The organism is Micromonospora gifhornensis, assembly GCF_016863515.1.
In the GTDB taxonomy this organism is placed as follows: domain Bacteria; phylum Actinomycetota; class Actinomycetes; order Mycobacteriales; family Micromonosporaceae; genus Micromonospora; species Micromonospora gifhornensis.
This window is the reverse complement of record NZ_BOPA01000032.1, coordinates 57,672-113,777: the sequence shown is the minus strand read 5'-3', so window position 1 is coordinate 113,777 and position 56,106 is coordinate 57,672. Positions and strand designations below refer to the sequence as shown.

At 71.4% G+C, this 56,106-nt stretch carries 57 protein-coding genes and 1 riboswitch (2 of these 58 running past the window's edge); of the genes, 14 read left to right on the top strand and 43 right to left on the bottom strand.

Annotated elements, in window-relative coordinates:
* Both Vgi01_RS22205 and Vgi01_RS22200 read left to right on the top strand, forming a co-directional pair.
* Positions 1-52 carry the 3' end of a universal stress protein gene (locus Vgi01_RS22205; protein WP_204292237.1) on the top strand. 842 nt of this gene lie to the left of the window's left edge, so only the last 52 of its 894 coding nucleotides appear in the window; the start codon falls outside the window, past its left edge; the stop codon is at positions 50-52.
* 159 nt (positions 53-211) lie between these two features.
* Positions 212-1,051, top strand: a complete 840-nt coding sequence (locus tag Vgi01_RS22200) for a universal stress protein (protein WP_204292236.1) — start codon at positions 212-214, stop codon at positions 1,049-1,051.
* A 63-nt stretch (positions 1,052-1,114) separates the two neighbouring features.
* Here the strand turns inward: Vgi01_RS22200 and Vgi01_RS22195 are convergent, their stop codons facing one another.
* A complete protein-coding gene (locus Vgi01_RS22195; RefSeq protein WP_204292235.1) occupies positions 1,115-1,738 on the bottom strand; it encodes an FMN reductase in 624 nt (207 codons plus the stop codon).
* Positions 1,735-2,850 (bottom strand): LLM class flavin-dependent oxidoreductase, encoded by a 1,116-nt coding sequence (locus Vgi01_RS22190; RefSeq protein ID WP_102659312.1) that lies wholly within the window; start codon positions 2,848-2,850, stop codon positions 1,735-1,737. The genes Vgi01_RS22195 and Vgi01_RS22190 overlap by 4 nt, the downstream gene beginning before the upstream one ends.
* Positions 2,851-3,049: 199 nt before the next feature.
* Between Vgi01_RS22190 and Vgi01_RS22185 the strand changes: the two genes are divergently transcribed.
* Together Vgi01_RS22185 and Vgi01_RS22180 are read left to right on the top strand one after the other, a co-directional pair.
* Positions 3,050-3,262 (top strand): type II toxin-antitoxin system HicB family antitoxin, encoded by a 213-nt coding sequence (locus Vgi01_RS22185; RefSeq protein WP_102659281.1) that lies wholly within the window; start codon positions 3,050-3,052, stop codon positions 3,260-3,262.
* Positions 3,259-3,483, top strand: coding sequence for a type II toxin-antitoxin system HicA family toxin (locus tag Vgi01_RS22180; protein ID WP_204292234.1), 225 nt, complete (start codon positions 3,259-3,261; stop codon positions 3,481-3,483). The genes Vgi01_RS22185 and Vgi01_RS22180 overlap by 4 nt, the downstream gene beginning before the upstream one ends.
* Before the next feature lie 10 nt (positions 3,484-3,493).
* Here the strand turns inward: Vgi01_RS22180 and Vgi01_RS22175 are convergent, their stop codons facing one another.
* Positions 3,494-4,102, bottom strand: coding sequence for a DNA-3-methyladenine glycosylase (locus tag Vgi01_RS22175; protein WP_204292233.1), 609 nt, complete (start codon positions 4,100-4,102; stop codon positions 3,494-3,496).
* Positions 4,103-5,015: 913 nt separating this feature from the next.
* On the opposite strand from Vgi01_RS22175, the gene Vgi01_RS22170 reads away from it, so the two are divergent.
* Positions 5,016-6,008 (top strand): DUF1152 domain-containing protein, encoded by a 993-nt coding sequence (locus Vgi01_RS22170; protein ID WP_102659284.1) that lies wholly within the window; start codon positions 5,016-5,018, stop codon positions 6,006-6,008.
* Positions 6,009-6,044: 36 nt separating this feature from the next.
* On the opposite strand, the gene Vgi01_RS22165 is transcribed toward Vgi01_RS22170, so the two are convergent.
* On the bottom strand, positions 6,045-6,860 hold the full coding sequence (locus Vgi01_RS22165; RefSeq protein WP_204292232.1) for a hypothetical protein: 816 nt from the start codon (positions 6,858-6,860) through the stop codon (positions 6,045-6,047).
* Between the two features lie 176 nt (positions 6,861-7,036).
* Between Vgi01_RS22165 and Vgi01_RS22160 the strand changes: the two genes are divergently transcribed.
* A complete protein-coding gene (locus Vgi01_RS22160) occupies positions 7,037-7,750 on the top strand; it encodes an alpha/beta fold hydrolase (protein WP_204292231.1) in 714 nt (237 codons plus the stop codon).
* A gap of 85 nt (positions 7,751-7,835) precedes the next feature.
* The gene (locus tag Vgi01_RS22155) at positions 7,836-8,252 is read left to right on the top strand and encodes a DNA-binding protein (protein ID WP_204292230.1); all 417 of its coding nucleotides are present in this window, start codon (positions 7,836-7,838) and stop codon (positions 8,250-8,252) included.
* Between the two features lie 120 nt (positions 8,253-8,372).
* Here Vgi01_RS22155 and argH read toward each other — a convergent pair whose 3' ends face one another.
* The 13 genes from argH to Vgi01_RS22090 form a co-directional block, all read right to left on the bottom strand.
* Positions 8,373-9,836, bottom strand: coding sequence for an argininosuccinate lyase (gene argH, locus Vgi01_RS22150; RefSeq protein ID WP_102659288.1), 1,464 nt, complete (start codon positions 9,834-9,836; stop codon positions 8,373-8,375).
* A gap of 46 nt (positions 9,837-9,882) precedes the next feature.
* Positions 9,883-10,398, bottom strand: coding sequence for an arginine repressor (locus tag Vgi01_RS22145; RefSeq protein ID WP_013732826.1), 516 nt, complete (start codon positions 10,396-10,398; stop codon positions 9,883-9,885).
* A 6-nt stretch (positions 10,399-10,404) separates the two neighbouring features.
* Positions 10,405-11,325 carry an ornithine carbamoyltransferase gene (gene argF, locus Vgi01_RS22140; RefSeq protein ID WP_102659289.1) on the bottom strand — a complete coding sequence of 307 codons (921 nt, stop codon included), beginning with the start codon at positions 11,323-11,325 and terminating at the stop codon, positions 10,405-10,407.
* Positions 11,322-12,587, bottom strand: coding sequence for an acetylornithine transaminase (locus tag Vgi01_RS22135; RefSeq protein ID WP_204292229.1), 1,266 nt, complete (start codon positions 12,585-12,587; stop codon positions 11,322-11,324). Before Vgi01_RS22135 ends, argF begins: the two co-directional genes overlap by 4 nt.
* On the bottom strand, positions 12,584-13,519 hold the full coding sequence (gene argB, locus Vgi01_RS22130; RefSeq protein ID WP_204292247.1) for an acetylglutamate kinase: 936 nt from the start codon (positions 13,517-13,519) through the stop codon (positions 12,584-12,586). Before argB ends, Vgi01_RS22135 begins: the two co-directional genes overlap by 4 nt.
* A 2-nt stretch (positions 13,520-13,521) precedes the next feature.
* Positions 13,522-14,694 carry a bifunctional glutamate N-acetyltransferase/amino-acid acetyltransferase ArgJ gene (gene argJ / locus Vgi01_RS22125; RefSeq protein ID WP_204292228.1) on the bottom strand — a complete coding sequence of 391 codons (1,173 nt, stop codon included), beginning with the start codon at positions 14,692-14,694 and terminating at the stop codon, positions 13,522-13,524.
* Positions 14,691-15,692 (bottom strand): N-acetyl-gamma-glutamyl-phosphate reductase, encoded by a 1,002-nt coding sequence (argC, locus tag Vgi01_RS22120; RefSeq protein WP_204292227.1) that lies wholly within the window; start codon positions 15,690-15,692, stop codon positions 14,691-14,693. The genes argJ and argC overlap by 4 nt, the downstream gene beginning before the upstream one ends.
* Before the next feature lie 147 nt (positions 15,693-15,839).
* Positions 15,840-16,865, bottom strand: a complete 1,026-nt coding sequence (locus Vgi01_RS22115; RefSeq protein WP_013732820.1) for an NAD-dependent epimerase/dehydratase family protein — start codon at positions 16,863-16,865, stop codon at positions 15,840-15,842.
* 8 nt (positions 16,866-16,873) lie between these two features.
* Complete coding sequence (locus tag Vgi01_RS22110; protein WP_239089102.1) at positions 16,874-17,641, bottom strand: glycosyltransferase family 2 protein; 768 nt, start codon at positions 17,639-17,641, stop codon at positions 16,874-16,876.
* Between the two features lie 8 nt (positions 17,642-17,649).
* Positions 17,650-18,852, bottom strand: coding sequence for a nucleotide sugar dehydrogenase (locus Vgi01_RS22105; protein WP_102659296.1), 1,203 nt, complete (start codon positions 18,850-18,852; stop codon positions 17,650-17,652).
* 181 nt (positions 18,853-19,033) lie between these two features.
* Positions 19,034-19,702 carry a hypothetical protein gene (locus tag Vgi01_RS22100; RefSeq protein WP_102659297.1) on the bottom strand — a complete coding sequence of 223 codons (669 nt, stop codon included), beginning with the start codon at positions 19,700-19,702 and terminating at the stop codon, positions 19,034-19,036.
* Positions 19,703-19,857: 155 nt separating this feature from the next.
* Entirely contained in the window at positions 19,858-22,197 is a 2,340-nt protein-coding gene (locus tag Vgi01_RS22095; RefSeq protein WP_204292225.1) for a hypothetical protein, read from the bottom strand.
* A complete protein-coding gene (locus Vgi01_RS22090) occupies positions 22,194-23,021 on the bottom strand; it encodes a hypothetical protein (RefSeq protein WP_204292224.1) in 828 nt (275 codons plus the stop codon). The genes Vgi01_RS22095 and Vgi01_RS22090 overlap by 4 nt, the downstream gene beginning before the upstream one ends.
* Before the next feature lie 341 nt (positions 23,022-23,362).
* Between Vgi01_RS22090 and Vgi01_RS22085 the strand changes: the two genes are divergently transcribed.
* The gene (locus Vgi01_RS22085) at positions 23,363-24,073 is read left to right on the top strand and encodes a Crp/Fnr family transcriptional regulator (RefSeq protein ID WP_204292223.1); all 711 of its coding nucleotides are present in this window, start codon (positions 23,363-23,365) and stop codon (positions 24,071-24,073) included.
* A 52-nt stretch (positions 24,074-24,125) separates the two neighbouring features.
* Here Vgi01_RS22085 and pheT read toward each other — a convergent pair whose 3' ends face one another.
* The 9 genes from pheT to Vgi01_RS22040 all read right to left on the bottom strand — a co-directional run bounded on the left by pheT (position 24,126) and on the right by Vgi01_RS22040 (position 32,368).
* Positions 24,126-26,702: a phenylalanine--tRNA ligase subunit beta gene (pheT, locus tag Vgi01_RS22080; RefSeq protein WP_204292222.1), complete on the bottom strand. Its 2,577-nt coding sequence runs from the start codon at positions 26,700-26,702 to the stop codon at positions 24,126-24,128.
* A 38-nt stretch (positions 26,703-26,740) separates the two neighbouring features.
* Complete coding sequence (gene pheS, locus Vgi01_RS22075) at positions 26,741-27,811, bottom strand: phenylalanine--tRNA ligase subunit alpha (RefSeq protein ID WP_102659302.1); 1,071 nt, start codon at positions 27,809-27,811, stop codon at positions 26,741-26,743.
* Positions 27,812-28,045: 234 nt separating this feature from the next.
* Positions 28,046-28,843, bottom strand: a complete 798-nt coding sequence (locus tag Vgi01_RS22070) for a TrmH family RNA methyltransferase (RefSeq protein ID WP_204292221.1) — start codon at positions 28,841-28,843, stop codon at positions 28,046-28,048.
* A 69-nt stretch (positions 28,844-28,912) separates the two neighbouring features.
* On the bottom strand, positions 28,913-29,305 hold the full coding sequence (gene rplT / locus Vgi01_RS22065) for a 50S ribosomal protein L20 (protein WP_013732810.1): 393 nt from the start codon (positions 29,303-29,305) through the stop codon (positions 28,913-28,915).
* A gap of 32 nt (positions 29,306-29,337) precedes the next feature.
* Complete coding sequence (gene rpmI / locus Vgi01_RS22060) at positions 29,338-29,532, bottom strand: 50S ribosomal protein L35 (protein WP_013732809.1); 195 nt, start codon at positions 29,530-29,532, stop codon at positions 29,338-29,340.
* A gap of 20 nt (positions 29,533-29,552) precedes the next feature.
* The gene (gene infC / locus Vgi01_RS22055) at positions 29,553-30,215 is read right to left on the bottom strand and encodes a translation initiation factor IF-3 (RefSeq protein WP_102659304.1); all 663 of its coding nucleotides are present in this window, start codon (positions 30,213-30,215) and stop codon (positions 29,553-29,555) included.
* 385 nt (positions 30,216-30,600) lie between these two features.
* The gene (locus tag Vgi01_RS22050; protein WP_239089101.1) at positions 30,601-31,143 is read right to left on the bottom strand and encodes a PH domain-containing protein; all 543 of its coding nucleotides are present in this window, start codon (positions 31,141-31,143) and stop codon (positions 30,601-30,603) included.
* 71 nt (positions 31,144-31,214) lie between these two features.
* On the bottom strand, positions 31,215-32,060 hold the full coding sequence (gene hisG, locus Vgi01_RS22045) for an ATP phosphoribosyltransferase (RefSeq protein ID WP_102659305.1): 846 nt from the start codon (positions 32,058-32,060) through the stop codon (positions 31,215-31,217).
* Positions 32,061-32,104: 44 nt separating this feature from the next.
* Entirely contained in the window at positions 32,105-32,368 is a 264-nt protein-coding gene (locus Vgi01_RS22040) for a phosphoribosyl-ATP diphosphatase (RefSeq protein ID WP_013732805.1), read from the bottom strand.
* A 140-nt stretch (positions 32,369-32,508) separates the two neighbouring features.
* On the opposite strand from Vgi01_RS22040, the gene Vgi01_RS22035 reads away from it, so the two are divergent.
* The 4 genes from Vgi01_RS22035 (at position 32,509) to Vgi01_RS22020 (ending at position 37,103) form a co-directional block, all read left to right on the top strand.
* Positions 32,509-33,375 carry an ABC transporter substrate-binding protein gene (locus Vgi01_RS22035; protein ID WP_204292220.1) on the top strand — a complete coding sequence of 289 codons (867 nt, stop codon included), beginning with the start codon at positions 32,509-32,511 and terminating at the stop codon, positions 33,373-33,375.
* Entirely contained in the window at positions 33,372-34,217 is an 846-nt protein-coding gene (locus Vgi01_RS22030) for an amino acid ABC transporter permease (RefSeq protein WP_126712527.1), read from the top strand. Before Vgi01_RS22035 ends, Vgi01_RS22030 begins: the two co-directional genes overlap by 4 nt.
* A 2-nt stretch (positions 34,218-34,219) precedes the next feature.
* Positions 34,220-34,963 (top strand): amino acid ABC transporter ATP-binding protein, encoded by a 744-nt coding sequence (locus tag Vgi01_RS22025; protein WP_102659307.1) that lies wholly within the window; start codon positions 34,220-34,222, stop codon positions 34,961-34,963.
* Between the two features lie 142 nt (positions 34,964-35,105).
* On the top strand, positions 35,106-37,103 hold the full coding sequence (locus tag Vgi01_RS22020) for an acyl-CoA dehydrogenase family protein (protein WP_204292219.1): 1,998 nt from the start codon (positions 35,106-35,108) through the stop codon (positions 37,101-37,103).
* Between the two features lie 46 nt (positions 37,104-37,149).
* On the opposite strand, the gene ribH is transcribed toward Vgi01_RS22020, so the two are convergent.
* The 6 genes from ribH to rpe all read right to left on the bottom strand — a co-directional run bounded on the left by ribH (position 37,150) and on the right by rpe (position 42,779).
* A complete protein-coding gene (ribH, locus tag Vgi01_RS22015) occupies positions 37,150-37,650 on the bottom strand; it encodes a 6,7-dimethyl-8-ribityllumazine synthase (RefSeq protein ID WP_204292218.1) in 501 nt (166 codons plus the stop codon).
* A gap of 5 nt (positions 37,651-37,655) precedes the next feature.
* Positions 37,656-38,936, bottom strand: a complete 1,281-nt coding sequence (locus Vgi01_RS22010; RefSeq protein WP_204292217.1) for a bifunctional 3,4-dihydroxy-2-butanone-4-phosphate synthase/GTP cyclohydrolase II — start codon at positions 38,934-38,936, stop codon at positions 37,656-37,658.
* A gap of 109 nt (positions 38,937-39,045) precedes the next feature.
* A complete protein-coding gene (locus Vgi01_RS22005) occupies positions 39,046-39,675 on the bottom strand; it encodes a riboflavin synthase (protein ID WP_204292216.1) in 630 nt (209 codons plus the stop codon).
* A 2-nt stretch (positions 39,676-39,677) separates the two neighbouring features.
* Positions 39,678-40,739, bottom strand: a complete 1,062-nt coding sequence (gene ribD / locus Vgi01_RS22000; protein ID WP_102658444.1) for a bifunctional diaminohydroxyphosphoribosylaminopyrimidine deaminase/5-amino-6-(5-phosphoribosylamino)uracil reductase RibD — start codon at positions 40,737-40,739, stop codon at positions 39,678-39,680.
* Positions 40,740-40,885: 146 nt separating this feature from the next.
* A riboswitch (FMN riboswitch) is annotated at positions 40,886-41,058 on the bottom strand.
* Between the two features lie 58 nt (positions 41,059-41,116).
* Positions 41,117-42,097, bottom strand: coding sequence for a GGDEF domain-containing response regulator (locus Vgi01_RS21995; protein WP_013732795.1), 981 nt, complete (start codon positions 42,095-42,097; stop codon positions 41,117-41,119).
* A 1-nt stretch (position 42,098) separates the two neighbouring features.
* Positions 42,099-42,779: a ribulose-phosphate 3-epimerase gene (rpe, locus tag Vgi01_RS21990; protein WP_102658445.1), complete on the bottom strand. Its 681-nt coding sequence runs from the start codon at positions 42,777-42,779 to the stop codon at positions 42,099-42,101.
* 249 nt (positions 42,780-43,028) lie between these two features.
* Between rpe and Vgi01_RS21985 the strand changes: the two genes are divergently transcribed.
* Both Vgi01_RS21985 and Vgi01_RS21980 read left to right on the top strand, forming a co-directional pair.
* A complete protein-coding gene (locus Vgi01_RS21985) occupies positions 43,029-43,916 on the top strand; it encodes a septum formation family protein (protein ID WP_102658446.1) in 888 nt (295 codons plus the stop codon).
* A 73-nt stretch (positions 43,917-43,989) separates the two neighbouring features.
* The gene (locus Vgi01_RS21980) at positions 43,990-44,874 is read left to right on the top strand and encodes a septum formation family protein (RefSeq protein ID WP_204292215.1); all 885 of its coding nucleotides are present in this window, start codon (positions 43,990-43,992) and stop codon (positions 44,872-44,874) included.
* 21 nt (positions 44,875-44,895) lie between these two features.
* Here Vgi01_RS21980 and Vgi01_RS21975 read toward each other — a convergent pair whose 3' ends face one another.
* The 11 genes from Vgi01_RS21975 to mihF all read right to left on the bottom strand — a co-directional run.
* A complete protein-coding gene (locus Vgi01_RS21975) occupies positions 44,896-46,353 on the bottom strand; it encodes an RsmB/NOP family class I SAM-dependent RNA methyltransferase (protein ID WP_239089103.1) in 1,458 nt (485 codons plus the stop codon).
* Positions 46,308-47,234, bottom strand: coding sequence for a methionyl-tRNA formyltransferase (gene fmt / locus Vgi01_RS21970; RefSeq protein ID WP_204292213.1), 927 nt, complete (start codon positions 47,232-47,234; stop codon positions 46,308-46,310). Before fmt ends, Vgi01_RS21975 begins: the two co-directional genes overlap by 46 nt.
* A 5-nt stretch (positions 47,235-47,239) precedes the next feature.
* Positions 47,240-47,800: a peptide deformylase gene (def, locus tag Vgi01_RS21965; RefSeq protein WP_102658449.1), complete on the bottom strand. Its 561-nt coding sequence runs from the start codon at positions 47,798-47,800 to the stop codon at positions 47,240-47,242.
* 43 nt (positions 47,801-47,843) lie between these two features.
* Entirely contained in the window at positions 47,844-49,112 is a 1,269-nt protein-coding gene (locus Vgi01_RS21960; RefSeq protein ID WP_204292212.1) for a cytochrome P450, read from the bottom strand.
* A 119-nt stretch (positions 49,113-49,231) separates the two neighbouring features.
* On the bottom strand, positions 49,232-50,215 hold the full coding sequence (locus Vgi01_RS21955) for an AAA family ATPase (RefSeq protein WP_204292211.1): 984 nt from the start codon (positions 50,213-50,215) through the stop codon (positions 49,232-49,234).
* Positions 50,216-50,527: 312 nt separating this feature from the next.
* Entirely contained in the window at positions 50,528-52,501 is a 1,974-nt protein-coding gene (locus tag Vgi01_RS21950; RefSeq protein WP_204292210.1) for a primosomal protein N', read from the bottom strand.
* Positions 52,502-52,566: 65 nt separating this feature from the next.
* Complete coding sequence (gene metK / locus Vgi01_RS21945) at positions 52,567-53,760, bottom strand: methionine adenosyltransferase (protein ID WP_013732785.1); 1,194 nt, start codon at positions 53,758-53,760, stop codon at positions 52,567-52,569.
* A 73-nt stretch (positions 53,761-53,833) separates the two neighbouring features.
* Positions 53,834-55,060 carry a bifunctional phosphopantothenoylcysteine decarboxylase/phosphopantothenate--cysteine ligase CoaBC gene (gene coaBC, locus Vgi01_RS21940; RefSeq protein ID WP_204292209.1) on the bottom strand — a complete coding sequence of 409 codons (1,227 nt, stop codon included), beginning with the start codon at positions 55,058-55,060 and terminating at the stop codon, positions 53,834-53,836.
* A 14-nt stretch (positions 55,061-55,074) separates the two neighbouring features.
* Positions 55,075-55,338, bottom strand: a complete 264-nt coding sequence (rpoZ, locus tag Vgi01_RS21935; RefSeq protein WP_007075826.1) for a DNA-directed RNA polymerase subunit omega — start codon at positions 55,336-55,338, stop codon at positions 55,075-55,077.
* Between the two features lie 50 nt (positions 55,339-55,388).
* Positions 55,389-55,922 carry a nucleoside/nucleotide kinase family protein gene (locus tag Vgi01_RS21930; protein ID WP_102658454.1) on the bottom strand — a complete coding sequence of 178 codons (534 nt, stop codon included), beginning with the start codon at positions 55,920-55,922 and terminating at the stop codon, positions 55,389-55,391.
* A 25-nt stretch (positions 55,923-55,947) separates the two neighbouring features.
* A protein-coding gene (gene mihF, locus Vgi01_RS21925; RefSeq protein ID WP_007458370.1) for an integration host factor, actinobacterial type crosses the window boundary here: on the bottom strand, positions 55,948-56,106 show its 3' portion. It continues 159 nt past the right edge of the window; 159 of the gene's 318 nt are visible here — the last part of the coding sequence; the start codon falls outside the window, past its right edge; its stop codon occupies positions 55,948-55,950.

Sequence of the window (56,106 nt, the reverse complement as noted above, 5' to 3'; positions counted from 1 at the left end):
GGACACTGCGGTGGTGGTGGTCCGCGAGCCGCGTACCGTCGAAGGTTCGTGATCCGGTGGGGTCGCGCCGCTCCCCCGGCGCCACCCCACCACAGGTGGCGGGCCATCGGCCCGCCCGGCCGCCGGTGGACCGGCCCCGCATCAGGTGTGTCGGGGGCCGGTCTACCGGCCGGCGACGTTCGACAATGACGTGACGACGTCTGGAGGCATCATGAACCGACCTGTCGTGGTGGGAGTGGACGGCTCACCGCCGAGCCTGGTCGCCGCGGAGCACGCGGCCCAGGAGGCGGTGTGGCGGTCCCGTCCGCTGCACCTGGTGCACGGCTACCTGCATCCGCTCGGCTACGGGGTGCCGATCAACCCGTACGAGGTGGGTCTGCCGGCGCCCTCGGAGGACGGTCGGAAGATGCTCGAACAGACCGCCACCGAACTGGTCGACCGGTGGCCGTCGCTCACCGTCGAGGTGCGGCAGGTGGCCGGTGGACCCGGCGCGACCCTGGTCGAGGAGTCACGTCGGGCCGAGTTGGTCGTGGTGGGCAGCCGGGGCCTGGGCGGCTTCGCCGGCCTGCTGCTCGGCTCGGTCGGCACCCAGGTGGCCGCGCACGGGCACTGCCCGGTGCTGGTGGTGCGGCCACCGGACCGGCCGTTGCCGACCGACGGGCCGGTGCTGGTGGGGGTGGACGGCTCCGAGTCGGCGGAACTCGCCGTCGGTCACGGTGCCGAGGAGGCCGTCCGACGCGGTGGCTCGCTCCTGCTGGTGCACGTCTCGGGTGAACGGGACGTCGACGGCGAGCAGCTGCTGGCCATGGCCGCCGCGGCCACCCGGGGCAGCCATCCCGGCCTGACCGTCGAGGAGCGGGTGATCACCGGCCGTAAGGCCGACGAGGCGCTGATCGAGGCCTCCGAACAGGCGGCGCTGGTGGTGGTCGGGTCCCGGGGCCGGGGTGGTTTCGCCGGTCTGCTGCTCGGCTCGGTCAGCCAGGCGCTGGTGCACCACTCCCGCTGCCCGGTGCTCGTCGCTCACCCGCACGCGGCCGAGCACGCCGTCTGACATCTCGCCGCCCCGCACCACGGCGTGTGGTGCGGGGCGATGTCGTACGCCTGCGCCCCCGGGTCAGGCGTCCCCGCCGCGCAGCAGCTGTTCGAAGTCGGTGGTCAACGCGAACGGGTCGACCGGACCGGACGACGGTGCGCTGCGGTGCACCTGCCCGGCCAGTTCGGCGGCGGCACGGTCGATCCGGGTCCGCAACGCGCCCTGCGCGGTACCGCCCGACCAGTCCTCGGGGGCCGCGAAGACGGCGGTCGGCAGCACCACCGCCCGCAGGTAGGTGAACATCGGCCGGATCGCGTGTTCCAGGGCCAGCGAATGCCGGGCGGTGCCGCCGGTGGCGCCGATCAGCACCGGCCGACCGCCGACGGCGTCGGCGTCGACCAGGTCGAAGAACGACTTGAACAGCCCGCTGTACGAGGCGTTGAAGATCGGCGTGACGGCGATCAGCCCGTCCGCGCCGGTGACCTGGTCCAGCACCTGCCGCAGCGGCTCGGACGGGAAGCCGGTGAGCAGGTGGTTGACGATGTCGTGGGCGTGCTCACGCAGCTCGATCGGGTGCAGCGTGACCTGTTCGCCGTGGCCGACCAGCTCGTCGCGGGTGGCGGCGGCGAGCTGGTCGGCGAGCAACCGGGTGGACGAGGGCTGACTCAGCCCGGCCGAGACCACGGCGAGGGTACGCGCGGTCACCGCCCGGCCTCCGCGCCGGCGCTCTGGTCGGTGGCGGCCTGCTCGGCGGCGGCGCGCAGCGAGGCGTGCGTGGGCGCCAGCGGCACGTGCGCCGGACGCAGCGACTCGAACTCCTTGCGCAGCACCGGTACGACCTCCTCGCCGAGCAGGTCGAGCTGCTCCAGCACGGTCTTCAGCGGCAGTCCGGCGTGGTCCATGAGGAACAGCTGCCGCTGGTAGTCACCGACGTAGTCACGGAACCCGAGGGTCCGGTCGATGACCTGCTGCGGGCTGCCCACGGTCAGCGGGGTCTGCGCGGTGAACTCCTCCAACGACGGACCGTGCCCGTAGACCGGGGCGTTGTCGAAGTAGGGGCGGAACTCGCGGACCGCGTCCTGGGAGTTGCGCCGCATGAACACCTGGCCGCCGAGGCCGACGATGGCCTGGTCGGCGGAGCCGTGCCCGTAGTGCGCGAAACGCTGCCGGTACAGGCCCACCATCCGCTTGGTGTGCTCGGCCGGCCAGAAGATGTGGTTGGCGAAGAACCCGTCCCCGTAGTACGCGGCCTGCTCGGCGATCTCCGGGCTGCGGATCGAGCCGTGCCACACGAACGGCGGCACCCCGTCGAGCGGACGCGGCGTCGAGGTGAACGACTGCAACGGCGTACGGAACTTGCCCCGCCAGTCGACAACGTCCTCGCGCCAGAGCCGGCGCAGCAGGTCGTAGTTCTCGATCGCGAGGGGGATGCCGTTACGGATGTCCTGCCCGAACCACGGGTACACCGGGCCGGTGTTGCCACGCCCCATCATCAGGTCGACCCGACCGTCGGCCAGATGCTGCAACATCGCGTAGTCCTCGGCGATCTTCACCGGATCGTTGGTGGTGATCAGCGTGGTCGCGGTGGACAGCATCAGCCGCTCGGTACGGGCGGCGATGTAACCCAGCATGGTGGTGGGCGACGAGGGGACGAACGGCGGGTTGTGGTGTTCGCCGGTGGCGAAGACGTCGAGGCCGACCTCCTCGGCCTTGAGCGCGATGGTGACCATCGCCTTGATGCGCTCACGCTCGGTCGGCTCCCGCCCGTTGGTCGGGTCGACGGTGACGTCACCGACGGTGAAGACTCCGAACTGCATGATGCGCTCCTCGTGTCATCCGACCGGGGACAGGTGGCCCCGGTGCCCCCGACAACATATTTGACGAGTCAACTATTCCGCGAGCCGGGCTCCCCTTATGCCCCATCACAGCGCCCCCACGCTCGGCACGCGTGCCAGAGCACGTGGCAAGCCCCGGCTCGTAGGATGAAAGCAACCTGCCAGATTCAGGAGGATCTTGATGGTTCGGACCTTCACGGCTGCCGTCCACCAGGAAGAGGACTGGTACGTCGCCCGATGCCTGGAACTGGACGTAGCCAGTCAGGGTGAGACGCTCGACGAAGCCCTGACCAACCTGCGGGAAGCGGTCGAGGTCTACCTCGAAGAGGTCTCCCAACCCGCCATCGAGGCCACGCCGCTGGTGACGTCCTTCCAGGTCGGAAGGGCCGCATGAGCCCGGCTCTGGCCGATCTTCCGCTCCGGAAGTTACTCGCGGCGCTCGCCAAGGCCGGGTTCGATCACGTGCGGACGAAAGGCAGCCACGCGGTCTACCGCAACCCTTCGGGAAGGGTAGTGATCATCCCCCAGCACCACACGATCAAGCGGGGAACCCTCGCATCCATCCTCCGCCAGGCCGGATTGACGCCGGGCGAGTTCCAACAACTGCTCGACTGATCCGGAGCCTTCAGTTTCGTCGGCGTCGCGGGACGTGGCGGCGGTAAGGGCTGACGGTCGGGTCGCCGGTGATCCAGAAGCGCCAGGGCACGTCGTGGGCGGCGGCCACGCCGACACGCGGGCCGGCGGCGACGGCGGACGGCGCGACCGGCCGGGTCGGCGGGGTCAGCACCAGCGGCCCGGTCCCGTCGAGCATCGACGTGCCGTTGGCCGCCGCCGTCACACCCAGCGCCATCACCAGCCGGGCCGGTCCCCGGGCCAGGTCCCGGTCGGACACCCCGGCGCGCCGCTCACGGGCCAGATCCAACCCGTCGACCACCTCGCCCGCACGCAGCAGCACCGCCGCCGCCTCCCCCTCCGCGCCGCAGACGAGATTCAGACACCAGTGCATACCGAAGACGAAGTACGTGTACGCGTACCCGGCCGGACCGAACATGACAGTCGTACGGGGCGTCGGACCACGATGGGCGTGCGAGGCCGGATCCTCGCCGGTGCCCGCGTACGCCTCGACCTCGGTCAACCTGATCCGCACACCGTTGGCCGTCACCTCCCAGCCGAGCAGCGACCGCGCGGTCTGCGCGACATCGGCGGCGGGCGCGGTCAGCCAAGGGTGGTCCACCCGTACAGGAAACCTGGTCGCACCTGTCGGTGGCCAGTTGGAACCCCCGCCGGCGGTCAGTTGGCGGGGAAGGTATCTGGCCGTAGACATCCAGGCCGCTGAGGTGACAGCAGCCGAGAGCCGGGCAGTCTGGCGACGTAACGGCTGGCCCGACGGCGCGATAGACGTGACGCTGTACGCCCTGGAGGAGTACGGCAGCCGCCTTGCCGAACTGACCGAGTGGACCCTCGCACAACGCCCATCCGTCCGCGAAATCATCGGCCGCCCCCCCACGCACGTACGACGAATGGGTGGTCGAGAACGCCGACCTGTTCCGCTGACATAGGAACCGCGTCGCCGAAGGCTCATGCCGCCGTCCCGGGCGAAACAGGTCGCTGCCCTCCTCAACGCGGGTTACGTGAAGCAGGAGCGTCTCGGCTCCGACACTCGGCGGGTGTGGCTGTCGATGACGCGTCAAGGGCTGAGGGCGTATCAGGGGCACGTCGCCGCGCCCCAGGAGATCGTCAACGCGGCGACGGCTTCCACATCGGACTAGCCGACTCACCTGGCCGGACAACGGAACCCGGACGCCGCTGGTGCCAGCCCAGTCGCTTGACCGAGCGCACGCAGGGACAACCCATGCTTGCTCCGGAGAGCGCGCAGCTGGGCACCGAAACGCGGGTCAACGTGCGACACGGCTACGCTCCCCCGATGACAGGCTGGATCGGCGGGCCACTGCTACGGACGGTACATCGCCCACATGCACGAGCGTCACCAACATGGCGCGCAAGGGCATCTCCGGCGCGGACGCGACCCACTCTGGCAGCGCCGGCCGCCTTGTCTCGGTGGTCGTTCGTACACCCGGGCGCTGTTGCCCGTCGCGGGTGGACCACGTGGCTTGGACGGTCCGGGCTTGGCTGATCATTGAGCGGTGATGAATCCTGCCGTGCTGCCAGCCGACCCAGGTGCGTTCTCGTTGGCGGTTCCGCCGCTGTTTGCCGCTCTGGCTCCGGCGCGGAGCATCCTCATCGCCGGAGCGGGCGGCGGATTCGACGTGTACGCCGGCCTGCCCTTGGCGTTCGCCCTGTGGCACCGCGGCGCACAGGTGCACCTGGCCAGCCTGTCCTTCTCCCAGCTTGAGTTGGTCGACCGGGACGCGTGGGTGGCAGAGCACGTCGCGGCTGTGCAGCCGGACACCGCCAGCCCGGACTGGTACTTCCCCGAACGGACGCTCGCCCGGTGGCTGGCGGCCAAGGAACTGCCGTCAACCGTGTACGCCTTCCCGCCGCTCGGCGTCCAGCCGTTGCGGGCGGCGTACCGGTACCTGGTCGACCACCTCGGCATCGATGCGGTGGTGCTGGTCGATGGCGGCACCGATGTCCTGCTGCGGGGCGACGAGGCCGATCTCGGCACTCCGGTGGAGGACATCACCAGTCTGGCCGCCGTGGCCGCGCTCGATGTGCCGGTCAAGCTGGTGACCAGTCTCGGCTTCGGCATCGACGCCTACGACGGCGTCAACCACGTTCAGGTGCTGGAGAACCTCGCCGCACTCGACCGTGACGGCGGCTACCTCGGTGCCCTGTCCATCCCCGGATCGAGCCGGGAGGCGACGCTGTACCGCGATGCTGTCGCCGACGCCCAGTCGGCCACCCCGGACCGGCCCAGCATCGTCCAAGGACAGATCGCCGCCGCCACCAGCGGCGCGTTCGGAGACGTCCGGTTCACCCGGCGCACCGGCAGCGGTGACCTGTTCGTCAACCCGCTGATGGCTGTGTACTTCACCGTCAGCCTCGACAAACTCGCCGCCCGATGCCTGTACCTCGATCGCATCGAGAACACCATCGGCAGACGACAGGTCATCACGCGCATCCAAACCTTCCGCGACGAACTCCTCAACGCGCGCATCCCCCGCGCATTTCCGCACTGAACACCCCGCCGGCGGCAGATCCGCGTAGGGGCGATGTCAGAGATTGTCGATGTACACGTGCACTGCGTCGTGCGGCGTCGCCGGTGGTAGCGCCGATGCCGGTTCGGCTTCGGCGTACAGCCATATCCGGTGCGGCCTCCAGTGCAGGATTCCGCTGATATCGCGGCTGCCGGAGTAGCTGCCCTGTTCGGGTTGCAGCGGCCATCCGCGCTCACGCAAATGGGCGACGAGCCGGGTCACGGTCGTTTGCCGACTGGCACCGTCGGTAGCCGTCACCACGAACTCGGCCGTGCAATTGCCGCTGCTGCCGCCAGAGGCACACGTGTCAGCCGAGACCAGGCGCAGCGACGTCGGCAGCGGAAGGATCTCATCGTCGCCAACGGAGGTCCGAAACCTGCCGTCACCGTCGATCTGGGCGATACCGAGCCCACCAACGCACAGCAGCACCACGCCGGCCAGCGGCACCACCGAGGCGAACCACCGAACCGTCAGCCAGTTCCACTCCACCATCGAGGCATGCCAGAGGCGGTCGACGACCAACGCCGCCAGACACACCGCACCGACCAGCAGCCACACCACGAACCAATCGAGCCACGGCGCTACCGTCAGGCCGCGAGGCCACTGCGAGACGACGAACACCGCAGCCAGCACGACGATGAGCCCGACACCGACAACCACGCCCACGCCACGGCCGCTGCGGGTGCCCCACGCCCACGCACTGACCACGATCACCCCGAAGACCGCCGCCACCACCGCCGGCCAGCGCGCACCCTGCCAGTACGGCAACACCACCAGTCCTGCACTGCCCGCGCTCAGCCACCACCGCCAGCCATCACGAGCCCCCATCGCCACATCTGGATCATAAGATCACCCGGTTCAGGCACCGCTACGACTGGCTGATCGCCCGCGTTCAGCCCGGCCGGACCATCAGCCGAGTCGACCACGAGGTTTCACGCCCATCTGACGGGTAAACGCGGGTGACCGGCGCCGCCGGCGGTGAACAGGTATCGGAGTGAGGGAGCGTGCGCATGTCCGATCAGCAGCCCACCATCATTCTCGTGCACGGAGCGTTCGCCGAGTCGGCAAGCTGGAACGGTGTGATCGACCGGCTGGGTGCCGGCTACAACGTGGTCGCGCTCGCCAACCCGCTGCGGAGCCTTCCCGGTGACGCCGCCTACCTGCGGGACGTGATGCGGTGGGTGGATGGCCCGGTCGTACTCGTCGGGCATTCGTACGGCGGCATGGTGACCACGCAGGCGGCGTCCGACAACCCGTCGGTGCGGGCCCTCGTCTACGTCAACTCGTTCGCGCCGGACACCGGCGAGTCGGCGCTGTCGTTGTCCGGGCAGTTCCCCGGCAGCACCCTCGCCCCCACGCTTGTGCAGTATCCGGTGTCGACCGGCGGCAACGAGGTGGCGATCGCCCAAGACGCCTACCACAAGCAGTTCGCCGCGGACGCGTCCGCCGACGTCGCCTCACTGATGGCCCGGACCCAGCGGCCGGCCACCGAGCAGGCTCTCAACGACAGCCTCGTCGGCGATCCTGCCTGGCGGTCGCTGCCCAGTTGGTTCGTGTTCGGCGACGCCGACATGAACATTCCGGTCGCCGCGCACCGGTTCATGGCGGAGCGGGCCAATCCGCGGGGCCAGCGCGAGGTCGAGGGTGGCTCGCATGCGATGGCGGTGGCCCGACCGGGTGAGGTCGCGGAGACCATCATCGAGGCGGTCCGGGGTTCCAGCTGATCTGGCGGGGTGACATGCAGCGGCCGGACGGGTCGCCCATCAACGAGGTGTTGACAACACTTCGTTGAAGTGCTGGAGTTGGCGCATGGCCGACTCCAGCACCACATCCGAGGATCGGGCGCACCGCAGTTACGCCGCGCTGCAACGCCTCACCGAACGGCACGCCGCCAGCGAACAGCAGCGGCGACGGCACACCAACCCGTACGCTGCCGACCCGTACGAGGCGATCGCCGTGCTCCTGGCGCTGGCCGGCGGGGCAGCTCAGCCGGAACCGGGCGAGGAGCCGGTGGACGAGGCGGACCTGCTCGCCGCGCTGGCTCTGTTCCCGCACCTGCGCGCGGAGATCGACACCATGGAGGCGGGCCTGTTCCACCTGGCCCGCAGCCGAGGCCTCACCTGGCAGGCGATCGGCCAGGGCCTCGGCCTGGGCAGCGCCCAGGCCGCCAAGCAACGCTACGACCGCCTCACCGCCCGCACCCCGCCACCCCCAACCGCCACCTGAACCAACCAAGACCGCCCCCGCCGATACGGCGGCAGCAAGTTCGGGGAAGATGCGGTCCCGATGGACCGGGAGGCAGCATCTTCCCCGAAGTTGCACGCACCGCACGTGGGAGCAGCGGGCTCAGCGGGGGACGACGGTTTCGGCGGCCCACTCGCGCCAGGTGGCGAGGTGGTCGGCGGCGGCGGCGAGTTGGTCGGCGACCGGGCCGGGGCCGGTGGAGCCGGGGGTGATCCGGGCGGCCAGGGCCGAGCGGACCGACAGCACGTCGCGTACGGACGGGTCGAGGTGTTCGCTGACGGTGGCCAGGTCGTCGTCGGAGACCTCGTCGAGGGCGCAGTCCCGGGCGGCGCACAGCGCCACCAGCTTGCCGGTGATCTCGTGGGCGTCGCGGAACGGCACGCCCTTGCGGACCAGCCAGTCGGCCACCTCGGTGGCCAGCGAGAAGCCGACGGGTGCGGCGGCGACCAGGCGGTCGACGCGTACCGTCATGGTGGAGATCATTCCGGCGAGGGCCGGCAGCAGCAGTTCCAGGGTGTCGACCGCGTCGAAGGCCGGCTCCTTGTCCTCCTGCATGTCCCGGTCGTAGGTCATCGGCAGGCCCTTGAGCATGGTCAGTACGGCGACCAGCCCACCGACGAGCCGGCCGGACTTGCCCCGGGCCAGCTCGGCGATGTCCGCGTTCTTCTTCTGCGGCATGATCGACGAGCCGGTGGCGAAGGCGTCGTCCAGCTCGACCCAGCCGAACTCCTGCGACGTCCAGAGCACCACTTCCTCACCGAGGCGGGACAGGTGCACGCCGATCATCGCGGTGATGAAGAGGAACTCGGCGACGAAGTCCCGGTCGGCGACCGCGTCCATCGAGTTGGCGAACGAGGTCCGGAAGCCCAGCTCCTTGGAGACCGCCACCGGGTCCAGCGGCAGGCCCGAACCGGCCAACGCGCCGGCACCGAGCGGGCTGACCGCGGCACGGTGGTCCCAGTCGCGCAGCCGCTCCAGGTCCCGCAGCAGCGGCTGGACGTGGGCCAGCAGCCAGTGGCCGAAGGTGACCGGCTGGGCGTGCTGCAGGTGGGTCATGCCCGGCGCGGCGGTGTCGACGTGCCGCTCGGCCTGCTCGACAAGCGCCTCGGCCAGCTCGACCAGCCGGGCGGCCACACCGCGGGCGTGGTCACGCAGGTAGAGCCGCAGGTCGGTGGCGACCTGGTCGTTGCGGGACCGCCCGGCGCGCAGCTTGCCACCGAGGCTGCCGAGACGCTCCAGCAGGCCACGTTCCAGCGCGGTGTGCACGTCCTCGTCGTCGACGGTGGGCCGGAAGGCACCCGAGGCGCAGGCGGCTTCCAGGTCGTCCAGGGCGGCGAGGATACGGCCCAGTTCATCCGGGTCGAGCAGCCCCGCACCGGCCAGCACCCGGGCGTGGGCCCGGGAACCGGCAATGTCGTACGGGGCCAGTCGCCAGTCGAACTGGACGCTCACCGACAACCGGGCGAGCGCCTCCGACGGGCCGCCGGCGAACCGGCCACCCCACAGGCTCGTCCGGTTGGCTGCGGTGCTGTTCTCGGTCAGGGTCTTGTCGTCCACCCCGCCCATTCTGGTGGTCACGATGGCACCTCATCCAACCGGGCGTACCGAGCGTTCATGGTGTGACACTCCCGTCGACGTTCTCGTCGCGGCGGGCCCAGCCGGCGAGCCGTTCGCCGAGCGCGGCGCCGCCGTCGCTCTCACGGGCCACGACGAGGATGGTGTCGTCGCCGGCGATGGTGCCGACGACCTCCGGCAGGCCAGCCCGGTCCAACGCGCTGGCCAGGTACTGGGCGGCCCCCGGTGGGGTACGCAGCACGGCGATGTTGCCGCTGGAGTCGACCTCGTTGAGCAACTCGCGCAGCAGCCGTACCAGCCGGGCCGGGGCTGCCTCCGCGTCGCGCAACGGGCGGTGCCCGTCCTCCGGGATGACGTACACGGCGCGTCCGTCGCCGCCGCGGGCGGTGACGGCGCCGAGTTCCTTCAGATCCCGGGAGAGGGTGGCCTGGGTGACCTGGACGCCCTCGTCGCCGAGCAGTTCGGCGAGTTCGGTCTGCGACCGGATCGCCTTGTCACGGATCAGTTCGACGATGCGGGCGTGCCGGGCGGCACGGGTCAGCGGTGTCGTCATGGGCTCCTACCCTGCCAGGAGGAAGGCCAGCAGCGCCTTCTGGGCGTGCAACCGGTTCTCCGCCTGGTCGAACACCGCGCTCTGCGGGCCGTCGAGCACCTCGTCGGTGATCTCCTCGCCGCGGTGCGCGGGCAGGCAGTGCAGCACGATCGCCTCCGGTGCCGCGTGCCCGAGCAGCGTCTTGTTGACCTGGTAGGGCAGGAACGGGGTGATCCGGTCCAGGCCGTCGCTCTCCTGCCCCATCGAGGTCCAGGTGTCGGTGGCGACCACGTCGGCGTCGCGGACGGCGGCCACCGGGTCGGTGAACACCTGCGCCGACCCGCCGGTGTCGACGGCGATCTCCTCGGCCCGGGCCACCACCTCGGCGGCGGGCTGGAAGCCGTCCGGTCCGGCGATCCGCACGTGCATGCCGGCGGTCACCCCGGCCAGCAGGTACGAGTGGGCCATGTTGTTCGCCGCGTCGCCGACGTAGGTCAGGGTCCGCCCGACGGTGCCGCCGCACCGCTCCCGCACGGTGAGCAGGTCGGCCAGCAGTTGGCAGGGGTGGAAGCCGTCGGTCAGCGCGTTGACCACCGGCACGGACGCGCCGGCGGCCACCTCGGCGATCCGGTCGTCGCCGTGGGTGCGCAGCACGATCGCGGCCACGTACCGGGACAGCACCCGGCCGGCGTCGCTGAGAGCCTCACCCCGACCGAAGTGGGTGACCTGGGTGTCCACCACGAGGGGGTGGCCGCCGAGTTCGGCGATACCGACGTCGAAGGAGATCCGGGTACGCAGGCTCTGCTTGTCGAACAGCACGGCCACCGCCCGGGGCCCGGCCAGCGGGGTGTGCGCGAAACGGTCGGCCTTCATCCGGGCCGCCAGGTCGAGCACGGCGGACTGCTCGGCGGGGGTGAGGTCGTCGTCGCGCAGGAAGTGCCGGGTCATGCGGGGGCCTCCGTGGGGGTCGGGTCCGCGTCGGTCGGCGTGGGTTGTACGGCGATCGGTCCGCGCGGGTGCTGGTCGGTGGCGCCGGGGGCCACCGACGCGGCGGCGGTCAGTGCGGTGGGCAGGGCGGCCAGGAAGGCGTCGACCTGCGCGGCGGTGAGAATCAGCGGCGGGGCGAGCCGGAGCACGTCCGGCTGCACCGGGTTGACCAGGAAACCGGCCGTACGCAGTGCCTCGGCGGCGGCCGGGGCCACCGGCGCGGCCAGCGTCACGCCGAGCAGCAACCCGGCGCCCCGGACCCCGGCGACAAGCGGGTGCCCGAGCGCGTCGATGCCCCGGCGGATCCGTTCACCGACCCGCTTGACGTGGTCGAGCAGCCCTTCGTGGGCGATGGTGGAGATCACCGCGAGGGCGGCGGCGCAGCTGACCGGGTTACCGCCGAAGGTGGTGCCGTGCGAGCCGGGGGCCAGCAGGTCGGCGGCCGGGCCGAAGGCGAGGGTGGCGCCGATGGGCAGCCCACCGCCGAGCCCCTTGGCCAGGGTCACCACGTCCGGTTCGACGCCCTCGGCCTGGTGGGCGAACCAGTGCCCGGTGCGGCCGATGCCGGTCTGCACCTCGTCGAGCACCAGCAGCGCGCCGTGCCGGGCGGTGATCCGCCGCGCGGCGGCGAGGTAGCCGGCGGGCGGGACGACGACGCCGTTCTCACCCTGGATCGGCTCCAGGATCACCATGGCGGTGGCGTCGGTGACGGCCACCTCCAGCGCGGCCACGTCGCCGTACGGGACGTGGGTGACCTCACCGGGCAGCGGGCGGAACGGGTCGGCCTTGGCGGGCTGGCCGGTCAGGGCCAGGGCGCCCATGGTGCGCCCGTGGAAACCACCCACGGTGGCCACCACGTGGGTGCGGCCGGTGCGCCGGGACAGTTTGAACGCCGCCTCGTTGGCTTCCGCGCCGGAGTTGGCGAAGAAGACCCGGCCGGGCCGGCCGGCCAGCGCCAGCAGCAACTCGGCCAGGGCCACCGGAGGCTCGGAGATGAACAGGTTCGACACGTGCCCGAGGGTGGCGACCTGCTTGGACACGGCGGCCACCACTGCCGGGTGAGCGTGCCCGAGGGAGTTGACGGCGATGCCGCCGAGCAGGTCGACGTACTCCCGGCCGGTCTCGTCGACCACGACGGCGCCGGAGCCGGAGACGAGGGCCAGCGGTGGGGTGCCGTAGTTGTCCATCATGGACTGACGCCACCGGTCGCTGAGGGCGGTCATGACGCCACCGAGCCTTCCTGGTTCGCGGGGCCGGCAACCTCGCTGGGCGCGCTCACGACCATGGTTCCGAAACCTTCCGAGGTGAATACTTCCAGCAGCGTGGAGTGGGCGACCCGGCCGTCCACCACGTGCGCGGCCGGCACTCCGCCGCTGACCGCCCGCAGGCAGGCCTCCATCTTCGGGACCATGCCCGACTCCAGCGACGGCAGCAGCTTCGCCAGATCGTCGGTGGTGATCTCGCTGATCAGGCTGGAGGTGTCCGGCCAGTTGGCGTAGAGGCCGGGTACGTCGGTGAGCACGACCAGCTTGCGGGCCTGCAACGCGATCGCGAGCGCGGCGGCGGCGGTGTCGGCGTTGAGGTTGTGCAGCACCCCGTCGACGTCCGGCGCCACGGTGGAGATCACCGGGATGCGGCCGGCCGCGATCAGGTCCGTCACCGCGGAGGCGTTCACCGACTCGACGTCGCCGACCTGCCCGACGTCGACCGCCTCCCCGTCGACGTACGCGGGGCGGCGTACCGCGGTGAACAGGCCGGCGTCCTCGCCGGAGAGCCCGACCGCGAGCGGGCCGTGGGAGTTGATCAGCCCGACCAGTTCCCGCCCGACCTGGCCGACAAGCACCATCCGGACCACGTCCATCGCCTCGGGCGTGGTCACCCGCAGGCCGCCCCGGAACTCGCTGTCGATGCCGAGGCGTCCGAGCATCGCCGAGATCTGCGGGCCGCCGCCGTGCACCACGACCGGTTTGAGACCGACGTGACGCAGGAACACCATGTCGGCGGCGAAGGCCTGCTGCAACTCCGGGTCGATCATGGCGTTGCCGCCGTACTTGACGACCACGGTGGCGCCGGAGAACCGCTCCAGCCAGGGCAGCGCCTCGATCAGGGTGGCCGCTTTGGCCTGGGCGCGGGTCAGATCCGAGTTCAGGTTCATGCTCATGTGGAGTAGGCCGAGTTCTCGTGCACGTACGCGTGGGACAGGTCGTTGGTCCACACCGTCGCCTCGGTGACGCCGGCGTGCAGGTCGATGCGGATGGTGACGTCCCGGCCGGTCAGGTCGACCTTCGAGCGGTCCTCGGCGGCGGCCCCGCCCCGGCAGACCCAGATCCCGTTGACGGCCACGTCGACGGCGTCCGGCTCGAACTCGGCGGCGGTGGTGCCGACGGCGGCGAGGATCCGACCCCAGTTCGGGTCGTTGCCGAACAGCGCGGTCTTCACCAGGTTGTTGCGGGCCACCGACCGGCCCACCTCGACCGCGTCGTCCTCGTCGGCCGCACCGACGACCTCGATGGCGATCTGCTTGGTGGCGCCCTCGGCGTCGGCGATCAACTGTTGGGCCAGGTCGTGGCAGGCGGCGGTGACCGCCGCGGTCAACTCCGCAGCGCTCGGCGTGACCCCGGCCGCGCCGCTGGCCAGCAGCAACACTGTGTCGTTCGTGGACATGCAGCCGTCGGAGTCGATCCGGTCGAAGGTGACCCGGGTGGCGGCGCGCAACGCGGCGTCGAGCGTCTGCGGGTCGGCGACCGCGTCGGTGGTCAGCACGCAGAGCATGGTGGCCATCGCCGGGGCGAGCATGCCGGCACCCTTGGCCATGCCGCCGACGGTCCAGCCGGCACCGGAGATCACCGTGGTCTTCGGCCGGGTGTCCGTGGTCATGATCGCCTCGGCGGCGGCGTCCCCGCCGTCGACCGTCAGACCCCCGATGGCGGCGCTGACCCCCGGCAGGAGCTTGTCCATCGGCAGCCGCTCGCCGATCAGGCCGGTCGAGCAGATCGCCACCTCACCCGCGCCGAACGGCTGGTCGGGGTGCAGCGCGGTCAGTGCGGCGGCGGCGTGCTCGGCGGTGGCGTGGGTGTCCTGGAAGCCTGCCGGGCCGGTGCAGGCGTTCGCCCCGCCGGAGTTGAGCACCACCGCCCGGACCAGCCCGCCGTGCAGCACCTGCTCGCTCCATGCCACCGGAGCGGCCTTGACCCGGTTGCTGGTGAACACACCGGCGACCCCGATCTCCGGGCCGTCGTTGACGACCACCGCGACATCAGGTGCGCCGCTGCTCTTGAGGCCGGCCGCGACCCCGGCCGCCCGGAACCCGGCAGGTGTGGTGACGGTCATGGCGTCACTCCCAGCGGGGACAGGCCGGTGGTCTCGGGCAGGCCGAACATCAGGTTGGCGTTCTGCACCGCCTGACCGGCGGCGCCCTTGCCCAGGTTGTCCAGTGCGGCGACCACGATCAGCCGACCGGAGTCGACGTCGACGGTGGCCTGCAGGTGGCAGGAGTTGCTGCCCAGGGTGGCGGCGGTGTGCGGCCAGCGGCCCTCGGGCAGCAGGTGCACGAAGGGGCTGTCCGCGTACGCCTGCGCCAGCACCGCCCGGGGGTCCGCCGAGCCGGTCGGCCGGGCCGTCACGGTGGCCAGGATGCCGCGCGGCATCGGCGCGAGCACCGGGGTGAAGGACAGGCCGGTCGCCCCGGTGGCCTGCTTGATCTCCGGTACGTGCTGGTGGGCGCCGACCTTGTAGGGCGACAGGTCGCCCATCACCTCGCTGGCCAGCAGGTGGGTCTTGGCGGCCCGACCGGCCCCGGAGGTGCCGGACGCGGCGACGACCACCACGTCGGCCGGGTCGGCGACATCGGCGGCGATCAGCGGCGCGAGCGCCAGGGTGATCGTCGCGGCGTAGCAGCCGGTGTTGGCTACCCGGGTGGCGGCGGCGATCCGCTCGGCCTGCCCGGGCAGCTCCGGCAGGCCGTAGGTCCACGCGCCGGCGTGCGGGCCGCCGTAGTAGCGGGCCCAGGCGTCACCGTCGGTGAGGCGGTGGTCCGCGCCGAGGTCCACCACCCGGACCTCGGTGGGCAACTGCGCGGCGAGGGCGGCCGACTGGCCGTGCGGCAGCGCCAGGAAGACCAGGTCGGCCTCGGCGAGCGTCTCCGGTACGGTCTCGGCGAAGGTGTGGTCCAGCCCGACGAGCTGCGGGTGCACGCTGTCGACGCGCTGTCCCGCCTGGCTGTGGGCGGTGGCGGTGACCAGGTCGAACTCAGGATGCCCGGCGAGCAGGCGGAGCAACTCACCGCCCGCGTAGCCACTCGCACCGGCGACCGCGACCCGGATTCCCATGCCTACCTCCGTATGACTATGCAGGGAGGTTAGCAGCAGCGAGACTGGCGCTGCAAGTTCATGCAGTCGACTGTATGAGAATACTTGCTGTGTTAAGAAGGGACCCCTGCTCTACCGCAGGCGTTAACAGGGGGCCCTTGCTTGCATCTAGAGGCGGCCGGCGTGAACGGCGTCGGTGACCCAGGGGATTACCTCGTCGAGCATCGTGTCGAGGGATGTGGTGGCGGTGAAGCCGAGCACCTCGGCGGCCTTGGTGGTGTCCGGCACCCGCTTACGGACGTCGTAGCGGAACGGCTCGTCGCTGACGTACCGGAACGGCACCTCCGCGCCCTTGATCTTGTGCCAGATCAGCTCGGCCAACTCCAGCACTGTGGTCGACCGGGCAGTGGAGAGGTTGAAGTCCTCGTTGTGGGCCGCCGGATGCTCGATCGCCGTCGCGATGCCCCGAGCCAGGTCACCGCCATAGGTGTAGTGCCGCACCTGATCGCCCTCGCCCAGGATGTGCAGCGGATCCTGCCCCTTGACGATCTTCTGCACCAGGTCGGGCACCACGTGCGACATGGCCAGCTTCACGTTGCCGGAGAGCACCTCGGCCTGACCCAGCGCCCGCCCCTCCCCCACACCCACACAGTTGAACGGCCGCACGATCGTGAACGGCAACTGGTACTGCTCCCAGGCGGCGCGGGCGTAGTACTCCACCGCCAGCTTCTGGAACCCGTACGACGACAGCGGCGGCGGGATGCGCCGCTCGTCACCCTCCCGGCTCGGCCAGTGCTCCGTCGACTCGTACACCATCGAGGAGGAGAGGTAGGTGACCTTGCGCAGCGTGCCATCGCGGTGCGCCCGCAGCGCCGCGTCGCAGGTCGCCGCCATGATCCGCTCGTTGGTGGCGAGCAGGTCATAGGCGTACGCGTGGAAGTAGGAGATCCCACCGATCATCGCCGCCCCGGCGACCAGATGGTCACAACCGTCCAGCAGCTCGGTCAACAGGTCGGTGTCACGGGCGTCGCCCTCGACGAACCGGAACCGCGGATGGGTGTCGTAGCTGTGGCTGACCGGGCCGTACTTGGAGAAGTTGTCCACGCCGACGACCTCATGGCCCCGGTCCAACAGCTCCGCGACCAGGTAGCCGCCGATGAAGCCGGCCGAACCAGTTACCAGGACCTTCGCCACGTGCGCTCCTATGCGGTCTTCTCGTACTCGGTGGACCCGACGCTCTGCACCGCCGCCGGTCGGATCCGGGCGGCCAGCTTCTCCCGGCTCAGCCGTCGACCGTAGGCGAACAGATACCAGCGCAGGTACCCGGGGAGGAACCGACCCAGGTCGAAGTGGGACTCCCCGAGCGGCCGGTCCAGCCAGATCGTCGGGATCTCCGCCACCGGCAGCCGCAACCGGGTCGCCTTCGCGGTCAACTCCAACCCGATCTCGAAACCCGTCCGCGACTCGATGCCCACCTCCCGGACGAAGGCCGTGTCGTACGCCTTGAAGCTGTTGGTGGCGTCCCGGGTGCCCACCCGCGCCAGGGTGTAGAGGCTGCGCCCCGCCCAGCGCGACATCAGCCGCTTCAACCTCGGCCCACCCACCTGCTGACCGCCCGGCATGTACCGGGAGGCGGCGGCGACCACCACGCCCCGGTCCACCAGCCGGGCCAACTCGTCGATCTGCCGGGGATCGTCACAGCCGTCGGCCATCGTCACCACCACGACCGGGGCCCGCGCCACGTCGATGCCGAACCGGATCGCGTTGGCCGGCCCCCGCCCGTACGTGTTGAGCACCGCCCGCACCCGAGGGTCGGTACGGGCGGCCTGCTCGACGTACGGGACGGTGGTGTCCTCCGGCATGTCGTGCACGATGAGCACCTCGGCCGGCAGCAGCATCTCCCGCAGCATCCGCTCCAGGCAGCGCACGATCGCCGCGCCCTCGTTGTAGACCGGCACGATCACCGACACCCGGGGGATCACACCCGCACCCCCTGCCCGGTCAGACCCCACATGTCGATCACCGGTTTGTCGGTGTCCAGGCGGGCGTACTGCTCGTGCGGGGCCGCGATCACCAGCAGATCGGCCCGGCGCAGCACCTCGTCCAGGTCGACGAAACGCTCGTCGACCACGTACGGGTCGGTGCAGAGCGTCTCTCGGGTCTTCAACGCCAGGATCTTGCGCAGCTTGTACGCCAGGCTCTCCCGGGGATCGTCGCTGCCACCCTTGAAGGCCATGCCGAGGATGCCCACCGTCGAGTTGGCCAGGTCGAACCGGTCCTCCAGCCGGGAGACCAGGTACAACGGCAGACCCTCGTTGATCAGCATCGCCGAGTGGCCGAGCACGAAGTTGTTCCGGTTGAACGCGGCCAGCTGCATGGTGTCCTTGAACAGGCACGGCCCGGCCGCGAACCCGGGCATCGGCAGGTCGGCGGCGCGCGGATACTCGTACGCGACGGCATGCCGGATCCGGGCGAAGTCCAGCCCGAAGTCGTTTGCCATCATCCAGAACTGGTTGGCGGTGGCGAACTTGATGTACCGCCAGGTGTTGGTGAACAGCTTCGCCAGCTCCGCCTCCTCCGGCGTCAGCGTGACGATCCGGTCGGTCAGGTGCCGGAACAGCTTCTCCGCCCGAGCCAGCGACTGCGGGGTACGCGCCGCCACGATCTGCGGCAGCGTGAACAACTCGGTCATCGCATGCCCCTCGGCGATGCGCTCCGGGCAGAAGGCGACATCCGCCTGCACTCCCCGGCCGACCAGCAACTTCTCGGTCAACGCGGTCACCCCGGGATAGACGGTGCTGCGCAGCACCACCAACTGCCCGTCGCGCAGATGCTCCGCACAGCGTTCCAACGCCCGCGGCACGGCCCCCAGATCCGGGTTCAGGTGCTCGTCGACCGGGGTGCCGACCACCACCACCAGATGCTCGGAGGTGCCGACGGCAGCCGGGTCCGTGGTGGCCCGCAACCGGCCGGCGGCCACCGCCTCGGCCAGGGGTTCGGCCGCCCCGGCTTCGGCGAACGGCAGGGTCGCCGAGTTGACCGTGGCGACGGCGTCCGCGTTGATGTCGTACAGCACGACGGAGAGCCCGCGGGCGGCGAACGCGATGCCCAGTGGCAGGCCCACCCGGCCGCAACCACCGACTATGCAGACGTCGACCGAGGCGGGTGGCTCATCGGGCATGAGGGGGCTCCCGTGGGGGTGGCGGGTGTGATCCCAGGGTCATCGGGGTCACAGCAGGCTAACCCCTCAGAGGTGACTCGTGGGTAACCAAATAATCCAACCGTGTTGACCTTTCGGCCGATGCTGCCCGTCGTCGACTCCTCCCCCGCCCGATCAGGGGAAGAGTCGACGACCCGAGTTGTCACATCGACTGTCGGGTAAGCCCCTGCTGCCGCTCGTAGGTTCGCAGCGCGATGTCCCATGCCTGGGTGTACTCGGACGGGCCGAGACCGAGATCGCCGTGCCCCTTGACGGCCTCCCGCAGCAACTCCACCAACGTCGGAACGATGTCGCGACGTTCCGTGACGTAGCGCTGGAACACCTCGGCGAACTCCGCGCCGGTCAGCCTGGCGGCGTACGCGGTGACCGGTTCGTCCTGGAGGTTCTGCAACACCACCGCCCACCGACGGGTCAGATCGTCGGCCTGCCGGGTACGGATCTTCTCCAGTTCGTGCTCACACTCCAGCGCGATCCGCTGTTCCCAGTACGGACGCAGCCGTTCCCGCACCCGCTCATCCGGGCTGACCCGTAGCCGCACCGTGAACTGGGGCAGGTGCGCTTCCTGTGGCCAGCGCTGGTGCATCAGCAGATCGTTCAGCGCCCGTTCGAGGTCGTGGGAACGGTGCGGCTCGTGCTCGCGAGCCAGGTCCATGGCACGCTCACGGACGATCCCCATCGCCCAGGGCAACAGCGCCTCGGCCCGCAGCCGCAGCCCGTCGAAGGTCATGTTGGTCGCGGTCCACAGGTAGACGACGTGCAGGTTGAAGTCGAACGCGTCGCCCTTCGCCGGCACCAGCAGGGGTTGTGGCACGTCCTGCCGAAAGGTGACCCGGGTAGGCGCCGGGGGCGGGAGTGAAGGAGCGGTAGCCGGCGCAGGCGCGGGCGGGAAGATCGAGTGCCACCAGCGGCGAGGCCGCGGCGGCACACCCTGCCGCAGGTGGGAGGTCCCGGAAGGTCCAGTCGTCATCAGGCGTCCTCAAAGGTCAGGGTTTCGACGTCGTTGAGCAGGGCGCACCCGGGCATGACCGGGCGCCAGACGTGCCGTAGCTGGTGATGGAGCCGACGACGCAGCGGAGGCCGTCCGGCCAGCACCAGCCGCAGCAGCGCCAGCACGTGCGCGGACACCTCGGCCTGACCGTCCGCCCGGCTGAACCAGAAGCCGAGCGTCCGCCAGGATCGGTACGCCGTCTCGGGCATGCTCAGCGCTGTCGCCCAGAGAGTTGCCAGGTCGTCGACGGAGATGATCTCCCTACGCGCCAGATCCAGCAGTTCCGGCCAGTGTTCCCGAGGTGGTCGAGCCCACCGTTCGGCCAGGATTCGCAACGTTCGCGCGGCGTGCAGCCGCACCTCACGGTCTTCCCGGTCGGTCGAGCTGGCCCACTGCGCCAGCGACGTCACCAGAGCAGCCCCGTGTCCGCCCTGGTAGACCTCGACCAAGCCCCGTACGACCGAGTTGTGCCAGCGTTGCATCCGCCCGGAGGCGACCAGTCGGAGCTGCACCAGGGCGGCGTCCGGCCACAGCCGGGCCAGCCCCAGTTCGTGGGCGCGGGCGACGGTGTCGCGCAGATGTGCCGCCGGCCCGGCGGCCCAGCGGTCCAACTCGACGCTGACCCGCTGCCTCAACCGCGGCTGCATCGCAATCGCGACGAGAACGATCGCGGCCGCCTGTCGAACGCTCGCTCGCCGCTCCCGGGCCAGGTCGCGCACAGTGTCCAGGGCCGTCTGCACGTCCCGGCCGGCCGACCATCCGATGGCGGCGGCTGCCGCCTGCCGTACGTCCGGCTGGTCGGCCCGCACCATGTCCGCGAACCAGCCGAGCAGGGCCCGGGGCGTCCACCAGTCGGTCCAGGCCACATCCAGGACAGCGGAGCGCAGCTGCTCGGTACCGGCCGTGAACTGCATCCGGATGCCGCCGGTCGCCCAGTCCTCCTCCGGTATCACGATGGCACCGCGCAGCATCGGTCCGAGCACCTCGTCGAGGGTGACGCCGCGCAGACGTACCGTGGCCGACTGTGCCCCCTCCGGACCGGACACCAACCGGTCAGCCGCGAGGCGGATCTCGACCGTCGACAGTCCGGCGAAAACCACGCAGGCCAGCCGGAAGGCTCGTGCCTGCTCGGCGGACCAGCCCACCGAGGCACCGGCGTCGGCCGGCACGTCGAGGATCTGTGCGGCACGCTCGCGAAGCTGTCGGGGCAGCAGTTGCGCCAGCCGGTCCGTCAGTGCCCTGGCGCGCGGCACCGTCTGCGCGAGCGCCGCCACGACGGGGACGACCTCGCGGGGCCGAGGTGCTCCGGCCAGGTACACCGAGAGCAGTTGATGCCGGAGGCATTCCTCGTCGACGTACTGATCCACGCACTCGCCGACACAGTGGCCAGCGCAGAAGCCCACACAGCGCCCGGCCAACTCCCGCCGTAAGCCGGCCCGGAACACCTCGGCCGCAGGTGCCGGGCGGTGCTCGACGACGTGCCCGGCGAGGTCCTGGACACGACGGGAGAAATCGCCGACCAGCAACAGTGTCATGGCATTGGCCGCAGCCCGCTCGGCGAGCCCCATCAGGGTGTAACCGTCCAGCGCACCGACCATCTCGTCGGTCAACCGCAGCACGTAGCCGCTGCCCCGGCGCTGACCCAGCTTCGTCCGGAACACATCGGTGAGCTGCTCGACCCCGAGGATGTTCACCCCGCCGACACCGTGCCTGCGAGCCGAGGCGACCAGCGCTGAGGTGAGTCTTCCGCTGCCCGGCGGTCCGGACAGGCACACCAGATGGCGCTGCTTCAGATGGTGCTCGAGTTGCTGGTCGCTGCCGGCGGGCGCGTAACCCCGCACCAGGTCCAGCACGGTCGTCTCACTGAGCGTCTCCGACCAGACCCGGCGTCCGTCCACCGAGTCGGACGCCGCAGTGACATTGACCGTACCGATGGCGAGGGCGCCGTGCCCGGTCGCGTTCTGGCCTCGGACGTACATGTTGCCGGCATCGATCCCCGCGTCACCGAACAGACCGGCCAGCCGGCGCAGCACGTCACCGGAGTCGAGCGAATCCTCACGGTCCTCCTCATCGCCGTCGTCCGTCTCGTCGTTCGGAGTCGAATCGACGTCCGCGTCTGGCGCCGATCCGGTGGCGGCACCGCCCGGCGGATCACCGGAACCTTCCTGACCCGGATCGCCGCCGGCATCTGGTCCGGCTTCGGCCGCACCGGGATGCCCGGGTTGGCCCGGGCCAGATGCGCCAGTCTCGCCGAAGGTGGCCGGGTCGGTGGGCTTCGTCGCGGCCCCGGGGACCGGCTCCGGATATCGGTCGTTCATCGGTCCACGTCCGGGCGCAGGATGGCGTCACGACCGATGGATCCGATCGCCACCGCGCCCGGTCCCACGGCGTTCTGGCCGTTGACCCGGATGTTGCCGGTACGGATGCCGCCGGCCGGCGGCTCACCACCGCGCACGGTTCCGCTCTCCCCGCTCGGCGGCGCCGCCTCGCCCGGCTGGGCCACCTCGTTCGGCGGCGATGGCTGCGGGCCGGGCGACGACTCGTCCCGCCACGAGGTCACATCCTCGTCGAGAACACAGAGCCACGCCGGCTCACAGAACCCCTTCTCTGGCTGGACCACCTCGATGCGCCGGAACCGGTCCGGCCGAATCTCCTCCGGGTACTCGGTCACCACGTCCCGGTAGATCTCGGAGGAGACCACCAGGGCAACTCCGGCGTCCGGGAAGGCCGCCAACGCTCGGCGCACCGGTGTCGCGTCGCAGAGCCGACTGACCATGACGACCGCCTGGCCGGGAAAACCGTTGGCCCCGTCCAGATGCACCATGCCCTGATGTACCGCCACGCGTAGCCGGATACGGGCCACCGGGAGACGGCTGGCGTTGTACTGCCGCAGTCGCCGGTTCAGTTCCGGCAGGAACCGTCCGATCACCCTCGCCTCGGGAATGGCCCGGGGCAGGATGGCCAGTTCCCCGTCTCCCGCCTGCTGCGTCGCCCAGCCGACACGATCCATGCCCACCCCGTCGGCTGCCTCACGCAGCAGCCGATGGAAGTCCTGCTGGGCCTCGTACTGCTGGACGTTGCCGCGCCGGCTGTAGCGCTCCATGTCCACGCAGACCAACAACCGCCGCTCCGGATGTTGCATCTCGTCACCCTCCTCACCCCGGTCCGCGAGGACCGGGCACGAGCGACATCCAACTGGGGTCGACGCCCAGAGACCCCGTAGAAGTACGGCTTCGGTGGCAATGTCCGTCAGCAGTCATCCCGCACGACGCGGGTATGTCGGGCAGCTGTCCAGGATCCACTGGTCGCATGTGGAGCGTCCCGATCGACGTGCTGTTGGAGCTGGGCCTGGACCTGCACCTCACACTCGGCCTGCTCGTCGCCTACCTGCTCGCAGTGGTGCTGGCACGACGGGTCAGACGTATCGCAGTCGGACGGTTACGCTGCGGACGCTGTCGTCGCTTGAGCAGAGTGGGAGCCTGGATGCGGCACGAACCTGCCCAGAACCCGCAGTGGCCCTACGGCACCTTTCTGCAACGGCTCAGTCCACCCGTACGGTCCGCCCTGTTGGGGCTCGGCGTACGTCGCAAGGTCCCGGCCGGCCAGATCCTGATCCACGAAGGACAGCAGCAATCCCACCTGGTGCTGATCGAAGAGGGCCTGACGAAGGTCACCGCCGCCCTGCCCGACGGCCGCACGGCACTGTTGTCCCTACGCGTCGGCGGTGACCTGGTCGGCGAGATGTCGGCACTCAACGACCGGCCACGCTCCGCGACTGTCACCACCTGCAGCGCCGCCCGCTACAGCGTGATCAGCTCGGAGCGGTTCCGCGCGTTCCTCAGAGAAAACCCGGACGCCGCGCTCGAACTCGCCGCCATGGTCTCCGACCGGTTGCGCTGGTCGAACCGCCGACGGATCGACTTCTCCTCATACCCGGTCAAGATCAGAGTCGCCCGGGTGATCGCCGAACTGTCCCGAACCCACGGCCGCCAGACCCCCGACGGCGTCGTCATCGACGTGCGACTCACCCAGCCGGAACTGGCCTCCATCTGCGGCGCATCCGAGACCTCGGTCCAGAAAATCCTCCGGGAGCTGCGGACCGACGGGCTGGTCGACACCGACTACCGCCGGATGACCGTCCGGGATCTGCCCGGCCTTCAGCAGGTCGGGCAGATCCACGCCGACGAATGTTAAGAAGGGCCCCTTCCTATGCACGAGGCGATAAGAAGGGGCCCTTCCTTACATCTCAGGCGCCGCGGAGGGTGGCGCCGACGCGTTCGGTGGCGCGGGCCACCGCGGCGTCGCGGGCGGCCACGGCCTCCTCGACGGTGAGGGTGCGGTCGGGTGCCCGGAAGGTGAGCTTGTAGGCCAGCGACTTGCGGCCGGCACCGAGCTGCTCCGAGGCGTACACGTCGAACAGGCGCACCGCCTCCAGCAGTTCACCGGCGCCCTCGGTGAGGGCCTGCTGGACGTCCTGGGCGGGGACCGCCTCGTCGACCACCAACGCCACGTCGATCAGGGCCGGCGGGAAGCCGGAGACTCCGGGCGCGGGCAGCACCGGCGCCGCCGGCAACGCGTCCAGGTCCAGTTCCATGGCACTGGTACGCCGAGGCAGCTCCAGTGTGGCCAGCACCGCCGGGTGCAGTTCCCCGGCGTGACCGACGACCGTCCCGTCGACAAGCAGCTGCGCGCAGCGGCCGGGGTGCCAGGGGGCGTACTCGGTGGCCCGTACCTCGATCCGGTCGGCCGGGATGCCGGCGGCGGCGAGGACCTCACGGCCCGCCTCCACGGCGTCCGCCCAGGTGGCCGGTCGCCCGGCACCCCACCAGCCGGCCGGCTCGATGTCGCCGGTCAGCACGACGGCGACGTGCCGGGGCTGGTGCGGGACCACCGCGTCGGCGGCGGCGAACTCGGCGTCGGTGGGCCGCCGATCCACACCCATGGCCGGCGGGCTGCCGGCACCCGGGCGTGGCTGGAAGACCACACCGATCTCGTAGAGCGCCAGGTCCCGCAGGCCACGACCGAGGTTGCGGCGGACGATGCCGAGCAGCGGGCCGAGCAACGTGGTCCGCAGCAGCGGCTCCTCGTCGGAGAGCGGATTGGCCACCCGTACCGCCTGGCGACGCGGGTCGTCGGCGGGCAGGGCGAACTGGTCGGCCAGGTCGGTGGCGACGAACGGGTGCGCCAGCACCTCGACGTAGCCGCGCTCGGCCAACGCCCGGGACACCGCCCGGTTACGCCGCTGCTGCCAGGTCAGCCCCCGGCCGGGCGGTGCGGTGGGCAGCAGCGACGGCACCTTGTCGTACCCGTCGAGGCGGACCACCTCCTCCACCAGGTCGGCCGGGTCGGTCAGATCGGGCCGCCAGGTCGGCGGGGTGACGCTGAGGACGTCGACGTCACCCGCGACGACGGCCACCTCGCCGGGATCCTCGGCGAGCCGGTCGGTGCCGCGCGCCACGGTGCAGCCGACCTGTTCCAGCAGGGCGACCACCCGTGCCGGCGGGTACGCCACACCGACCCGCCGGCTGGGCAGGTCGACCGGCAGCGTCACCGGGGTACGCGCCACGACGTGGTCGATGTCCAGCACCTCGTCGCCGGCGGTGCCGCCCGCGTGCTCGGTGAGCAGGGCGACCGCCCGGTCCAGGGCGACCAGCGGCAGGGCCGGGTCGACGCCTCGCTCCCACCGCTTCGCCGCCTCGCTGAACAGCTTGTGCCGACGCGCGGTACGCCCCACCATCGCCGGGTCCCAGTGCGCGGCCTCGAACAGCACGTTGACGGTGCTGGGCAGCACCTCACTGGTCTCGCCGCCCATCACGGCGGCGAGCGAGATCGGCACCCCGTCACCGTCGCCCGCGACCGGGTTGGGCAGGCCGGCGTCGCAGATGACCATGTCTTCGGGGGCGAGGGCGCGGGTCACCCCGTCGAGCGTGGTCAGCTTCTCCCCCGGTACCGCCCGGCGGACCACAAGCGGGCCGGCGAGACGGTCGGCGTCGAAGGCGTGCATCGGCTGCCCGAGTTCGAGCATCACGTAGTTGGTGATGTCGACGGGCAGCGAGATGCTGCGGATGCCGGCGACGGTGAGCCGCCGCTGCATCCACTGCGGGGTTTGCGCCGTCGGGTCGACGCCGCGCACCATCCGGGCCGCGAACCGGTCACAGCCGACCGGGTCGCGGACCTCCACCGGGTACGCCGGTTGGGCGGTGCCCGGCGTGGCGGGCACCCGACCCGGGTCCTGGAAGCTGAGGCCGAGGGCGTGCGCCAGTTCGCGGGCGAGCCCGCGCAGCGACATCTGGTAGCCCCGGTCGGGGGTGACCTCCACCTCGACGACGATGTCGTCGAGCCCGACCACGGGACGGGCGTCGTCGCCGGGCTTGGCGGCGACGTGCTCGGGCAGCACCAGGATGCCGGAGTGGTCGTCGCCCAGACCCAGCTCCTTGGCGGAGCAGATCATGCCGTGGGAGTTGCGCCCGTACGTCTTGCGGGCGCCGATGGCGAAGCCGCCCGGCAGCACCCCGCCGGGCAGGATCACCACGACCCGGTCGCCGGGGGCGAAGTTGCGCGCCCCGCAGACGATCTCCTGCGGTTCACCGGTGCCGTTGGCGGCGCCCACGTTCACCCGGCAGAACCGGATCGGCTTCTTGAAGCCGGTCAACTCCTCGATGTCGAGGACCTCACCGACCACCAGCTGCCCGGTGACCGTGGTGGACAGGTCCACGATGGACTCGACCTCGATGCCGAGGTCGACCAGGGCCCGCTCCAGTTCGGCGGCGGGCAGGTCCGGCAGGTCGACGTACTCCCGCAACCAACTGACAGAAACTCGCATGACTCGTTACCACCGTCTCCGTAACTCGCGCGCCCGCACTACGCCCCGTGGCCGAACGCCCGGGTGAACCGGACGTCGCCCTCGACCATGTCCCGCATGTCGCCCACCCCGTGTCGGAACATCACGGTGCGGTCGATGCCCATGCCGAAGGCGAACCCGGAGTAGACCTCCGGGTCGATGCCGCAGGCGCGCAGCACCCGCGGGTTGACCATGCCGCAGCCACCCCACTCGACCCACTGTGGGCCCTTGCGGTGCTCCGGGAACCACACGTCGAACTCCGCCGACGGCTCGGTGAACGGGAAGTAGTGCGGCCGGAACCGGGTCTTCGCGCCCTCGCCGAACATGGCCCGGGCGAAGTGGTCGAGCGTGCCGCGCAGGTGCGCCATGGTGATGCCCTTGTCCACCACCAGGCCCTCGACCTGGTGGAACACCGGCGAGTGGGTGGCGTCCAACTCGTCGGTGCGGTAGACCCGGCCGGGCACCACCACGTAGATCGGCGGCTTGCGGGTCAGCATCGTGCGCGCCTGCACCGGCGAGGTGTGGGTACGCAGCACCAGCCCCGACTCCTCCGACGGTGCGATGTGGAAGGTGTCCATCAGGCCCCGGGCCGGGTGGTCGACGGGGATGTTGAGCGCGTCGAAGTTGGTCCACTCCAACTCGACCTCGGGGCCCTCGGCCACCTCGTAGCCCATCCCGATGAACAGGTCGCTGATCTGTTCCATCAGCACGCTGACGGGGTGCCGGGAACCACGCGGGCGTCGGTCGTAGGGCAGCGTCACGTCGACGCGCTCGGCGACCAGGACCCGCTGCGCCTGCTCGCGGTCGAGCACCTCGGACCGGGCGGCGTAGGCCTGCTCGATGCTGCGACGGGCCTCGTTGACCCGCTTGCCGGCGTCGGCCTTGGCGGCGGGCGGCAGCGCGCCGATCTCCCGACGGGCCAGCGAGACCGGAGCCCGGTCGCCGAGGTGCGCGGGGCGGAGCGCGGCCAGCGCGTCGGGGTCACCGGCGGCGGCGAAAGCCTTCTCGGCCTCGGTCACGGCCTCGGCCAGGGCGGCCGGGTCGAGCAGGGCGACCTGCTTCGGGTCGTACGGATCGTTGCGGTAGGTCATGGCGTACGGGCACTCCTCACGGCGGCGCCGGCCCTCTCAGGCGGCGAAGCGAGTCTACGGACGCGCGGCTGCGCCGCAGCCCGCCGGTGGGAGTGGTGCGGAGAGCAGGTCAGGCTCGCCGCCCGCCGACACCGGCGGGCTGGCTAAACGTACGCCGTGGTGCGTCCACCATCACCGGCCGCTCTCCTCGTGCTCTGCTCTGCACGTGATCCTGTTCCTGCGCGTGATCTCATGTCAGCGCTGGGCTCTCGCCGAAGCGTACAGGCAGACCGCCGCGGCCGCAGCCAGGTTGAGGCTCTCGGCCCGCCCGTGCAGCGGCACCCGGACCCGGGCGTCGGCCGCGGCGATCAGCTCGTCGGGCAGCCCGTGCGCCTCGGACCCGAACAGCCAGGCGGTGGGGGCGGCCAGCCGGCCGGCGTCGGCCAGGTCGTCGAGATCCGCTTCGCCGTAGCCGGTCGCGGCGAGCACCACCAGACCGGCGGCGCGGGCGGCGGCGACCACCGCCGCCGGGTCGCGTTCGCGCACCACGTCGACGTGGAACAGGCTGCCCGCCGACGACCGGACGCACTTGCCGTTGTACGGGTCGACCGCCTCACCGGCGAAGACCACCGCCGCGGCGCCGGCCGCGTCGGCCGTCCGCAACACGGTGCCGGCGTTGCCCGGGTCCCGGATGCCCGCCAGCACCGCGACCAGCCGCGGACCGCGCGACAGCGCGGCCGCCAGCGGCACGTCGAGGTGCTGGCAGACGGCGACCAGGCCCTGCGGGGCGACGGTCTCGGCGAGCGCCGCGAGCGCCTCGTCGGTCACCTCGGAGACGGGTACGTCGGCACCGGCGGCGGCCGCTGCCAGGTCGGCGTACCGGTCGAGCGCGGTGGGCGTACCGAACAGTTCGAGCACCGTCCGGGAACGGGCCAGGGCCTCGCGGACCGCCTGCGGTCCCTCGGCGAGGAACCGGCCGGTGGCCTCGCGGTCGCGGCGGCGTTGCAGCCGGCGGGCGGCGACCACCCTGGGCGTACGCGGCGTGAAGGGCATGGTGTCCTCACCACACACGCGCGAGGCGCCCCCCTTCATCGAGGGACGCCTCGCTGCGTTGTGCGGGGATCAGGCGGCCTGAGCCGCCGCGCCGCCGGTGCCCTCGGCCTGCACCGCGGCCCGGGCCAGCTCGACGATCGCCGCGAACGCGGCGGCGTCGTTGACGGCCATGTCGGCCAGGATCTTGCGGTCGACCTCGATGCCGGCCAGGCGCAGGCCCTGGATCAGCCGGTTGTAGGTCATGCCGTTGGCGCGGGCACCCGCGTTGATCCGCTGGATCCACAACTGCCGGAAGTCACCCTTGCGGTCGCGACGGTCCCGGTAGGCGTACTGCATCGAGTGCAGCACCTGCTCCTTGGCCTTGCGGTACAGCCGGGAGCGCTGACCGCGGTAACCACTCGCGGTCTCCAGCAGGGTACGGCGCTTCTTCTGGGCGTTCACAGCCCGCTTGACGCGTGCCATCTCAACTCCTTCTTGGGCTCAGGTGGCGCGCGTCAGCGGCCGAGCAGCTTCTTGAGGCGCTTGACGTCGGACTTGGCGGCCTCGACCACGCCCGTCAGCCGCCGGGTACGGGTGGAGGGCTTCTTCTCCAGGTTGTGGCGCAGACCGGCCTGCTGCTTCATGATCTTGCCCTTGCCGGTTACGCGGACCCGCTTACCCGTCCCCGTGTGGCTCTTCATCTTCGGCATGTGGAACGTCTTCTCCCCTGTTACTGACCGCTGGTGTCAGCGGTCGCGCCGGTCTCACCGGCTGCTGCGCTCTCACCGGCCGCCACGGACTCGGTAGCCGCCGCGGGCTCGGTAGCCGCCACGGAATCCTCCGCGGTCCGCTCCCGAGGTCCACCACGCGACGCCGTGGCGGCGACCGCGGAGGCCTTGACGGCCCGGTGCGGAGCGAGAACCATGATCATGTTTCGGCCGTCCTGCTTAGGAGCGGACTCGACATATCCCAGTTCCGTGATCTCGGACTCGAGTCGGCGCAGGAGCCGGTAGCCCAGCTCCGGTCGACTCTGCTCGCGACCGCGGAACATGATCGTCACCTTGACCTTGTCCCCGGCCTTGAGGAACCGCACCACGTGACCTTTTTTGGTCTCGTAGTCGTGCGGGTCGATCTTCGGCCGGAGCTTCATCTCCTTGATGACGGTCTGCTGCTGGTTACGCCGCGCTTCGCGCGCCTTCAGTGCGCTCTCGTACTTGAACTTGCCGAAGTCCATGAGCTTGCACACCGGCGGGCGCGCCATCGGCGCAACCTCGACCAGGTCCAGATCGACGTCCGCGGCCAGCTGAAGGGCGCGCTCCAGCGGGACGATGCCCACCTGCTCACCCTCGGGGCCGACCAGTCGGACCTCACGTGCCCGGATCTGCTCGTTCACGCGTGGTTCGACGCTGATGGGGCCTCCTCGAGTCGGTTCTTCATCGGTGGCCGACCCGTGCGGCTCCCGTCGGGAACCCGCGCGGAAAGCAGAAGGCCCCGGCGCATGCCAGGGCCCGCTCGACCGGTCGGCACGATCACAGGATCGCGCATCCGGAGCCGGGACGTGCCCGGAACCGGTGACCGGACCCGGCCGCCGCAGTTGGCGAACTCGGGTGGGAGCAGGCGCCCCACTTTCGTGGCCGTCCGCTCACACGGACAGCCTGGTCGACCTGACCACACTACACCCGCGGTCACCGGGGCCTCAAACCGACCCACCGTGTCGCCCGCGCTGTCGCACCGGCCACTGGTACCGGCGCTGTCCGCCACCGGACGGCCGGCAGTGGTCAGGGGCCGGGGATGCGCTCGGCGAGGGCGGTCAGGTGCGCCTGGTGCAGCCGGCGCAGGGCACGCACCCCGTCGACCGCGTGCTGCTTGTCGGCGGCCTGCAGCGCCACCACCGGCAACAGATCGTCGTCGTACAGCTCCAGGGCGGCCCACGGCGCACCACGATCGAACCGGATCCCCCGTACGACCTCCCAGGGCAGCTCGTACGAGCCGATGATGTTGCGGACCCGCACCCCCCGCGCGTCCGCCTCCACCCGGGGACGGGTGAACAGCAGGGCGCCGAGGGCGAAGAGCACGCCGAGCCCGATCATGGCGAACTGGTCGCCGCGCTGGAAGGTGCCGTAGCCGTTGCCGGTCGGCCCGGTCAGCGTGGTGGCGATCACCGCGAACAGCACCACCACCACGACCGCCGACACCCAGCAGACCACCCGAATGCGCCGGGGCCGCAGCCGCACCGGCTCGCCGCCGGTCGTCGGCCCACGGTCGGCCGTGTCGGCACCCGGCTGCGCTGCACCCCGCTGAGCTGCGTCCCGCTGACTCATGGCACCAGTCTGCCATCCGCCCCCGGCCCGGCGGACGGTGCCACACGCAGCGGCACCATCCGCCACAGCGGTCACAACCGGCAGGCGTGGATGTTGGTGACCAGGATCGCCCGGGCGCCGAGGTCGTAGAGCTCGTCCATGATCCGGTGCACGTCGTCGCGGAGCACCATGGCCTCCACCGCCACCCAGCCCTCACGGTGCAGCGGCGAGACGGTCGGTGACTCGATGCCCGGGGTCAACGAGCTGGCCCGGTCCAGCAGGCCGGCCGGCACGTCGTAGGCGAGCATCACGTACCGGCGGGCCACCAGCACCCCGTGCACCCGGCGCAGCAACTGCTCCGCCTGCGGGTGCGCGGTCGCGCCGGCCCGGCGGACCAGCACCGCCGAGGAGCGCAGCAGCGGCTCACCGAAGACCACCAGGCCGGCCTGGCGCAGCGTGGCACCGGTCTCGACCACGTCGGCGACCACGTCGGCCACGCCCAGCCGGATGGCGTTCTCCACCGCGCCGTCGAGGCGGATCACCTCGGCCTTGACGCCCAGCTCGGCGAGGTGACGCTCGACCAACCCCGGGTACGCGGTGGCGATCCGGTGCCCACCCAGCTCCTGGACGTCGTGGACGTCGTCGGGGCGGGCGGCGAACCGGAAGGTGGCCCGGCCGAAGTTCAGGTCGACGACCTCCTCGGCCGGCGCGCCGGAGTCGATCAGCAGGTCCCGGCCGGTGATCCCGACGTCCAGGTCACCGGAGCCGACGTAGGTGGCGATGTCCTTCGGTCGCAGGTAGAAGAATTCGATGTCGTTTGCCTCGTCCCGGCAGACCAGGTCCTTCGGGTCGGTGCGCTGGCGGTAGCCCGCCTCGCGCAGCATCTCGGCGGCCGAGGAGGCCAGGGCGCCCTTGTTAGGTACGGCGACACGCAGCATGACGGAGTGCTCCTTCGATCGGGTCAAGAGTCGACGGCGGGCACTCAGAGATGTCGGTAGACGTCCTTGAGCTCCAGTCCGCTGGCGAGCATCAACACCTGCACCTGGTAGAGCAGCTGGGAGATCTCCTCGGCGGTGCGTTCGGGCCCCTCGTGCTCGGCGGCCATCCACGACTCGGCGGCCTCCTCGACCACCTTCTTGCCGATGAAGTGCACCCCCTTCTCCAGCGCGGCGACCGTGCCCGAGCCGGGGGTGCCGGCGGCGGCCTTGGCCTGCAGCTCGGCGAACAACTCCTCGAACGTCTTCACGGAACCGGATTCTCCCAGTTGCCCCGGGTCGTGGCATGCACCGGGTCCGGTGGTGACCGGTGAGCGGGACCCTGTATTCCCTACCACCATGGTGGGACAGCTCTACGGCAGCCGCCGATGGTGGTCGTACGCTGTCGGCCATGGTCAGCACCCCACGCATCCGTACGCTAGCCACGGCCGGCGCGGTCCTTTTCGCCGTCACCGCCTGCGCGCCGCAGAACGAGCCCGCTCCCCCGCCCTCGACCTCCGACGCCGCCTCGTGCGCGAAGGAGAACCTGCCCACCCAGACCCCCGGCAAGCTCACCATCGCCACCGACCAGCCGGCCTACCAGCCGTGGTTCGTCGACGACAAGCCCGAGAACGGCCAGGGCTACGAGTCGGCGGTGGCCTACGCGGTGGCGGAGAAGCTCGGCTACACCCGCGACGAGGTCGTCTGGACCCGGGTCAAGTTCGACTCGGCGATCGCCCCCGGACCGAAGTCCTTCGACTTCGACATCAACCAGTTCTCGATCACCGACGAGCGCAAGAAGGCTGTCGACTTCACCGCGCCCTACTACCTGGTGCGGCAGACCGTCATCGCCCTGAAGTCGTCCAAGATCGCCGGCAAGACCAGCCTGGCGGACCTGCGCGAGGCCAAGCTCGGCGCCCAGGTCGGCACGACCAGCTACCAGGCGATCACCGACGTGGTGAAGCCGACGACGAAGCCGCAGGTCTACAACAGCAACGACGACGCCAAGAAGGCCCTGCAGAACGGTCAGCTCGACGGCCTGGTCGTCGACCTGCCCACCGCCTTCTACATCACCGCCGCGGAGATCGACGACGCGGTGATCGTCGGCCAGTTGCCGCAGGTGGGCACGCCGGAGGCGTTCGGGCTGCTGCTGGACAAGGGCTCCCCGCTGACCGGGTGCGTCAGCAACGCGGTCGGGCAGCTCACCGCCGACGGCGTGTTGAAGCAGTTGGAGCAGCAGTGGCTGGCCCAGGTCGCGGGAGCCCCTGAACTCACGTGAGCACTACCTCGTACGTCCCCTCCCCCGCCCAGCGGGCCCGAGAGGAGTACCGCCGCAGGCAGACCGTACTGAGCGTGCTGATCGCCGCCGCCTCCACGGCGGCGGTCGGCACGCTGCTGGCGTTCGCGGTGACCGGGGCGCCCGGCTGGGACCGCGTACGCGCCTCGTTCTTCGACCCGCAGATCGCCCGGGACGCGCTGCCGGCGGTGCTGACCGGGCTCTGGCTCAACCTGCGGCTGCTGGTCTGCTGCGCCATCGGCGCGCTGCTGCTCGGGCTGGTGATCGCGATCCTGCGTACCCTGCGCGGGCCGGTCTTCTTCCCGATCCGGGCGCTGGCCACCAGCTACACGTACGCCTTCCGGGGCCTGCCCCTGATCATCGTGCTCTACCTGCTCACCCTCGGTGTGCCGGGCCTGCGGTTGCAGGGCATGCCGCCGGTGCTGGTGCTGGGCGGGCTCGCGCTGGTGCTCACCTACAGCGGATACCTGGCCGAGGTGTTCCGCGCCGGCATCGAGTCGGTGCATCCCAGCCAGCTCGCGGCGGCCCGGTCGCTGGGTCTGACCTACCGGCAGACCATGCGGCACGTGGTGCTGCCGCAGGCCGTCCGGCGGGTGGCCCCGCCGCTGCTCAACGACGTGGTGGCGTTGCAGAAGGACGTCGGCCTGGTCTCCCTGGCCGGCCCGATCGACGCGGTCCGGGCCGCGCAGATCGCCACCGCGCAGAGCTTCAACTACACGCCGTACATCGTGGCCGGGGTGCTCTTCGTGCTGCTGGCCATTCCGCTGATCGCCGTCACCGACCGGGTCACCCTGCGGGCGGCCCGACGCCAGTCCGGAGGCTGAGCATGGACGTCCTGCGGTGCCGCGGGCTACGCAAGGTCTTCGGCGACCAGGTGGTCCTCGACGGCCTCGACCTGACCGTGGCCGAACACCAGGTGGTGGCCCTGATCGGGTCCTCCGGGTCCGGCAAGTCGACCCTGCTGCGCTGTGTCAACCTGCTGGAGGACCTGCACGACGGGACGATCGAGCTGGACGGCGAGGACATCACCGCCCCCGGCGTCGACCCCGACAAGGTACGCCGCCGCATCGGCATGGTGTTCCAGTCGTACAACCTCTTCCCGCACCTGAGCGTGCTGGACAACATCACCCTCGCGCCCCGCCGGGTGCACCGCCGGGCGCGGGCTGAGGCGGAGGCCCGAGCCCGGGAGCTGCTGGAACGGGTGGGGTTGGGGGCCAAGGCCGACGCCTACCCGGACCGGCTCTCCGGCGGCCAGCAGCAGCGGGTGGCGATCGTACGGGCGCTTGCCAACTCGCCCCGGCTGCTGCTGCTCGACGAGGTCACCTCGGCGCTGGACCCGGAACTGGTCGGTGAGGTGCTGACGATGATCCGCGACCTCAAGACCGAGGGCATGACGATGATCCTGGCCACCCACGAGATGGGCTTCGCCCGCGACGTGGCCGACCAGGTCTGCTTCCTCGACGCCGGCCGGGTCATCGAGTCCGGCCCGCCCAGCCAGGTCCTCGCCGATCCCGTCCACCCGCGTACCCGCCAGTTCCTGGCCCGCATCATCGAGGCCCGCCGCCTCTGACCGGCTCCTTCCACCCCGGTCGACGGCGGGGAGAGCGGTTACCGGCACCGATTACGCCATGATCGGGGCCACAAAGTGGTGGGTCGGTAAGCTCGATTGGGTACAAAACGCACCCATGACGATGTCGCCAGAGGTAGCAGCCATGTCCAGTCAGCCGTCCGTACCCGTCGACGTCGACGTCGCCCGCCTGCGGGAGGTGCTGGACGGGCCGTGGGTGGAGGTCCGCGAGGCCCACCGCACGGAACTCGACGACAGCTTCCTGCCGGTGTACGGCGAAAGCGGCGACCAGGCACGGGAGCGGATCACCGGGCTGCTGCACCGGCTGCCGGTCACGATGGGCATGCCCGCGGCCTTCCCCGCCGAGTACGGCGGCCGGTCCGACATCGGCGCCTCGATCGTGGCCACCGAGATGCTGGCCCAGGTCGACCTGTCCCTGATGGTCAAGGCGGGCGTGCAGTGGGGCCTGTTCGGCGGTGCCGTGCTGTCGCTGGGCACCCGACGGCACCACGACGCCTACCTGCGCGACATCGTCGCCGGTGACATTCTCGGCTGCTTCGCGATGACCGAGACCGGTCACGGCTCGGACGTGCAGCAGTTGCGCACCACCTGCACGTACGACCCGGCCACGCAGACCTTCGACCTGCACACCCCGCATCAGGCGGCCCGCAAGGACTACATCGGCAACGCGGCCCGCGACGGCCGGATGGCTGTCGTTTTCGCCCAGCTGATCACCAACGGGCAGCGGCACGGCGTGCACGCCTGGCTGGTCCCGATCCGCGACGCGCACGGCAACCCGATGCCCGGGGTGACAATCGGCGACGCGGGACCCAAGGCCGGTCTGCTCGGTGTGGACAACGGGCGGCTCAGCTTCGACCACGTCGCCGTGCCCCGGGACATGCTGCTGGACCGGTACGGCCAGGTGGCCGCCGACGGCACCTACTCCAGCCCGATCGACAACGACTCCCGACGCTTCTTCACCATGCTCGGCACCCTGGTCCGGGGCCGGGCGAGCGTGGGTGGCGCCGCGGCGGCGGCCACCAAGGTGGCGCTGACCGTCGCGGTGCGCTACGGCGACATCCGCCGCCAGTTCAGCAGCCCCGATGCCGAGCGCGAGGTGCTGCTCAACGACTACCTGGCCCACCAGCGCAAGCTGCTGCCCGCGCTGGCCACCACGTACGCCCTGCACTTCGCCCAGGCCGAGCTGGTCGCCGCGATCGACGAGGTGCAGGGCGGCGACGGCCCGGTCGACGAGCATCGGCAGCGGGAGCTGGAGTCGCGGGCCGCCGGCCTGAAGGCCGCGCAGACCTGGCACGCCACCCGCACCATCCAGATGTGCCGCGAGGCGTGCGGCGGGGCCGGCTACCTGGCCGAGAACCGGCTGCCCGGCCTGAAGGCCGACACCGACGTCTTCACCACCTTCGAGGGCGACAACACGGTGCTGTTGCAGCTGGTGGCCAAGGGGCTGCTCACCGGTTACCGGGACGAGTTCGGTTCGCTGGACGGCTGGGGTCGGGCCTCCTTCGTCGCCGAACAGGTCCGCGAGATGGTGTTGGAGCGCACCGCCGCGCGGGCGCTCATCGAACGGCTCGTCAGCGCGGTGCCCGGCCGCGACGAGGAGGTGGCGGTCACCGACCGCGGCTGGCAGCTCAAGGCCTTCGAGGACCGTGAACGACACCTGCTCGACGGTGCGGTCCGGCGGCTGCGCAACGGCGCCAGCACCAAGAAGGACCGGCCCTTCGACATCTTCAACGACGTGCAGGACCACGTGCTGGCCGTCGCCGCCGCGCACGTCGACCGGGTCACCCTGGAGGCGTTCGTCGCCGGCATCGAGGCCACCTCGGATCCGGCGGTCAAGGCGCTGCTGTCCCGGGTCTGCGACCTGTACGCGCTCAGCGTCATCGAGGCCCACAAGGGCTGGTTCCTGGAGCACGGCCGGCTCACCCCGGCCCGCGCCAAGGTGATCACCGCCGTGGTGAACAACCTGCTCAAGGAGCTACGCCCGCAGATGCGCACGCTGGTGGACGGGTTCGGCATCCCGCAGACGTGGCTGCACTGCGCCATCCTGCGCGAGGAAGCCGACCGGCAGGAGGCCATGGCCGCCCACGACGCCGCCGGTGATCCGCAGACCGTCGCGGCGTAACCGCCTCCGGTGGTCGGCGGCGGTTACGCCGGGAGGGCGTACGCCCTCAGCCGCCGAAGCCGACCCGCTTGTTGCCGCCGGTGCTGACGCCACGGATGGCCAGGGCGGCGTCCAGCGCGGCGACGGTGGCGGACCAGCCCTTGTCCTCCGCGGAGCCGGGCAGCCCGGCCCGATCGCGGGCCTGGTCGAGGGTGTCGACGGTGAGCACCCCGTGCGCCACCGGCTTGCCCTCGTCGAGCGCGATGCGGGTCAGTCCGTCGGTGACCGACCGGCAGACGTAGTCGAAGTGGGCGGTGGCGCCGCGTACCACCACGCCGAGGGCGACCACCACGTCGCAGCGGCGGGCCAGGGCCTGGGCCACCACCGGCAGTTCCACCGAGCCGGCCACCCGGGCCACCACGGCCTGCGCTCCGCACGCCTGCGCGGCGGCCACCGCCCGGTCGAGCATGTGGTCGGTCAGCTCGCCGTGCCAGCGTGCGGCGACCACGCCCACGGTCATTCCCGACGCGTCGACCGGGGTCGTCCCCGGCTCACCGAAACCCGCCATCTGTCCTACGCTCCGATCTCGTTGCCAGCCACCGGACGACCCATCGGGGCCTCGGCGGTCTCGTCCACGTCGAGCAGGTGCCCCATCCGGTCCCGTTTGGTCCGCAGGTAGCGCACGTTCTCCGGGTGGGTGCGCACCGGCAGACTCTCCCGGCCGGTGACGGTGAGCCCGTAGCCCTCCAACCCGGCCCGCTTGGCGGGGTTGTTGGTGAGCAGCCGCATCGAGCGCACCCCGATGTCGTAGAGGATCTGCGCGCCGGTGCCGTAGTCCCGCGCGTCGGCGGGCAGACCGAGGTCGAGGTTCGCGTCGACCGTGTCGCGGCCCTGGTCCTGCAACTGGTACGCCTGCAGCTTGTGCAGCAGCCCGATGCCCCGCCCCTCGTGACCGCGGACGTAGAGCACCACGCCCCGCCCTTCCTTCGCCACCCGGTCCAGGGCGGCGTTGAGCTGGGGACCGCAGTCGCAGCGCACCGAGGCGAAGGCGTCTCCGGTCAGGCACTCGGAGTGCACCCGGACCAGCACGTCCCGACCGTCACCGATGTCCCCCATCACCAGGGCCACGTGCTCGGCCGAGTCAGTCTCGCTGCGGTAGCCCAGCGCCCGGAACACCCCGTGCTCGGTGGGCATCCGGGCGTCGGCGACCAGTTCGACCTGCTTCTCGATCCGACGCCGGTAGGCGATCAGGTCGGCGATGGTGATCAGGGACAGCGAATGCTCGGCGCAGAACTTCTCCAGGTCCGGCAGGCGCATCATGCTGCCGTCGTCGTTGACCAGCTCGCAGAGCACCCCGGCGGGTCGCAGACCGGCCAGCCGGGCCAGGTCGACGGCCGCCTCGGTGTGCCCGGCCCGCCGCAGCACCCCGCCCGGGCGGGCCCGCAACGGCACCACGTGCCCGGGCCGGGCCAGGTCGGCGGGCCCGGTCGACGGGTCGGCGAGCAGCCGGATGGTGTACGCCCGGTCGGCCGCCGAGATGCCGGTGCTCACCCCCTCGCGTGCATCCACCGTCACCGTGTACGCCGTCTGCCGGCGGTCCTGGTTGGTGTGGTGCATGGGCGGCAGGTCCAGCCGGTCGCACTCGTCCTCGGTCAGCGGTACGCAGATGAAGCCCGAGGTGTGCCGCACGGTGAACGCCAGCAGTTCCGGGGTGGCCAGTTCGGCGGCGAAGATCAGATCGCCCTCGTTCTCCCGGTCGGGGTCGTCGACCACGACGACCGGCCGGCCGGCGGCGATGTCGGCGAGGGCCTGTTCGATGTCGGTGAAGGGTCCCGGCTCGCTGTGCTCGGTCATGCGACGGCCTCCGCGTAGGTGGATGGAATCGGGACGGACGCCGCGGTGGTGGCCCGCGTGGTGCGCCACCGGCTGCCCTCGGCGGTGAGCGACCGGTCGAACGCGCCGGTCACGACGCCACCGGGCCGGGCACGGGCGCGTCGGTCGGGCGGGCGCCGAGCAGCCGCTCGACGTACTTGGCCAGCACGTCCATCTCCAGGTTGACCGGGTCGCCGACGGCTCGGGTGCCGAGGGTGGTCAGTGCCAGGGTGGTCGGGATCAAGCCGACGCTGAACCAGTCGTCGCCGACCTCGGCCACGGTCAGCGACACCCCGTCGATGGTGATCGAGCCCTTCTCCACCACGTACCGCGACAGCGCCACGGGCAGCCGGAACCGGACGGTCTCCCAGCGCGGTGCGGGTTCCCGCGCGAGCACCTCACCGACGCCGTCGACGTGCCCCTGCACGAGGTGACCGCCGAGGCGGCTGCCCAGCGCGGCGGCACGCTCCAGGTTGACCGGGTCCCCGGCACGCAGCGCGCCCAGCGCCGAGCGGCGCAGCGTCTCGCCCATCACGTCGGCGGTGAACACCCCGCCGTTGACGTCGACGACGGTCAGGCAGACGCCGTTGACCGCGATCGAGTCGCCGTGCCGGGCGTCGGAGGTGACCAGGGGGCCACGGACCGCGACCAGGACGGAGTCCTGCGCCGTCGGGGTCACCCCGACGACCTCACCCAACTCCTCGACGATGCCGGTGAACATGCCTAGCCCTCCCTCTTGCGGGGCAACGCGGTGATACGTAGATCGGGACCGATCTGCGTAACGTCGGTGATCTCCAAGTCGATGGCCTCGGCGATGGTGGTCACACCGGCGTCGACCAGAGCCGCCGGGCCCGCGCCGAGCAGCCGGGGGGCGAGATAGCCGACGACCCGGTCGACCAGGCCGGCGGCGAGGAACGCCCCGGCCAGCGTCGGCCCGCCCTCCAGCAGCACGGCCCGCACCCCCTTGGTGTGCAGGCCGGCCAGCAGCGCGTGCAGGTCCACCCCGCCGTCCGGGCCGGCGCCCACCTCGGCCGCGGTGGCGATCCAGGTACGGGCGGCGGCGTCGCGGACCTGGGCGTCGAGCGGGGTACGCCCGGCGGAGTCGACCACCACGCGCAACGGTTGCCGGATGGCCAGGCTGCCGTCACGCAGGTTGCGCACGGTCAGTCGCGGATCGTCGGCGAGGACCGTGCCCACCCCGACGATCACCGCGTCGACTGTCGCGCGGAGCGCGTGCACGTCCATCCGGGCCGCCTCGGACGTGATCCACATGCTGGTGCCGTCGGCCGCCGCGGAGCGACCGTCGAGCGTCGCCGCGTACTTCCAGATCACGTACGGCCAGCCCCGGCGCATCGCGGTCAGCCAGGCGACGTTGCCGTTCTCCGCTTCGGTGGCGCGTACCCCCAGGTCGACCCGGATGCCGGCGGCCCGCAGCGTCGCCGCACCCCCGGCGGCGACCGGGGTGGGGTCCGGCACCGCGATCACCACGCGCGCCACCTGCGCCTGCACCAGCGCGTTGCTGCACGGGCCGGTGCGACCGGTGTGGTCGCAGGGCTCCAGGGTGACCACCGCGGTGCCGCCCTTCGCCCGGTGCCCGGCCTGGGCCAGCGCGACGATCTCGGCGTGCGGCCCACCGGCGTACGCGTGGAAGCCCTCGCCGACCACCTCGCCGTCGGCGTCGAGCAGCACACAGCCGACCACCGGATTGGGACTGGTCGTGCCGAGCCCGCGCGCCGCGAGTTCGATCGCGCGACGCATCGCCTCGTCCACGGAGACGCTCGCCATCGCCTGACCCCTGCCCTCTCGCTGTCCAGGGCGCGGGCGGGGAGGCGACAGGGCAGGCATGCGGGCGGAATCCGGGAACGGCACAGCCGCCCCGGCAGGGAGGGTGCGCACGCCACGACACGGCGAGCACCGACCCCTTCCGATCCGCGCGCTGTCTCCCATCCGGACTGTCTGGGCGCGGACGAGCCGCACCCAACCGTCGGCCCCGGATTCTCACCAGGTCCACCGGGCGGACGAACCGCTCCCGGGTCGCGGGCTTACCACGGTCGGACCGTGGATCACCGCCGGTTCGGAATTACACCGAGTCCCGCCAGCGCGTGGTGGGTACTGAGGGAAAGTCTTACACGGCGAGTGGGTGGTTTGGCCAGAGCGGCGAGCTACTTCACATGACGCTGATTCGGATCGGAGACGCCGCGCCGACGATCCACCGCCACGTACGAACCGGGCTGGCTCTTGGCCACGCTCTTCATCTCCGAAGCGATGGTCATCGCCTCAAGTGGGCTGGTCAGACGCTTGTCGGCGTCGGAAACGCAGACCCCGATGGACAGCGTCACCAAAGCCGCTTTTCGCATGTTTCCGCGCCGGTCCTTCAGCTCCACATACCCCCGTTCGCGGTCCGTGGGGTCGTACAGCGCGTCGGCCGCCTTCTCGAAATCTGCGGAAACTCGGGACGTCAACGCCAGAACCTGATCCGGGGTACAGACGAACACGAAGTCGTCACCGCCGACGTGACCGAGGAAGGCCGGCGGCGGCGCCACCGAGACCACCGCCTGGTGCAGGGTCCGGGCCAACGCGGCGATGAAGTCGTCGCCCCGGACGAACCCGTACCGGTCGTTGACGCTCTTGAACCGGTCGATGTCGATGTACCCGACCGCGTAGTCGGTGCCGCTGCGGACCCGGTCGGCGATCTCCCGGCGGATACGGCTGTTGCCCGGCAGCCCGGTCAGCGGGGAGACCTCACGGAACTCCTTGTTGCGGCGCAGCGTCGAGGTGACCCGGGCCAGCAGTTCCAGGGTGTCGAAGGGCTTGACCAGATAGTCGTCCGCGCCCGCGCTGAGCCCGTTGACCTTGTCCTGAGTCATCCCCTTGGCGGTCAACATGATCACCGGCAGGACCGCGGTCATCGGGTCGGCCCGCAGCCGCCGGGTCAGCTCCAGACCGTCGATGCGAGGCATCATCAGGTCCACCACGGCGAGATCGGGACGCTGCCGTTCGATCAGCTCCAACGCCTCCTGACCGTCGCTGGCCAGCATGACGTCGAAACCGTGCAGCCGCAGGTTGAACTCGACGAAACGGGCGATGTCCTCGTCGTCGTCGACGACGAGGATCACGTCCCTGCGGTCACCGGCGGCCTCCACCTCACTGCCCGTCGGCCGCGCGCTCCGCCAACTGCCGCAGCCGGCGTACCGCCTCGGCCGGATCGTCGGCGCCGTAGACCGCGGTGCCCGCGACGAACGCGTCGGCACCGGCCGCCGCGGCCTGCTCGATGGTGTCGGCAGCGATCCCACCGTCGACCTCGATGCGCAGTTCCAGGTGGCCGGCGTCCCGGTGCCGGCGGACGGCGCGGACCTTGTCCAGCAGCTGCGGGATGAACCGCTGACCACCGAACCCGGCCTTGATCGTCATCACCAGCAGCGTGTCGAAGTTCGGCAGCAGGTCCAGGTACGGCTCGATCGGGGTGTCCCGGTCGATCGCCAGTCCCGCCTTGGCCCCGGCCGCACGCAGATCCTTGGCCAGCGCCACCGGATCGTCACACGCCTCGGCGTGGAAGGTGACGTTGTAGGCACCGGCGTCGGCGTAGCCGGGCGCCCACCGCTGCGGATCTTCGATCATCAGGTGGACGTCGAAGGGGATCTCGGTGGCGGCGCGCAGGCTCTGCACGACCGGCAACCCGATGGTCAGGTTCGGCACGAAGTGGTTGTCCATCACATCGACGTGCAACCAGTCCGCGGCGTTCTCGACGGCACGGACCTCTTCGGCGAGGCGGGCGAAATCAGCGGCGAGGATGCTCGGCGCGACGATCAGCGGCGGTACGGTCACGCGGCCAGTGTACGAAGGCGGCCAGCGACCGCCGGCAGCACGGCACCATCTGACGGACACCGCGTGACCCAGAGGTGACCAATGGTGCAGAATGGCACCCGCCGGAGGCGATGGCACGGTGCGCGGGTGGTCCCGACTGGCCAGACGGGGAAATCGCGGCGACACTCCATCCGGGACGGTGACGGTAACGTGCAGGCCGATTGGCACGGGAGCCGACAACCGGGCACCGGCTCCCGGAAAGGGCGGACGATGCGACGGTGGTTCGCAGCGCTGGCGTTGGCGAGCGCGGCTGCGATTGCACTGAGTGGCTGTGTACGGCAGGGCGCGACGGACGGCGACCTCACCGACGACTGGCCCGCGCTGCGCGTGCCGACGATGTTCGTCCCGGCCACCGACGCCTGCCTGCCGCGGGTCACCGCGATCGTGCAGGCGAGCACCTACGAGACGGTCGACTGCGCGCGCAACCATCTGGCCGAGGCGGTGCACGTCGGCGCGTTCACCGGACGGGCGGCCAACGGTCCGCGACCCGAGCCCGGTTCCGCGGCGCTGCGCACCGCGCGGGTCGAGTGCGACCAGCGGGCCCGGCTGGTGCTCGGCGGCGACTGGCACGTCGCCCGGCTGACCCTGAACATCGCCCTGCCGTCGGTGTCGGCCTGGAACGGCGGCGCGCGCTGGTTCCGCTGCGACCTGAGTGAGACCGACAGCATCGACAACACCCGGCCGGTCAACCGCACCGGCAGCCTGCGCGGGGCGCTGATCGGCGACTCGCCGCTGGTGCACCGCTGCTTCGACCCCAAGCTGATCGGCAACAGCCTGAACTACATGGCGCCGGTGCTGTGCACCGAGCCGCACGGCGCCGAGTTCGTCGGGGTGTACACCGAGCGGGACATGACCTGGGACGAGTTCAGCAACTCGGCCGGCCAGGCACACCGCCGTTGCATGTCGCTGATCGCCGAGTACGCGGACGTACCGAACAACTCCGACCTGCCCTACCGCGCCGGCTCGATCTTCTATCCGCCGTCGCAGCGCGAGTGGGAGGAGGGCGACCGGGGCGTGCGCTGTCTGTTGTGGAGCGACGATCGCAAGCTCACCGGCTCGATGCGGGGGGTCGGCCCGCAGGGACTCCCCGTGACGTGATCACCGTGCCGTATGCTGCCGCTGCGCGAGCCGGCGGGCGGGGCGAGCGCGGACGGCGGGAGGGCCGACGGGGATGCGACGATGGCTGACCGGAATCGCGCTGGGCACGGTGGTGACGCTGGCGCTGGCCGGCTGCACGAAGCCGGCCGGGATCGACGGCGACCTCAGCGACGACTGGGCACCGATGGCCGCGCCCGCCGTGTTCACCCCTGAGTCGCCGACGTGTCACGCCCAGCCGGAGGCGATCGGCTATGTCCGCGCGTACGCCCCGGTGGACTGCGATCAGCCGCACCGGGCCGAGACCCTGCACGTCGGTACGCTGCCCTCGGCCGACACACCGACGCCACCGGGATACGACAGCGACCCGATGCGTACCGCCTTCGCCGAGTGCGACCGTGAGGTGCGTACGGCCCTGGGGGCCGACTGGCGGAGCGGCCGGATCGGGATGAGCGTCGTCTTCCCCGCACCGGCGGCATGGACCGGCGGAGCACGCTGGTTCCGCTGCGACGTGACCGAAGACCGTGGCCTGGACGCCCCGATCCCGGTAGAACGCACAGCCAGCCTGTCCGGGGCCCTGGCCGGGCCGTCGCCGCTGCGGCATGGCTGCTTCGACGCCAAGACCAGCGACGACGAGGTCACCGAGATGGTCGCCGTGAAGTGCACGGCGCGGCACCGGGCCGAGTTCGTCGGCGTCTGGAAGGCGCCGAACAGCAGCTATCGGGCTTTCCTGGACAACGCCGAGCGGACCCATCGCAACTGCCGCAGCCTGGTCGCGAAGTTCGCCAAGGTGCCGGACGACGACAACGTCCAGTACCGCGTCGGCACCATCTTCTACCACCCCAGCGAGACCGGGTGGCACAGCGGCAACCGGGCCGTGCAGTGCTTCCTGTGGAGCGGCGAGCGCGTCCTCACCCGTTCGATGAAGGGCGCCGGCAGCCGAGCCCTGCCGATCACCTGAGGCGACCGGCCGGGCTCGGCGTCAGCCGCGGCGCAGCACGGCAAGGAACATCGCGTCGGTGCCGTGCCGATGCGGCCACAGCTGCACCGTCGGCCCGTCTCCCAGCCCCGGCATCCCCGCCGGCAACAACGGCCGGGCGTCGACGAAGTCCACCGAGGCCCCGGACCGGCGGGCCGCCTCGGTGACCGTCACATGGGTCTCCACGGTGTGCGGGGAACAGGTCACGTAGGCCACCACGCCACCCGGACGGACCGCACGGAGCCCGGCGGTGAGCAGCTCACGCTGCAACCGGGTCAACGCCGGCAGGTCCGAGGGCTGACGCCGCCACCGCGACTCCGGACGGCGGCGCAGCGACCCCAGACCGGTGCACGGGGCGTCGACCAGCACCCGGTCGAAGTGCCCCTCAGGCAGCTTCGGCTCGGCGCCGACCAGCCGCCCGTCGGTGTGCAACACGGTCACCGGCAGGCCACGGGTGGCACCCTCGACCAGACGCGCCCGATGCTCGGCCACCTCCACCGCGGTCACTCGCGCGTCGCGCTGCGCGGCGAGCGCGCCGAGCAGCCCCGCCTTGCCGCCCGGCCCGGCGCACAGGTCGAGCCAGCGTCCGTCCGGGCCGTCGATCGGCGCCACCGCCAGAGCGTTGGCGACGAGCTGGGAACCCTCGTCCTGGACGTGGGCACGCCCGTCGGCCACCGCGGGCAGGTCGCCGGGGGCACCGCCACCGAGATAGACGGCGTACGGCGAGAAGGCGCCCGGCGCGCCACCGGAGGCATCGGCGAGCTCGACCGGGTCGGCGAGACCCGGGCGGGCGCACAGGTGCACCGGCGGGCGTTCGTTGTTCTCGATCAGCAGGCGGGTGGTCTCGCCGAGGTCGCCGCCGAGCGCCTCGGAGAACGCCCTGACGATCCACTGTGGATGGCTGTGGGCGAGAGCCAGGTGACCGATCGGGTCCGTCTCCATCGACGGGGCGAGGCGCGACACCCACGCGTCCAGGTCACACGCCGCGACCTCGCGCAGCACCGCGTTGGCGAAACCGGTGGCGCCCTGACCGACCATCCGGACCAGGTCGACGGTCGAGGAGACCGCCGCGTGCGGGGGCACCCGGGTGTGCAGCAGCTGGTACGCGCCGATGCGCAGCGCGTCGCGGACCGGCGGGTCGATGCGCTGCACGTCCCGACCGGCGGCCGAGGTGAGAATCGCGTCGAGCGTGCCGGAGTGCCGCAGCGTGCCGTAGGTCAGCTCGGTGGCGAAGGCGGCATCCCGCCCGAACAGCCCCTCCTCACGCAGGATCGACGGCAGCACCAGATTGGCGTACGCGTCGTCCCGGTTGACCGCGGCGACGGCCTGGTACGCGGCGTACCGGGGGCGGTCCACCGTCGGACGCGCAGGGCGCGCGCCCCGACGGTCCGTTCCCCCGCGGGGCGCAGTGTCCCTCACGCCAGTTCCTCCCCGGCACTGACCCGGACGCCGCGCGCCCAGTCGGTCGCCGGCATGGCCCGCTTGCCTGCCGCCCGCACCTCGCCGAGGCGAATCGGGACGGTGGCCGTGCCGACCAGCACCCGCGCCTTCTCCACCTTCAGCTCCCCGGGCTTGAGGGCGTCGGCGTCCGGTGCCGCGACGACCGGTCCCAGCTTCACCCGCTCGCCTCGGAACGTCGTCCACGGCCCGGGCGCCGGGGTGCAGGCACGGATCCGACGGTCGACCGCGAAGGCGGGATCCGACCAGCGGACCCGGGCGTCCTCCACGGTCAGCTTCGGTGCCAGGGTCACCCCGTCGGCGGGCTGCGGCTCGGCGCGAGCGGTGCCGTCGGCCAGCGCGTCCAGCACCGCCACCAGCAGCCCGGCACCGGAGTGCGCCAAGCGCTCCAGCAGATCACCGGAGGTGTCGGCGGGTCGGATCTCGTCGGTGAGCGTGCCGTAGACCGGACCGGTGTCCAGCCCCTCCTCCAGCTGGAAGACGCTGGCGCCGGTGAGTTCGTCGCCGTGCAGCACCGCGTGCTGCACCGGCGCGGCACCGCGCCAGGCGGGCAGCAGCGAGAAGTGCAGGTTCACCCAGCCCAGTCGGGGAATCTCCAGCGCGGCCGGCGGCACCAGCGCGCCGTAGGCCACCACCGGCACGCAGTCCGGGGCGAGATCACGCAGCCGCTCCAGGAACTCCGGCTCACGCGGACGGGCCGGGGTGAGCACCTCGACGCCGTGCTCGTCGGCCCAGGCGCCCACCGGGGAACGGACCAGGCCACGGCCGCGACCGGCCGGCGCGTCGGGGCGGGTGACCACGGCGATCAGCTCGTGCCGGGACTCGGCCACGGCGGCGAGGGCGGGCACGGCGACGGCCGGGGTTCCGGCGAAGATCACACGCATGCCGGTCACCGCCCCAGACCGAAGGGGCTGCCGGCGGCGTGCGGACTCACCTTGACCGTGGGCGGGGCGGCGTCGTCGTACCACTCGGCCTGACGGATCGCCTTCATCGCCTCCTTGCGACCGGCCGGGTCCAGCCGGTCGATGAACAGCACGCCGTCGAGGTGGTCGGTCTCGTGCTGCACGCAGCGGGCCATCAGGCCGGTGCCGACGATCTGCAACGGGTCGCCGTAGCCGTTGAAGCCCTTGGCGATCACGTTCTGCCGACGCTTGGTGTCGAAGTACATCCCGGGGATGGACAGGCATCCCTCCGGGCCGTCCTGCTCCTCGGCGTCGGGAAACTCCAGCACCGGGTTCACCAGGTGACCCACCACGTCGTCGACGTCGAAGGTGAACACCCGCAGGCCCACACCGAGCTGCGGCGCGGCGAGACCCGCCCCGGCGCTGTCACGCATGGTGTCGGTCAGGTCGGCGATGAGCTTGCGCAGCTCCACGTCGAAATCGACAACCGGATCGGCCGGCGTGCGCAGCACCGGATCGCCGAACAGACGGATGGGCTGGACGGTCACGCGGGTTGACTCCTTAACGGGCGGGCGGTAGTGCCGTACCAGTCTACGGAGTGTCCGTGGCCGTCCCGACCGGCGCACCATGATCGGCGACCGGGGCCAGCTCACCCACGGTGACCGGCAGCGTCTCGTACCCGCGCAGGGTCAGCCGCGACCGGCGCCGGGGCGTACCCGACAACGCCAGCGCGGGCAGCCGGCGCAGCAGCCGGGTGAAGGCGACCTGCCCCTCCAGCCGGGCCAACCCGGCACCCAGGCAGTAGTGCGGGCCGGCCCCGAAGGACAACGGGCTCAGCAGCGCCCGCCACGGGTCGAAGCGGGCCGGCTCGGGGTAGCGCCGGGGATCACGGTTGGCCGCCCCGAGCAGCAGCAGCACCCAACTGCCGGCCGGCAGCAGCACCCCACCGGCGCGCAGCGTCTCGCTGCTGGTGCGGCTGGTCAGTTGGACCGGCGAGTCGTAGCGGAGCAGCTCGTCGACGTACGCCGGGGCGTGTTCCGGGTGCTGTCGCAGCACGTCGGCGGCGCGGCGATGGGCCAGCAGCACGGCCAGACCGTTGCCCAGCAGGTTGGTGGTGGTCTCGAATCCCGCGACGAGCAGGACCACGAGGTTGGCCAGCAGCTCGTCGCCGGTGAGCCGGTCACCGGCGTCGTGCGCCTGCACCAGGGCAGTGGTCAGGTCGTCGGCCGGCCTGCGTCGACGCGCCGCCACCAGCTCGGTGAAGTAGCCGACCAGCTCGGTGGCGCCGGCGTCGGCGACCACCAGGTCGTCCCAGGTGATCTCGGGTTCCAGGACGCCGGTCAGATCGGCCGCCCACCGCCGGAACAACGGACGGTCGACGGCGGGCACCCCGAGCAGCGCGCAGATCACCGCCACCGGCAGCGGATAGGCGAAGTTGGCCATGAAGTCGACGGGCCGGCCGCCACGGCCGGCCGACGCCATCGCCTCGATCAACTCGTCGGCCTGGGCGGCCACCACGTCCCGCATGGCCGCGATCCGGCGTGGGGTGAAGGCCCCGGCGGCGAGTCGGCGCATCCGGCTGTGATCCGGCGGGTTGGTCTCCAGCATCGACCGGGCGATCGTGGACAGGGCCGGGCTGTCGCGCCACTGCGGCAGCATCATGTCGCGCCACGTGTCGTCGGACACCCGCATCCGGGGGTCCCGCAGGAGCTCGTCGACCTCGGCATAGCCGGTGACCGCGTACAGGCCCGGACCGGTCTGGACCACCGGCCCGTGGGCACGCAGCCGCTCGTACGCTGGATAGGGGTCGAGGCGTCCCTCGGGCGACATGAGGGTGGCGAAGGTCTCCGCAGGGTCCATGACTGGCCTCCCCGGTGTGCCGGAAGGCTTCATCATGCCCGCCGCACGCCACCCGGCGCGCACGGCGCCGGGTGATCGATCAGCGCGCCGCCCGAATGCTCAGCACGCAGGCCGGGCGGTCAGCCGAGGCCGCCGGGCTCCCCGGCCAGCACCGCGTCCCCGGCGAGCAGGGCGTGCTCGGGCAGCGGCAGACGGATGTCGTGGGCCGCCTCCCAGTCGTGGATCAGGCTGGGGCGGGCCTGGGCGGCGAAGAAGTCGACAGCGCTCGTGGTGCCCACCACCGGCTCGTCGACCTCGGCGACCAGCCGGCCGGGCACCAGCCGGAAGCCGTTGCGCAGGGCGGCGCTGAGCCGACGGTGCCCGTTGATCACGAAGAAGTACTCGCCGGTGTAGCCCAGCTCCAACGGCTCCAACCCCGTCTCGCCGGCCTCGGCCACCTCCCCGACGTCCGTCGAGTCCCACATGCCACGCAGACCGGCGACGTCCTCGGTCGGGTAGACCCGCGCCGGGTCGAGCAGCAGCAGCGGCGGCGCGGTGCGCAGCACCTCGGGGGCGAGCCGGCCCTCGTACACCTCGATGATGCGCTCGATCACCTCGTCGGCGGGGGCCCGGGTGGTGTCGCAGACCAGGTCGTAGTTACGCAGCCTGGCCTTGTCCACGCCGTAGCGGACCAGGAACCGGCCCCGCTCGCTCTCGCTGCGTTCCCGGAGCTTGGCCTTGGCCTCCTCCAACGAGGTGTAGCTCTCCGCCGGCCCGGAGGGGCGCAGCAGCACCCGGCGGGCCGCCTCACCCGGCTCGGTGATCATGTGCACCTTGAGCGCGTCGGTGAAGAAGTGCCAGGCCAGCCGCGAGTCCATGACGAGGCTCTCACCGGAGGCGGCGATGTCGCTCTGGAGCTGGTCGACGTAGCCGTCGACGGCCTGGTCCAGCTCGGCGTGCAGATTGAGCTGGAGCGCGGTCATCTGACGCTCCTGAGCCATCTGCCGGTAGAGGTCGCCGACACTGACCCGGCGCAACCCCAACCGCTTGGCGATCTCCACCGACACGGTGCTCTTGCCGCTACCGAGGTCACCGTTGAAGACGATCGACTGACGAACGGTCACGACTGGCCCACCCCTGATAACCGGCTGATTTGGAAGCATCGATATCGCGCCGGACCGACGCGGTCGCGCCGTCCTGCGACAACCCCTACCCTTGCGCGCCTGCCGCCGCGCCGTGACCTGGAGCTGTCGTGCGCCCCGGCATGACGGGCGACTCTATCACCTTCGGTACGGCGGCCCCGAAGACACGACCACCGACGCGCGCCGTCGACACGCACGGCAATGACGGCCTCACCTTTGGCAGATAATTGCCGTGTCGACCGCCACACAAACCTGAGAACGCACGGACGGCGCGAAGGGCATGGGCGGGTGGCGTCAGAACATCGCGAGCGGGTCGACCTGCAGGCGTACCGAGTCGGCCGCCTTCCGGGCGCTGCGCACCCCGGCCGCCGCGTGCAACGCCTCGGCCAGCGCCGCCGCCCGCGCCCGGGGCACCCGGACGAGCATCCGCTCCCGGTCACCGTCGGCCGGCACCGGACCGAGCAACTGCGCCTCCTCGGGCAGGCGCGCCTGCGCCAACAGGTCGGCCACGGCATCCGGGGCACCGGTCAGGCTGGCCATCCGCACGGCCGGCGGGAAGCCGAGTTCCCGCCGCTCGGCCAACTCGCGGGCAGCGAACCAGGCGGGATCCCAGCGCAGCAGCGCCTGCACGGGGGCGAGCGCGCCGTCGGCCACCACCACGACCCGGCCCCCATCGGCGGCCGGCCGGGCCAACGCGGCGGCCGCCGCCCACCGCCGCAGCGCCTCCTCCCCCGCACGCAGGTCGGCGCGGGTGAGCAGAGCCCACGTGTCCAGCAGCAGCACCGCCCCGTAGCCACCCTCGGCGACCGGCTCGGCACCCGGGGTGGCGATCACCAGTCCGGCGCCGCCGGGAACGTCCGCCAGCACCTCCTCCCGGCCGGAGGTCCGCACCGGCACACCGGGAAAGGCCCGCCCCAGTTCCTCGGCGGTCCGTCGGGCCCCGGTGACCGAGGCCCGCAACCGCCGCCCACCGCAGTGCGGGCAGGCGTACGCGGCCGCCACCCGCCCGCACCAGCGACAGGCCGGCGTCCCACCGGCGGACGGCAGCGCCAACGGCCCGGCGCAGTGCGCACAGCGTGCCGGGGTACGACAGTCGTCGCAGGCCACCGACGGCAGGTAACCGCGGCGGGGCACCTGCACCAGCACCGGAGACTCCGCCCGCAGCGCCTCCCGGGCAGCGGTCCAGGCCAGGCTGGGCAGACGGGCGGTCGCCGCCGCCGGATCACGGGCCAACTGAGGGTCGTCACCGGTCGGCGTCACCGCCGGGGTACGGGCCCGCAGCACCTCCCGGGCCGCCACCACCTCGCGGGCCCACCCGGTCTCCACCAGCAGTTGCGCCTCGGCGGTGCGGGCGTAGCCGCCGACAAGTGCCGCGGCCTCGTCGAGCTGGGCACGGGTGAGCAACACCTCACGGGCGTGCGGGTACGGTGCCCGCGGCTCGGCGTGCAGGTCGTCGCCGTCGTCCCAGATCGCCACCAGACCCAGCCGGGCCACCGGGGCGAACATGGCGGCCCGGGTGCCGATGACCACCGGCGCATCGTGGTGGCGGGCGGTGAGGAAGGCGCGGTACCGGCGGGCCGGGCCGAGCGCGGCGGAGAGGCAGACGTGCCGGTCCGGCCCGAGGGTGGCGGTCAACGCGGCGTCCAGCCGGTCCAGGTCCCGCCCGTCGGGGACCACGACCAGCGCGCCCCGGCCGGCGGCCACGGTCGCGGCGACCGCGGTGGCGTACCTCGCCGCCCAGTCCTCGCCCGGTAACGCCGACCAGACGGCCCGGGCAGGGCGACCGTCCGCGAGGGCCCGCAGCAGCGCCGGCCCGGCCGGGTAGTCCCGCCAGCCGCCCGGCTCCACGGGTGCGACAGGTCCCTCGGACGCGACGACCTGCGGTCCGACGGAAGTAGAAGCGGGATCCGGGTCGGCGGGCGGGGTGGGCGTCGCGGTGGCGTCGGCGCGGGGAAGGAACTCCTTCTCCACCCGGGCGTGCCGGGGTGGGATCGCCAGGCGCAACACGTCGGCAAGGCTGCCGGCGTACCGGTCGGCGACCGCACGGGCCAGCCGGAGCACCTCCGGGGCGAGCACCGGCACCGGCGAGACCACCTTCTCCAGGTACGCCAGCCGGGGATGATCGGAGTGGTCGAGGCGTTCCAGCAGCCAGCCGTCGACCTGCTGGCCGGCGAAGCGCACCTTCACCCGTACGCCGGGCCGCGCGTCCTCGCCCAGCCCGTGCGCCACCAGGTAGTCGAAGGGGCGATCCAAATGGGGCAGCGGCACGTCGACGCAGACACGAGCGACCGGCGACCCGTCCTCGGGCCGCCGGTCGTCTCGCCTGGTGCCGGTCAGGCTCCCGCGGCCGACTTGAGGTCGGCGGCCCGGTCGGTGCTCTCCCAGGTCAGCTCCGGCAGTTCCCGGCCGAAGTGACCGTAGGCGGCGGTCTGCGCGTAGATCGGGCGCAGCAGGTGCAGATCCCGGATGATGGCGGCCGGACGCAGGTCGAAGACCTCGGTCACCGCCTTCTCGATCGAGGCCACCGGCACGGTCTCGGTGCCGAACGTCTCGATGAACAGGCTCACCGGGTGCGCCTTGCCGATGGCGTAGGCGACCTGCGCCTCGCACCGCTCGGCCAGGCCGGCGGCGACCACGTTCTTGGCCACCCACCGCATCGCGTACGCGGCCGAGCGGTCGACCTTCGACGGGTCCTTGCCGGAGAAGGCGCCACCGCCGTGGCGGGCGTAACCGCCGTAGGTGTCCACGATGATCTTCCGGCCGGTCAGGCCGGCGTCGCCCATCGGGCCACCGATCTCGAAGCGCCCGGTCGGGTTGACCAGCAGCCGGTAGCCGTCGGTGTCCAGGCCGAGGCTCTCCAGCTCCGGAGCGATGACGTGGTCACGCACGTCCGGCGTGAGCAGCGACTCCAGCGAGATGTCGGCGGCGTGCTGGCTGGACACGACGACGGTGTTGAGCCGTACCGGCCGCAGCCCTTCGTACTCGATGGTGACCTGGGTCTTGCCATCGGGCCGCAGGTAGGGGACGGTGCCGTCCTTGCGGACCGCGGCGAGGCGACGCGCCAGCCGGTGCGCCAGGGCGATCGGCAGCGGCATCAGCTCAGGCGTCTCGGAGCAGGCGAAGCCGAACATCATGCCCTGGTCGCCGGCGCCCTGCGCGTCGAGCGCGCTCTCCGACGCACCGGTACGCAACTCGAAGGCGTTGTCGACACCCTGGGCGATGTCCGGTGACTGGGAGCCGATGGAGACGCTGACACCGCACGAGGCGCCGTCGAAGCCCTTCTTCGACGAGTCGTAGCCGATGCCGAGGATGGTCTCCCGCACGATCGTCGGGATGTCGGCGTACGCCTTGGTGGTCACCTCGCCAGCGACATGCACCTGACCCGTGGTGATCAGGGTCTCCACCGCCACCCGGCTGTGCGGGTCCTGGCTGAGGAGGGCGTCGAGGATGCCGTCGCTGATCTGGTCGGCAATCTTGTCCGGGTGGCCTTCCGTGACCGATTCGGACGTAAATAGGCGGCGTGTCACGGCACTCCTAAGTCAGTGGATGTCGTTCGGCGGCAGTGTAGTCACCAACAGGTACGGGTACGTCGATGGTCGTCTAGCGGTCCACCCGTAAGGAGGAGCCTGCTCCCAGCCTAACGACGACCTGATCCCACACCTGGTCGGCGAGATCCTCCTTGGACTGTTCGGCCAGCCGGGTGACCGAACCGTCCACGTCGATCACGGTGGCCGCGTTCGTGTCGGCGCCGAAGACCTTGTCCGGCCCGACCTCGTTGATGACGATGAGGTCGGCCCGTTTCCGGGCGAGCTTGGCCCGGCCGTTGGCCTCGGCGTCGCCGGTCTCGGCGGCGAAGACCACCAGCACCTGCCCCGGCCGCCGGCGCTGACCCAGCTCGGCGGCGATGTCCGGGTTGGTCACCAGCTCGATGGTGGGCGCCAGCCCGTCGTCGGTCTTCTTGATTTTGCCGGGTGCGTAGGTCGCCGGCCGGAAGTCGGCCGGCGCCGCCGCCATCACCACCGCGTCGGCCTCGACCGCGGCCTTCAGCGTGGCGTCCCGCAGCTCGGCGGTGGTGCCCACCCGGACCAGGTCGACCCCGGCCGGATCAGGCAGCGACACGTTCGCCGAGATCAACGTGACCCGGGCGCCACGGGCCACCGCCGAGCGGGCGAACGCGTAGCCCTGTTTGCCGGAGGACCGGTTACCCAGGAAGCGCACCGGATCCAGCGGCTCCCGGGTGCCCCCGGCGGTGACCACCACGCGCCGGCCGGTCAGGTCGGCCGGGGCGGCGACACCCCGGGCCAGAGTCCGGCGGGCGACGGCGAAGATCTCCGCCGGGTCGGGCAGCCGACCCTTGCCGGTGTCGGCCCCGGTGAGCCGTCCCACGGCGGGCTCGATGACCCGCACCCCCCGACGTCGCAGCGTCGCCACGTTCTCGACGGTGGCGGGATGCTCCCACATCTCGGTGTGCATGGCCGGTGCAAGCACCACCGGGCAGCGGGCTGTGAGCAGGGTGTTGGTGAGTAGGTCGTCGGCGATGCCCTGGGCGGCCTTGGCCAGCAGGTCGGCGGTGGTGGGTGCGACCACCACCAGGTCCGCCTGCTGGCCGAGACGCACGTGCGGCACCTCGTGCACGTCGGAGAAGACGTCCTCGGCGACCGGTTGCCCGGACAGCGCGGCCCAGGTCGGCGCGCCGACGAACCGCAGCGCGGCGGCGGTCGGTACGACCCGGACCTGGTGGCCCGACTCGGTGAACAGTCGCAGCAGTTCACACGCCTTGTACGCGGCGATCCCGCCGCCGACCCCGAGGATGATCCGGGCGCTCATCGAACGCGGAACGGTTACGGCTGGTCGGTCGGTTCAGCGGTGAGCAGACCCGCGTTGATCTCACGCATCGCGATGGAGAGCGGCTTCTCCTGAGGGGTGGTCTCGACCAGCGGGCCGACGTACTCGAGCAGACCCTCGCCGAGCTGGCTGTAGTAGGCGTTGACCTGACGCGCACGCTTGGCCGCGAAGATGACCAGGGCGTACTTCGACGTGGTCTTCTCCAGGAGCTCGTCGATCGGCGGGTTGGTGATGCCTTCTGGGTTGGCGATGGATCCCACGGATAACCTCTGCGTCTTTCGCACGGACCGCGCGAACGCGGTGCCGGCGCTCAACCGCGCGGACGCGGCCGGGCCGGAGCCAGGAAGGAAGAACCGATGAATCCTACCAGTTCGTCCACGACCTGCTCAGTGCGGTCGTACGACACGGCGTGGTCGAAGGCCGCCGTCACGGTCGGAGCCGGACTCCGACCGGGTGGGTGAAGCAACACCAGGCGGGCCTGCGGCCAGGCGGCCCGCACCAGCAGCGCCCCGTCCAGGTCCAGGGGCAGCAGGATCGGCACTCCGGCGGCGACGCGGCTGCGCAGCGGGGCGATCTCGGTGCCCCGGCGGTACGCACCGAGCCGGCTCCACTCCAGCAGCTCACCGGCGGCCAGCCGCCGGTCGAACTGCTCAGGGGTCAGGAAATGGCGATCGACCCCGTCGAGCTCGCCCTCACGTCGGGGGCGGGTGGTGACCGGAATCGGCCGCCACACGGACGGAGAACGCGCCCGGACCAACTCGACGACACTCTCCCTACCGGCACCGGATGGGCCAGCCAGGACAGTGAGCCGAGCCGCCGGGCGCGTCTCGTCATCCAAGCTCACTGCTTGTTTCTACACGCAGCCACACTCAGTTGGCGGCGAACTCCCCAAGCAGGGCCTTGCGCTGCTGCTCGCCGAGGCCACGCAGGCGACGGCTGTCGGCGATCTTGAGCTTCTCCATGATCTGGGTGGCCCGGATCTTGCCGATGCCCGGCATCGCCTGCAGCACGGCCGACACCTTGAGCTT

Coding starts and splice junctions, on each gene's coding strand:
- Vgi01_RS22200 (WP_204292236.1), top strand. CDS start 212: ATGAACCGACCTGTCGTGGTGGGAGTGGACGGCTCACCGCCGAGCCTG.
- Vgi01_RS22190 (WP_102659312.1), bottom strand. CDS start 2,850: ATGCAGTTCGGAGTCTTCACCGTCGGTGACGTCACCGTCGACCCGACC.
- Vgi01_RS22185 (WP_102659281.1), top strand. CDS start 3,050: ATGGTTCGGACCTTCACGGCTGCCGTCCACCAGGAAGAGGACTGGTAC.
- Vgi01_RS22180 (WP_204292234.1), top strand. CDS start 3,259: ATGAGCCCGGCTCTGGCCGATCTTCCGCTCCGGAAGTTACTCGCGGCG.
- Vgi01_RS22170 (WP_102659284.1), top strand. CDS start 5,016: ATGAATCCTGCCGTGCTGCCAGCCGACCCAGGTGCGTTCTCGTTGGCG.
- Vgi01_RS22160 (WP_204292231.1), top strand. CDS start 7,037: ATGTCCGATCAGCAGCCCACCATCATTCTCGTGCACGGAGCGTTCGCC.
- Vgi01_RS22155 (WP_204292230.1), top strand. CDS start 7,836: ATGGCCGACTCCAGCACCACATCCGAGGATCGGGCGCACCGCAGTTAC.
- argH (WP_102659288.1), bottom strand. CDS start 9,836: ATGGGCGGGGTGGACGACAAGACCCTGACCGAGAACAGCACCGCAGCC.
- Vgi01_RS22145 (WP_013732826.1), bottom strand. CDS start 10,398: ATGACGACACCGCTGACCCGTGCCGCCCGGCACGCCCGCATCGTCGAA.
- argF (WP_102659289.1), bottom strand. CDS start 11,325: ATGACCCGGCACTTCCTGCGCGACGACGACCTCACCCCCGCCGAGCAG.
- Vgi01_RS22135 (WP_204292229.1), bottom strand. CDS start 12,587: ATGACCGCCCTCAGCGACCGGTGGCGTCAGTCCATGATGGACAACTAC.
- argB (WP_204292247.1), bottom strand. CDS start 13,519: ATGAACCTGAACTCGGATCTGACCCGCGCCCAGGCCAAAGCGGCCACC.
- argJ (WP_204292228.1), bottom strand. CDS start 14,694: ATGACCGTCACCACACCTGCCGGGTTCCGGGCGGCCGGGGTCGCGGCC.
- argC (WP_204292227.1), bottom strand. CDS start 15,692: ATGGGAATCCGGGTCGCGGTCGCCGGTGCGAGTGGCTACGCGGGCGGT.
- Vgi01_RS22105 (WP_102659296.1), bottom strand. CDS start 18,852: ATGCCCGATGAGCCACCCGCCTCGGTCGACGTCTGCATAGTCGGTGGT.
- Vgi01_RS22095 (WP_204292225.1), bottom strand. CDS start 22,197: ATGAACGACCGATATCCGGAGCCGGTCCCCGGGGCCGCGACGAAGCCC.
- Vgi01_RS22090 (WP_204292224.1), bottom strand. CDS start 23,021: ATGCAACATCCGGAGCGGCGGTTGTTGGTCTGCGTGGACATGGAGCGC.
- Vgi01_RS22085 (WP_204292223.1), top strand. CDS start 23,363: ATGCGGCACGAACCTGCCCAGAACCCGCAGTGGCCCTACGGCACCTTT.
- pheT (WP_204292222.1), bottom strand. CDS start 26,702: ATGCGAGTTTCTGTCAGTTGGTTGCGGGAGTACGTCGACCTGCCGGAC.
- pheS (WP_102659302.1), bottom strand. CDS start 27,811: ATGACCTACCGCAACGATCCGTACGACCCGAAGCAGGTCGCCCTGCTC.
- Vgi01_RS22070 (WP_204292221.1), bottom strand. CDS start 28,843: ATGCCCTTCACGCCGCGTACGCCCAGGGTGGTCGCCGCCCGCCGGCTG.
- rplT (WP_013732810.1), bottom strand. CDS start 29,305: ATGGCACGCGTCAAGCGGGCTGTGAACGCCCAGAAGAAGCGCCGTACC.
- rpmI (WP_013732809.1), bottom strand. CDS start 29,532: ATGCCGAAGATGAAGAGCCACACGGGGACGGGTAAGCGGGTCCGCGTA.
- Vgi01_RS22050 (WP_239089101.1), bottom strand. CDS start 31,143: ATGAGTCAGCGGGACGCAGCTCAGCGGGGTGCAGCGCAGCCGGGTGCC.
- hisG (WP_102659305.1), bottom strand. CDS start 32,060: ATGCTGCGTGTCGCCGTACCTAACAAGGGCGCCCTGGCCTCCTCGGCC.
- Vgi01_RS22035 (WP_204292220.1), top strand. CDS start 32,509: ATGGTCAGCACCCCACGCATCCGTACGCTAGCCACGGCCGGCGCGGTC.
- Vgi01_RS22025 (WP_102659307.1), top strand. CDS start 34,220: ATGGACGTCCTGCGGTGCCGCGGGCTACGCAAGGTCTTCGGCGACCAG.
- Vgi01_RS22020 (WP_204292219.1), top strand. CDS start 35,106: ATGTCCAGTCAGCCGTCCGTACCCGTCGACGTCGACGTCGCCCGCCTG.
- ribH (WP_204292218.1), bottom strand. CDS start 37,650: ATGGCGGGTTTCGGTGAGCCGGGGACGACCCCGGTCGACGCGTCGGGA.
- Vgi01_RS22010 (WP_204292217.1), bottom strand. CDS start 38,936: ATGACCGAGCACAGCGAGCCGGGACCCTTCACCGACATCGAACAGGCC.
- Vgi01_RS22005 (WP_204292216.1), bottom strand. CDS start 39,675: ATGTTCACCGGCATCGTCGAGGAGTTGGGTGAGGTCGTCGGGGTGACC.
- ribD (WP_102658444.1), bottom strand. CDS start 40,739: ATGGCGAGCGTCTCCGTGGACGAGGCGATGCGTCGCGCGATCGAACTC.
- Vgi01_RS21985 (WP_102658446.1), top strand. CDS start 43,029: ATGCGACGGTGGTTCGCAGCGCTGGCGTTGGCGAGCGCGGCTGCGATT.
- Vgi01_RS21980 (WP_204292215.1), top strand. CDS start 43,990: ATGCGACGATGGCTGACCGGAATCGCGCTGGGCACGGTGGTGACGCTG.
- fmt (WP_204292213.1), bottom strand. CDS start 47,234: ATGCGTGTGATCTTCGCCGGAACCCCGGCCGTCGCCGTGCCCGCCCTC.
- Vgi01_RS21960 (WP_204292212.1), bottom strand. CDS start 49,112: ATGGACCCTGCGGAGACCTTCGCCACCCTCATGTCGCCCGAGGGACGC.
- coaBC (WP_204292209.1), bottom strand. CDS start 55,060: ATGAGCGCCCGGATCATCCTCGGGGTCGGCGGCGGGATCGCCGCGTAC.